At 71.1% G+C, this 56,351-nt stretch carries 51 protein-coding genes and 1 pseudogene (2 of these 52 cut by a window edge); 22 read left to right on the plus strand and 30 right to left on the minus strand.

Annotated features, from left to right (window positions below):
- From pqqB to ACF09J_RS31615, 7 genes are all read right to left on the minus strand, one after another.
- Window positions 1–413, minus strand: partial view of a pyrroloquinoline quinone biosynthesis protein PqqB gene (gene pqqB / locus ACF09J_RS31585; protein ID WP_392308886.1) — the 5' end (the start) only. Its footprint begins 475 nt before the window's first position; 413 of the gene's 888 nt are visible here — the first part of the coding sequence; the start codon lies at window positions 411–413; its stop codon lies beyond the left edge, outside the window.
- Between the two features lie 156 nt (window positions 414–569).
- The gene (gene pqqA / locus ACF09J_RS31590) at window positions 570–665 is read right to left on the minus strand and encodes a pyrroloquinoline quinone precursor peptide PqqA (protein ID WP_100566564.1); all 96 of its coding nucleotides are present in this window, start codon (window positions 663–665) and stop codon (window positions 570–572) included.
- Between the two features lie 45 nt (window positions 666–710).
- The gene (locus ACF09J_RS31595) at window positions 711–2,411 is read right to left on the minus strand and encodes a PQQ-dependent dehydrogenase, methanol/ethanol family (protein WP_392308887.1); all 1,701 of its coding nucleotides are present in this window, start codon (window positions 2,409–2,411) and stop codon (window positions 711–713) included.
- Between the two features lie 19 nt (window positions 2,412–2,430).
- Entirely contained in the window at window positions 2,431–2,892 is a 462-nt protein-coding gene (locus ACF09J_RS31600) for an MSMEG_3727 family PQQ-associated protein (protein ID WP_392308888.1), read from the minus strand.
- Between the two features lie 163 nt (window positions 2,893–3,055).
- Complete coding sequence (katG, locus tag ACF09J_RS31605; protein WP_392308889.1) at window positions 3,056–5,248, minus strand: catalase/peroxidase HPI; 2,193 nt, start codon at window positions 5,246–5,248, stop codon at window positions 3,056–3,058.
- Window positions 5,249–5,286: 38 nt separating this feature from the next.
- Entirely contained in the window at window positions 5,287–6,711 is a 1,425-nt protein-coding gene (locus ACF09J_RS31610; RefSeq protein ID WP_392308890.1) for a LytTR family transcriptional regulator DNA-binding domain-containing protein, read from the minus strand.
- A 57-nt stretch (window positions 6,712–6,768) separates the two neighbouring features.
- Entirely contained in the window at window positions 6,769–7,350 is a 582-nt protein-coding gene (locus tag ACF09J_RS31615; protein ID WP_392308891.1) for a DUF488 family protein, read from the minus strand.
- Between the two features lie 154 nt (window positions 7,351–7,504).
- On the opposite strand from ACF09J_RS31615, the gene ACF09J_RS31620 reads away from it, so the two are divergent.
- Both ACF09J_RS31620 and ACF09J_RS31625 read left to right on the plus strand, forming a co-directional pair.
- Entirely contained in the window at window positions 7,505–9,106 is a 1,602-nt protein-coding gene (locus ACF09J_RS31620; protein ID WP_392308892.1) for an AlkA N-terminal domain-containing protein, read from the plus strand.
- 12 nt (window positions 9,107–9,118) lie between these two features.
- The gene (locus ACF09J_RS31625) at window positions 9,119–9,601 is read left to right on the plus strand and encodes a methylated-DNA--[protein]-cysteine S-methyltransferase (protein ID WP_392308893.1); all 483 of its coding nucleotides are present in this window, start codon (window positions 9,119–9,121) and stop codon (window positions 9,599–9,601) included.
- A 46-nt stretch (window positions 9,602–9,647) separates the two neighbouring features.
- Here ACF09J_RS31625 and ACF09J_RS31630 read toward each other — a convergent pair whose 3' ends face one another.
- Window positions 9,648–10,214: a nucleoside deaminase gene (locus ACF09J_RS31630; protein ID WP_392308894.1), complete on the minus strand. Its 567-nt coding sequence runs from the start codon at window positions 10,212–10,214 to the stop codon at window positions 9,648–9,650.
- Between the two features lie 111 nt (window positions 10,215–10,325).
- Here ACF09J_RS31630 and ACF09J_RS31635 point away from each other — a divergent pair, with 111 nt between their 5' ends.
- The 5 genes from ACF09J_RS31635 (at window position 10,326) to ACF09J_RS31655 (ending at window position 15,124) form a co-directional block, all read left to right on the plus strand.
- Window positions 10,326–11,246 carry an antibiotic biosynthesis monooxygenase gene (locus tag ACF09J_RS31635; protein ID WP_392308895.1) on the plus strand — a complete coding sequence of 307 codons (921 nt, stop codon included), beginning with the start codon at window positions 10,326–10,328 and terminating at the stop codon, window positions 11,244–11,246.
- 38 nt (window positions 11,247–11,284) lie between these two features.
- Complete coding sequence (locus ACF09J_RS31640; RefSeq protein WP_392308896.1) at window positions 11,285–12,592, plus strand: FAD-binding oxidoreductase; 1,308 nt, start codon at window positions 11,285–11,287, stop codon at window positions 12,590–12,592.
- 171 nt (window positions 12,593–12,763) lie between these two features.
- The gene (locus ACF09J_RS31645; RefSeq protein WP_392308897.1) at window positions 12,764–13,243 is read left to right on the plus strand and encodes a hypothetical protein; all 480 of its coding nucleotides are present in this window, start codon (window positions 12,764–12,766) and stop codon (window positions 13,241–13,243) included.
- A gap of 183 nt (window positions 13,244–13,426) precedes the next feature.
- Window positions 13,427–13,564 (plus strand): LysM peptidoglycan-binding domain-containing protein, encoded by a 138-nt coding sequence (locus ACF09J_RS31650; RefSeq protein WP_392308898.1) that lies wholly within the window; start codon window positions 13,427–13,429, stop codon window positions 13,562–13,564.
- Between the two features lie 129 nt (window positions 13,565–13,693).
- A complete protein-coding gene (locus tag ACF09J_RS31655; protein ID WP_392308899.1) occupies window positions 13,694–15,124 on the plus strand; it encodes a selenium-binding protein SBP56-related protein in 1,431 nt (476 codons plus the stop codon).
- 13 nt (window positions 15,125–15,137) lie between these two features.
- Here the strand turns inward: ACF09J_RS31655 and ACF09J_RS31660 are convergent.
- Window positions 15,138–15,498 (minus strand): annotated as a pseudogene (locus tag ACF09J_RS31660) (NAD-dependent deacetylase); the annotation flags it as partial.
- 248 nt (window positions 15,499–15,746) lie between these two features.
- Here ACF09J_RS31660 and ACF09J_RS31665 point away from each other — a divergent pair.
- Window positions 15,747–16,100 carry a DUF6247 family protein gene (locus ACF09J_RS31665; RefSeq protein ID WP_392308940.1) on the plus strand — a complete coding sequence of 118 codons (354 nt, stop codon included), beginning with the start codon at window positions 15,747–15,749 and terminating at the stop codon, window positions 16,098–16,100.
- A gap of 117 nt (window positions 16,101–16,217) precedes the next feature.
- Window positions 16,218–16,370 (plus strand): hypothetical protein, encoded by a 153-nt coding sequence (locus ACF09J_RS31670; protein WP_392308900.1) that lies wholly within the window; start codon window positions 16,218–16,220, stop codon window positions 16,368–16,370.
- Between the two features lie 358 nt (window positions 16,371–16,728).
- On the opposite strand, the gene ACF09J_RS31675 is transcribed toward ACF09J_RS31670, so the two are convergent.
- Window positions 16,729–17,220: an NUDIX domain-containing protein gene (locus ACF09J_RS31675; protein ID WP_392308901.1), complete on the minus strand. Its 492-nt coding sequence runs from the start codon at window positions 17,218–17,220 to the stop codon at window positions 16,729–16,731.
- A gap of 86 nt (window positions 17,221–17,306) precedes the next feature.
- The gene (locus ACF09J_RS31680) at window positions 17,307–18,395 is read right to left on the minus strand and encodes an ADP-ribosylglycohydrolase family protein (protein WP_392308902.1); all 1,089 of its coding nucleotides are present in this window, start codon (window positions 18,393–18,395) and stop codon (window positions 17,307–17,309) included.
- A 182-nt stretch (window positions 18,396–18,577) separates the two neighbouring features.
- Here ACF09J_RS31680 and ACF09J_RS31685 point away from each other — a divergent pair, with 182 nt between their 5' ends.
- Window positions 18,578–19,720 carry a glycerate kinase gene (locus ACF09J_RS31685; protein ID WP_392308941.1) on the plus strand — a complete coding sequence of 381 codons (1,143 nt, stop codon included), beginning with the start codon at window positions 18,578–18,580 and terminating at the stop codon, window positions 19,718–19,720.
- A gap of 557 nt (window positions 19,721–20,277) precedes the next feature.
- Here the strand turns inward: ACF09J_RS31685 and pssA are convergent.
- The 13 genes from pssA to ACF09J_RS31750 form a co-directional block, all read right to left on the minus strand.
- Window positions 20,278–21,096: a CDP-diacylglycerol--serine O-phosphatidyltransferase gene (gene pssA / locus ACF09J_RS31690; RefSeq protein ID WP_326806356.1), complete on the minus strand. Its 819-nt coding sequence runs from the start codon at window positions 21,094–21,096 to the stop codon at window positions 20,278–20,280.
- Window positions 21,097–21,118: 22 nt separating this feature from the next.
- On the minus strand, window positions 21,119–21,775 hold the full coding sequence (locus ACF09J_RS31695; protein WP_100566584.1) for a phosphatidylserine decarboxylase: 657 nt from the start codon (window positions 21,773–21,775) through the stop codon (window positions 21,119–21,121).
- 171 nt (window positions 21,776–21,946) lie between these two features.
- Entirely contained in the window at window positions 21,947–23,152 is a 1,206-nt protein-coding gene (locus ACF09J_RS31700) for an acyl-CoA dehydrogenase family protein (RefSeq protein ID WP_392308903.1), read from the minus strand.
- Window positions 23,152–23,664 carry a MaoC family dehydratase gene (locus ACF09J_RS31705; protein WP_392308904.1) on the minus strand — a complete coding sequence of 171 codons (513 nt, stop codon included), beginning with the start codon at window positions 23,662–23,664 and terminating at the stop codon, window positions 23,152–23,154. The genes ACF09J_RS31700 and ACF09J_RS31705 overlap by 1 nt, the downstream gene beginning before the upstream one ends.
- Window positions 23,665–23,669: 5 nt before the next feature.
- The gene (locus tag ACF09J_RS31710; protein ID WP_392308905.1) at window positions 23,670–24,689 is read right to left on the minus strand and encodes an HpcH/HpaI aldolase/citrate lyase family protein; all 1,020 of its coding nucleotides are present in this window, start codon (window positions 24,687–24,689) and stop codon (window positions 23,670–23,672) included.
- Window positions 24,686–26,734: a protein meaA gene (locus ACF09J_RS31715; protein ID WP_392308906.1), complete on the minus strand. Its 2,049-nt coding sequence runs from the start codon at window positions 26,732–26,734 to the stop codon at window positions 24,686–24,688. Before ACF09J_RS31715 ends, ACF09J_RS31710 begins: the two co-directional genes overlap by 4 nt.
- Window positions 26,735–26,743: 9 nt before the next feature.
- Window positions 26,744–28,081: a crotonyl-CoA carboxylase/reductase gene (ccrA, locus tag ACF09J_RS31720; RefSeq protein ID WP_392308942.1), complete on the minus strand. Its 1,338-nt coding sequence runs from the start codon at window positions 28,079–28,081 to the stop codon at window positions 26,744–26,746.
- Window positions 28,082–28,544: 463 nt separating this feature from the next.
- Window positions 28,545–29,363 (minus strand): TetR family transcriptional regulator, encoded by an 819-nt coding sequence (locus ACF09J_RS31725; protein WP_392308907.1) that lies wholly within the window; start codon window positions 29,361–29,363, stop codon window positions 28,545–28,547.
- A 136-nt stretch (window positions 29,364–29,499) separates the two neighbouring features.
- Window positions 29,500–31,305 (minus strand): 3-hydroxyacyl-CoA dehydrogenase family protein, encoded by a 1,806-nt coding sequence (locus ACF09J_RS31730; protein ID WP_392308908.1) that lies wholly within the window; start codon window positions 31,303–31,305, stop codon window positions 29,500–29,502.
- A gap of 383 nt (window positions 31,306–31,688) precedes the next feature.
- Window positions 31,689–32,009: an SDR family oxidoreductase gene (locus ACF09J_RS31735; RefSeq protein ID WP_392308909.1), complete on the minus strand. Its 321-nt coding sequence runs from the start codon at window positions 32,007–32,009 to the stop codon at window positions 31,689–31,691.
- The gene (locus ACF09J_RS31740; protein WP_392308910.1) at window positions 31,907–32,473 is read right to left on the minus strand and encodes an SDR family NAD(P)-dependent oxidoreductase; all 567 of its coding nucleotides are present in this window, start codon (window positions 32,471–32,473) and stop codon (window positions 31,907–31,909) included. The genes ACF09J_RS31735 and ACF09J_RS31740 overlap by 103 nt, the downstream gene beginning before the upstream one ends.
- A gap of 80 nt (window positions 32,474–32,553) precedes the next feature.
- A complete protein-coding gene (locus ACF09J_RS31745; protein WP_392308911.1) occupies window positions 32,554–33,408 on the minus strand; it encodes an alpha/beta fold hydrolase in 855 nt (284 codons plus the stop codon).
- Between the two features lie 97 nt (window positions 33,409–33,505).
- Window positions 33,506–34,204, minus strand: coding sequence for an alpha/beta fold hydrolase (locus tag ACF09J_RS31750; RefSeq protein ID WP_392308912.1), 699 nt, complete (start codon window positions 34,202–34,204; stop codon window positions 33,506–33,508).
- Window positions 34,205–34,446: 242 nt separating this feature from the next.
- Here ACF09J_RS31750 and ACF09J_RS31755 point away from each other — a divergent pair, with 242 nt between their 5' ends.
- Window positions 34,447–35,022 (plus strand): adenylosuccinate lyase, encoded by a 576-nt coding sequence (locus ACF09J_RS31755; protein WP_392308913.1) that lies wholly within the window; start codon window positions 34,447–34,449, stop codon window positions 35,020–35,022.
- A 72-nt stretch (window positions 35,023–35,094) separates the two neighbouring features.
- On the opposite strand, the gene ACF09J_RS31760 is transcribed toward ACF09J_RS31755, so the two are convergent.
- From ACF09J_RS31760 to ACF09J_RS31770, 3 genes are all read right to left on the minus strand, one after another.
- Complete coding sequence (locus tag ACF09J_RS31760) at window positions 35,095–35,493, minus strand: RidA family protein (protein ID WP_392308914.1); 399 nt, start codon at window positions 35,491–35,493, stop codon at window positions 35,095–35,097.
- 99 nt (window positions 35,494–35,592) lie between these two features.
- The gene (locus ACF09J_RS31765) at window positions 35,593–37,188 is read right to left on the minus strand and encodes an alpha/beta hydrolase (protein WP_392308915.1); all 1,596 of its coding nucleotides are present in this window, start codon (window positions 37,186–37,188) and stop codon (window positions 35,593–35,595) included.
- Between the two features lie 134 nt (window positions 37,189–37,322).
- On the minus strand, window positions 37,323–38,381 hold the full coding sequence (locus ACF09J_RS31770) for an Rv2578c family radical SAM protein (RefSeq protein ID WP_392308916.1): 1,059 nt from the start codon (window positions 38,379–38,381) through the stop codon (window positions 37,323–37,325).
- 191 nt (window positions 38,382–38,572) lie between these two features.
- On the opposite strand from ACF09J_RS31770, the gene ACF09J_RS31775 reads away from it, so the two are divergent.
- The 6 genes from ACF09J_RS31775 (at window position 38,573) to ACF09J_RS31800 (ending at window position 49,207) form a co-directional block, all read left to right on the plus strand.
- Window positions 38,573–39,016: an SRPBCC family protein gene (locus ACF09J_RS31775; protein ID WP_392308917.1), complete on the plus strand. Its 444-nt coding sequence runs from the start codon at window positions 38,573–38,575 to the stop codon at window positions 39,014–39,016.
- Between the two features lie 158 nt (window positions 39,017–39,174).
- Complete coding sequence (locus ACF09J_RS31780; RefSeq protein WP_392308918.1) at window positions 39,175–41,565, plus strand: MFS transporter; 2,391 nt, start codon at window positions 39,175–39,177, stop codon at window positions 41,563–41,565.
- Between the two features lie 151 nt (window positions 41,566–41,716).
- Window positions 41,717–44,200, plus strand: coding sequence for a SpoIIE family protein phosphatase (locus ACF09J_RS31785; protein WP_392308919.1), 2,484 nt, complete (start codon window positions 41,717–41,719; stop codon window positions 44,198–44,200).
- 123 nt (window positions 44,201–44,323) lie between these two features.
- The gene (locus ACF09J_RS31790) at window positions 44,324–45,049 is read left to right on the plus strand and encodes a class I SAM-dependent methyltransferase (RefSeq protein ID WP_392308920.1); all 726 of its coding nucleotides are present in this window, start codon (window positions 44,324–44,326) and stop codon (window positions 45,047–45,049) included.
- A 145-nt stretch (window positions 45,050–45,194) separates the two neighbouring features.
- Window positions 45,195–48,077: a CDP-glycerol glycerophosphotransferase family protein gene (locus ACF09J_RS31795; RefSeq protein WP_392308921.1), complete on the plus strand. Its 2,883-nt coding sequence runs from the start codon at window positions 45,195–45,197 to the stop codon at window positions 48,075–48,077.
- Window positions 48,074–49,207, plus strand: a complete 1,134-nt coding sequence (locus tag ACF09J_RS31800; protein ID WP_392308922.1) for a glycosyltransferase — start codon at window positions 48,074–48,076, stop codon at window positions 49,205–49,207. Before ACF09J_RS31795 ends, ACF09J_RS31800 begins: the two co-directional genes overlap by 4 nt.
- A 191-nt stretch (window positions 49,208–49,398) precedes the next feature.
- Here ACF09J_RS31800 and ACF09J_RS31805 read toward each other — a convergent pair whose 3' ends face one another.
- Window positions 49,399–49,641: a hypothetical protein gene (locus ACF09J_RS31805; protein WP_392308923.1), complete on the minus strand. Its 243-nt coding sequence runs from the start codon at window positions 49,639–49,641 to the stop codon at window positions 49,399–49,401.
- 37 nt (window positions 49,642–49,678) lie between these two features.
- Window positions 49,679–50,380: a DUF1772 domain-containing protein gene (locus tag ACF09J_RS31810; protein WP_392308924.1), complete on the minus strand. Its 702-nt coding sequence runs from the start codon at window positions 50,378–50,380 to the stop codon at window positions 49,679–49,681.
- A gap of 137 nt (window positions 50,381–50,517) precedes the next feature.
- Between ACF09J_RS31810 and ACF09J_RS31815 the strand changes: the two genes are divergently transcribed.
- Entirely contained in the window at window positions 50,518–51,402 is an 885-nt protein-coding gene (locus ACF09J_RS31815) for a LysR substrate-binding domain-containing protein (protein WP_392308925.1), read from the plus strand.
- 988 nt (window positions 51,403–52,390) lie between these two features.
- On the plus strand, window positions 52,391–52,891 hold the full coding sequence (locus ACF09J_RS31820) for a GNAT family N-acetyltransferase (RefSeq protein WP_392308926.1): 501 nt from the start codon (window positions 52,391–52,393) through the stop codon (window positions 52,889–52,891).
- 22 nt (window positions 52,892–52,913) lie between these two features.
- On the opposite strand, the gene ACF09J_RS31825 is transcribed toward ACF09J_RS31820, so the two are convergent.
- Window positions 52,914–53,243 carry a hypothetical protein gene (locus ACF09J_RS31825; protein WP_392308927.1) on the minus strand — a complete coding sequence of 110 codons (330 nt, stop codon included), beginning with the start codon at window positions 53,241–53,243 and terminating at the stop codon, window positions 52,914–52,916.
- 384 nt (window positions 53,244–53,627) lie between these two features.
- Between ACF09J_RS31825 and ACF09J_RS31830 the strand changes: the two genes are divergently transcribed.
- The 3 genes in view from ACF09J_RS31830 to ACF09J_RS31840 are tightly spaced (at most 4 nt apart) and all read left to right on the plus strand, a layout consistent with a single transcriptional unit that may run on beyond the window.
- Window positions 53,628–54,461, plus strand: coding sequence for a M55 family metallopeptidase (locus ACF09J_RS31830; protein ID WP_392308928.1), 834 nt, complete (start codon window positions 53,628–53,630; stop codon window positions 54,459–54,461).
- Window positions 54,454–55,758, plus strand: a complete 1,305-nt coding sequence (locus ACF09J_RS31835) for a M20/M25/M40 family metallo-hydrolase (RefSeq protein ID WP_392308929.1) — start codon at window positions 54,454–54,456, stop codon at window positions 55,756–55,758. The genes ACF09J_RS31830 and ACF09J_RS31835 overlap by 8 nt, the downstream gene beginning before the upstream one ends.
- A gap of 4 nt (window positions 55,759–55,762) precedes the next feature.
- A protein-coding gene (locus ACF09J_RS31840; RefSeq protein WP_392308930.1) for a prolyl oligopeptidase family serine peptidase crosses the window boundary here: on the plus strand, window positions 55,763–56,351 show its beginning. It continues 1,376 nt past the right edge of the window; the window shows 589 of its 1,965 coding nt (coding positions 1–589); its start codon is at window positions 55,763–55,765; its stop codon lies off the right edge, out of view.

Here is a 56,351-nt window from a genome sequence, read left to right on the forward strand (position 1 = left end):
GGGCTCACCGCCCGCCAGTCGACCGGGCAGTAGCGTTCGAGCGTGCGCAGGATCCCCGAGCCGGTGAGCAGGGTCTCGCGCACCGCGGGCGTGGCGTACAGCCGCAGGGCGCGAGCCTCGCGCAGCAGGAGCAGGCCGAGCGTGTGGTCCAGCTCGGCGTCGGTGAGGAGCACCGCCTCCAGCGGCGTGGTCCGGTCGTCGCGCGGGTGCAGGCCGGGGAAGGCCTCGATCTGGGTGCGGACGTCGGGCGAGGCGTTGACCAGGAACCACCGGCGGCCGTCGGCGCTGACCGCGACCGACGACTGGGTGCGCGCGAGGCCGGTCCGTGAGCGGACCTCGGTGCACACCGGGCAGCCGCAGTTCCACTGCGGGGAGCCGCCCCCCGCCGCCGAGCCCAGTACGCGCAGCAACACGCCGGCACTCCGTTCGTCGAGGGTCCGGGTCCGTCGGTGGGCCCGGCCGTCCATGGCCGTTCGTGGCCGTTGTGAGGCGCGAGTGGCCGTCTTCCGCCACCGGAGGGCGCCGGACCAGGTCCGGCGCCGTCCCTTGTCCGCCGGTCCGCGGATCCGCTAGTCCTCCAGCCGGGCGACGTACATGGTCACCTCGGCCGCGACCGCGATCTCCTCGAACTCGGGCGTCTCCCACACTTCGAGCTGGGACTCCATGGATTCACCTCCTCTCCGCCCGCCGGGGCAGGCTCCGGTCACGCGCTACGGCGATTCCGGGAGGGCGAAGACCATCAGCGCGCTTCCGTGTCCCGCGCCGAGCATGCCCGGCAGGAATCCCTCGGCCCAGCCGCCCCAGCCGACGGGCACGGCGACGTACTGCCTGCCCTCGACCATGTAGGTGGTCGGGTTGCTGTGGTGACCGCTTCCGCACTGGAACTGCCACAGCGTCTCCCCGGTGCGGGCGTCGAGCGCGACGAACTCCCCTGAGGGTTTACCGGCGAACACCAGGTCGCCGCCGGTGGCCAGCACGGAGGCGCACATCGGGAGTTCGTTGCGCCGGCGCCACTTCTCCTCGCCGTTCGCGTCGAACGCGCTGATGGACCCGGCCATGTCCTCGATGTCCACCTGAACGCCCGCGCCCCAGTAGGGAATGCTCTCCTTGAACTCCCGGCGCCGCCGGGTGGCCGTGGCCCCGGTGTCCTGGACCGGGACGTAGAAGAGCCCGGTCTTGGGACTGTAGGCCGCGTGGGTCCATTCCTTGGCGCCGGCCGGACCCGGGTAGAAGTGGACCGGCACTCCCTCCTTGTCCGGGTACACCTTGGCCGTCACCTGGCCGTCCCGTGTGATCGCTCCCCAGGTGATGCGGTCCACGAAGGGGGTGATGTGGATCCGCTCGCCGTTGGTGCGGTCGAGGACGAAGAAGTAGCCGTTCTTGTCGAAGTGCCCGAGCAGTTTCCGTCCGTCCTGCTCGAACAGGATGCACTCGGCGATGCTGTCGTAGTCCCACACGTCGTGCGGGGTGCACTGGTAGTGCCAGCGGATCCGGCCGCTGTCCACGTCGACGGCGATGATGCTGTCGGTGAAGAGGTTGTCGCCCTCGCGGACGGCTCCGTCGAAGTCGGGCGCCGGGTTGCCGGTGCCGACGTACAGCAGGTTGGTCTCCGGGTCGAAGGTGCCGGTGACCCAGCAGTTCGCACCGCCGCGCGCCCAGGCCTCGCCGTCGGCGGGCCAGGTCTCCGAGCCGGGCTCCCCGGGCTTGGGCACCGTGTAGCAGCGCCACTGGTGCTCGCCGGTCTCGAGGTCGAACGCGTCGAGGTGGCCCCGTACGCCGAACTCGCCGCCGGAGCTGCCGACGATGACCATGTTCTTCACGACCAGCGGGGCGAGCGTGGCGCTCTCCCCGGCCCGGACGTCACCGTACGTCCTGTCCCAGACCCGCTTGCCGGTGGTGGCGTTGAGCGCGATCACACGGGCGTTCGCCGTGACGAAGAAGACCTTCCCCTGAGCCACGGCGACCCCGCGGTTGACGTTCCCGCAGCACAGGGACACGTCGAAGGGGACCGCGTGCTTGTACCGCCAGATCTCCACACCCGTCTTCGCGTCGAGGGCCCAGACCCAGCCGTCCCAGCCGGAGACGAACATGACCCCGTCCACGACGATCGGGGCGGCCTCGAACGAGTAGGTCGACGCGCCCGCGATCAGACCGGTCGTGCCGGCCTGGAACACCCATGCGGGGACCATGCGCTTGACGGTCTCCGTGTTGATCTGGTCCAGCGGGCTGTACCGCTGCCCGTTGTAGGCGCCGTAGTAGGTGAGCCAGTTATGGGGCTCCTGGCGGGCGTTGAGCAGGCGTTCGTAGTCGACGTGGGCCACCACGGGCGGCGCGATGTCCCCGCCGGCGACCTTGCCGCTCAGGGTTCCCTGGTCGACGGCCCAGCCCGCGTCCACGTAGTCGACGGACATGTGCTCCACCTCCTTCTTCCTACGGGCGCGGCTGTTCGGGGCGGTCGAGGCGGGCCTCCGGCGGAGCGTCGCCCATGACGACGATGGCCCCGGTCAGCCCGCGGCCCTCGTCGTTGCCGGTGGGCGAGCCGTACCAGTAGTAGCCGGGCCCGTCGAGGTTGAGGGCCGCCCGTCCTCGTGACTGGTTCACCAGCCAGATGAACTTCCGGTCGCCGTTGCTGGGCAGGAGCGCGCAGTGCGTGTTTTTGTCGTCATTGACGAGTTCGAGCTCTATATCGCCTCCATGGGGCATGACCAGGATGGAGGGGTCCCAGGCCAGCTCGTCCGGGTTGATGCGAAGGGTGGCGTGCATGCGGCCGTCCGGCCCCACGGTGGCCTGCCCAATGGTTCCCGTCCCGAGCACCTGGCCCAGCGCTGCCTTGTTCTGTCCGGCCAACCCGATCTTGTCCAGCAGATCGGATCGTTCCTTCGCGGTCGTCATCGGGGCTTCACTCTCCTCACCCGAATCCGAAAGGGTAAAAAATTGGTCATCAACAGCCACGCTACGCCGCAGGAATCACACCGGGCGGCTTTCGCCGTTCGTCCGCGAACGGCCGCCGTTCGTCCACGATGTGCCGCCGTCGGCAAGGCCGGGGAAGCAGGAATCAGGCATCCGGCGAGGTCTCGTACCGGTCGAGATTCATGACCTTGTCCCACGCCGCGACGAAGTCCCGTACGAACTTCTCCCGTGCGTCGTCGCTCGCGTAGACCTCCGCGAGGGCACGCAGCTCGGAGTGCGCGCCGAAGACGAGGTCGACGCGGCTGCCGGTCCACCTGACCTCGCCGGTGGCGCGGTCGCGGCCCTCGAAGGTCTCCGCGGTCGCGGACGTCGGCCGCCACTGCGTGCCCATGTCCAGCAGATTCACGAAGAAGTCGTTGGTGAGCGCCCCGGGCGTCGCGGTGAGGACGCCCAGCGGCGACCGCTGATGGTTGGCACCGAGCACCCGCAGCCCGCCCACGAGGACGGTCATCTCGGGCGCACTGAGGGTGAGCTGGTTCGCGCGGTCGACCAGCGAGTGCTCCGGCGGCAGCCGGCCGCCCTTGCCGCGGTAGTTGCGGAACCCGTCCGCGGCCGGTTCGAGCGCGGCGAAGGACTCCACGTCGGTCCACTCCTGCGAGGCGTCCGTGCGTCCCGGGGAGAACGGGACCCGGACGTCGTGTCCGGCGGCCCTCGCGGCCTGTTCGACGGCGGCGGCTCCGCCCAGCACGATGAGGTCGGCCAGCGAGATCCGCTTGTCCCCGGCCTGGGAGCCGTTGAAGGACTCCTGGATCCCCTCCAGGGTGCGCAGCACCTGTGCCAGCGTGTCGGGGTCGTTGGCCTCCCAGCTCCGCTGCGGCTGCAGGCGGATCCGAGCGCCGTTGGCCCCGCCCCGCCTGTCGCTGACACGGAACGTCGAGGCCGACGCCCACGCCGTCGAGACGAGCTGCGGGACCGACAGGCCCGAGGCGAGGATCCGGCTCTTGAGCGCGGTGATGTCCGCCGCCCCGACGAGCTCGTGGTCCACGGCGGGGACCGGGTCCTGCCAGAGCAGCCTCTCCCGGGGGACCAGCGGTCCGAGGTAGCGCTGGACCGGGCCCATGTCGAGGTGCGTCAGCTTGAACCAGGTTCGGGCGAACGCGTCCGCGAGCCGGTCCGGGTGCTCGAGGAAGCGCCGCGCGATCGGCTCGTAGACCGGGTCCGAGCGCAGCGCGAGATCCGTGGTCAGGATCGTCGGGGTGTGCCTCGCCGACGGGTCGTGGGCGTCCGGCACGGTGCCGGCGCCGCCGCCGTCCCTCGGGATCCACTGCCACAGACCGCCGGGGCTCAGCTCCAGCTGCCACTCGTAGCCGAACAGGGTTTCCAGGAACCCGTTGTCCCATGCCGTGGGGGCGGGCGTCCACGTACCCTCCAGGCCGCTGGAGATGGCGTCTGCGCCCTTTCCGGTGCCGTAGCCACTCCGCCAGCCGAGGCCCTGCTGTTCGAGCGGGGCGCTCTCGGGCTCGGGGCCGAGATGGGTGTCCGGGTCGGCCGCGCCGTGGGTCTTGCCGAACGTGTGGCCGCCCGCGATCAGCGCGACGGTCTCCTCGTCGTTCATCCCCATGCGGCGGAACGTGTCGCGGATGTCCCGGGCTGCGGTGAGCGGGTCGGGGACGGTGTTCGGCCCCTCCGGGTTGACGTAGATGAGGCCCATCTGGTCGGCGGCCAGCGGGCTCTCCAACTCCCGTACGCCGTTGTGGCGTTCGTCGCCGAGCCAGGTGCGCTCGGGACCCCAGTGGATGTCCTCGTCGGACTCCCACACCTCCGCCCGGCCGCCGGCGAAGCCGAAGGTCCTGAGGCCCATCGTCTCCAGGGCCCGGTTGCCCGCGAAGACCATCAGGTCGGCCCAGGAGATCCTGCGGCCGTACTTCTTCTTCACCGGCCAGAGCAGCCGGCGCGCCTTGTCGAGGTTGCGGTTGTCCGGCCAGCTGTTCAGCGGCGCGAAACGCTGCATGCCGGCGCCCGCGCCACCCCGGCCGTCGGCGACGCGGTACGTCCCGGCGCAGTGCCACACCATCCGGAGCACGAGCGGCCCGTAGTGGCCGAAGTCGGCCGGCCACCACTCCTGCGACGTCGTCAGCACCGCGTCGACGTCCCGTGCCAGGGCGTCGAGATCGAGCGTCCGGAACTCCGCGGCGTAGTCGAAGTCCGCGCCCATGGGGTCGGCCTCGACGGGGTGCTTCCGCAGGATCCCCAGGTCGAGCCGGTCCGGCCACCAGTCGCGGTTGGCCGCGCCCCCGGCGCTCCTCCCGCCGACGACGGGGCCCTGGCTGTCGGTCACGGGAACCTCCTTCCGGGACAGTGGCGGCGCGTGCGGACTCAGAGGTCCAGCGCCCGGCGCACGGCCGGCGCGTTCCGCCGGGAGACCGGCACCATCGCGTCGGCGTGGCCGTCCATGACCAGGGACAGTTCGCCCTTGAGGCCGCGCTCGATCTCCCGGATGCGGTCGAGGTTGACCACGTACCGGCGGTGCACCCGCAGGAAGCCGGCGTCCGCCAGCTCACCGTCGAGCTTGTCCAGGCTCACGGAGGCGGCCCGCAGCCGGCCCTGATCGGTGGACAGCCACACGTCGTTTCCCCGCGACTCGGCGAAGGAGACCTCCGGCAGCCGCAGCAGCACCAGCCGGTTGCCGCGCACCGCGACCAGGCGGCGCGGTCCCGCCCGGGAACGCGCGGGTCGCGGGTGTGCGGGCCGGGGGTGCGCGGGCCCCTCCATCATCGGCACCTGTGCGCCGTCGGAGGCACCGAACGAGACCAGGTGCCCGATCAGGTGCCCGGACGAGAACACGGGCCGGATGCCGATCGACGTCGGCTCGTCGGCGAGGCGGGTGAAGACCCGCGTCGAGCCGACCCAGTCGGGGTTGTGGGCCGCCTGCCCGGTGGCGTACCGGGCGGCCGTGATCAGTTCCGGCAGCCCGGGGTTCCAGCGCAGCGTCGGGTCGACCGCCGGAGTGCACGCGGGGACGCCGAGCAGCACGCTCGCCATGTCGTCGGCGATCACCACCTTGCCCGCGGTGTCCACCGCGGCGAGCGCCGCACCGCAGTGGGCCCTGGCCTGCCTGGAGGCCGCGACCAGCTCGGCGCCGCTGTCCCGGGCGCGCCTCTTCAGCGGGTACTGGGTCATGGTGACCGCGTTCGCCAGCCAGCCGCTCGCGGACTCGGGAAGCGGGTTGCGCCAGCAGCAGATGCCCAGGACCGCGATCGGTTCCCTGGTCACCACGTCCCGTACCGCGACGCCCGCGCAGACCCAGTCGTGGAAGGCCCGGCACCAGTGCTCCGCGCCCCTGATCGACACCGGGCCCTGCGCCTCCAGCGCCGTGCCCATGCCGTTCGTGCCGGCCGCGCACTCGGACCAGCAGAACCAGGGTGCCAGACGGGACTCGCCGGCTCGGGCGAGGGTGGCCTGATCACCCCACTCGGCCAGGATCCGGCCGGTGGCGTCGGTGACGGTGACGACGCCGCCGAGGCTGCCCACCTCATGCGCCACGGAGGCGGCACGGAAACCCAGCTCGGCGAAGACGACGTCCTGCTCGGGCGTGTGGTCGGGTTCCGCGACGGCCACCGGGGCCCGGGTGAGGTGAGGGTCGACCCGGTACTGCTCCCGGCAGCGATGCCAGGAGATCGCCACCAGGGGCCGCACGTCCGGGACGTGGTCCTCGCCCTGCACGAACCGTTCCCACGCCGCGAGCACACTGCCGCCGCCCGGCTCCGCCGGGACCTGCTGGAGTCGATGTACATCCCTCATGGTTCAGAACCGCCCTCGGCCCTCCCCAGCACCACCCACAGAACTGCATTCCCCACCCTAGGTACCGCGGCCGGACCGCGCACGTCCCCCTTCGGGCCGGTCCGAAGATTCACGGCCGTCGTAGACGAGCAGTCCGTCCTCGCGCAGACGTACGCCCTCGCTGAGCCGATGGGGGACCAGCCGGCCGTCGGGCATCAGGTGCACGACGGGCCGTCCGCGCGCGAGCAGTACGAAGTCGGCGACGATACGTCGGTGGCAGCGCCACCACACCGCCTCCGCGCACATGACGGCCGTCCGCCGCCGCGCGGCCTCGTCGAGGAGCTGCGTGATCGCGTCGAGGAACTCGCCCGTGCGCGTGTGCGCGGCGTAACCGCGGAAGGCGTCGTTGCGCCAGACCGTGTCGGGTGAGTCGGGCGGTACCTTGCGGAATCCGCCCAGCCGCTCCTCCCAGCGGTACGCGATCCCGGCCTCGGGCAGCCACCGCCGCAGCCGCTCCCGGCCCGCGTCCGGGTTGTGGCGGCTTCCGGGGGCGGTCCTGATGTCCACGACGGCGGCGATCCCGGCCCCGCGGATCAGCTCCGTGAGGTGTTCGCGGTCGGCCGTACCGTGTCCGAAGGTGACGAGCGGCTCCTGCTCCATGCTTCCAGGATCGCCTTCTTGCCCGCGGAGCGCCGGAGGACCTCGCCCTGTCCCGGGGCGATGGGCGCGGGGAGACGAGCGCGGGCCCAGGACACGCGAGGGCGATGTCGGATTACCGCCAGCCCCGACCCGTCCCGTGCCCGATGCTGGAGGCATGCAGAAAGGGATGCACACCCACCGCGAGCGCTGTGTGCGCGCCGTCCAGTCCAAGGACGCGCGGTTCGACGGCTGGTTCTTCACCGCCGTGCTGACCACCGGCATCTACTGCCGGCCGAGCTGCCCGGTGGTTCCGCCCAAGCCGGAGAACATGACCTTCTACCCGAGCGCGGCCGCCTGCCAGCAGGCCGGCTTCCGTGCCTGCAAGCGCTGCCGCCCCGACACCAGCCCCGGCTCACCGGAGTGGAACCAGCGCGCCGACGCCGTGGCCCGCGCCATGCGCCTGATCGCCGACGGAGTCGTCGACCGCGAGGGCGTGCCCGGACTCGCCGCCCGCCTCGGCTACAGCACCCGCCAGATCGAACGCCAGCTCCGCGCCGAACTCGGCGCCGGACCGCTCGCGCTCGCCCGCGCCCAGCGCGCCCAGACGGCCCGGCTGCTGATCGAGACCACCGACCTGCCCATGGCGGAGATCGCCTTCGCCGCCGGCTTCTCCTCGATCCGCACCTTCAACGACACCGTGCGCGAGGTGTTCGCCCTGTCGCCGAGCGGGCTGCGCACGCGTGTACCGGGGCGGGCGCGAGCGGCCGGGCCAGGGCCTGGCACACGCTCGGGCACTCCGGGTGCTCCAGGCGCCACAGGCACCCCCGGCACCCTGGGCACTCCCGGCGCTTCGGGTGCCCCCGGCACCTCGGGCGGCACCCCGCGCACCCCCGGCGCCCTCTCCCTGCGCCTCCCGTTCCGTGCCCCGCTCAACCCGGACAACCTCTTCGGCCACCTCGCGGCCACCGCCGTGCCCGGGGTCGAGGAGTGGCGCGACGGCGCCTACCGCAGGACCCTGCGCCTGCCCTACGGCCACGGGATCGCGGCGCTGACCCCGAAGCCGGACCACATCGCCTGCCGCCTCACCCTCGGTGACCTGCGGGACCTGCCGGTCGCCATCAGCCGCTGCAGGCGCATGCTCGACCTGGACGCCGACCCGGTCGCGATCGACGACCAGCTGCGCACCGACCCGTTCCTCGCGCCCCTGGTCGACAAGGCCCCCGGCCGACGCGTGCCGCGCACCGTGGACGAGGGCGAGTTCGCGCTGCGGGCCGTGCTCGGCCAGCAGGTGTCCACCGCCGCCGCCCGCACCCACGCCGGCCGCCTGGCCGCCGCGCACGGCGAGCCCGTCGACGACCCCGAGGGCGGTCTCACCCACATCTTCCCCGCGCCCGAGGCCCTGGCCGAGCTTGACCCCGAGTCACTGGCGATGCCCCGCACCCGGCGTACCACACTGCTCACCCTGGCCCGTCAACTCGCCGATGGAACACTCCACTTGGGCGTGGAGAGTGACTGGGAGGAGACCCGCGGCCGCCTGCTCGCACTTCCCGGCTTCGGCCCCTGGACCGCCGACGTCATCGCCATGCGCGCCCTCGGCGACCCCGACGCCTTCCTCCCCACCGACCTCGGCATCCGGCGCGCCGCACAGGAACTCGGCCTGCCGTCCACCCCGGCCGCGCTCACCGCCCGCGCGGCGGCCTGGCGGCCCTGGCGGGCGTACGCCGTTCAGTACCTGTGGGCGACCGACAGCCACCCGATCAACTTCCTTCCCGTCTGAGGACGTTCCGCCATGAAGCAGTACACCGTGATCGACAGCCCCTACGACCTGCTCACCCTCGTCGCCGACGACGGCGTCCTGTGCGGTCTGTACATGACCGACCAGCGCCACCGCCCGCCCGAGGAGTCCTTCGGCGAGCCCGACGACCGCCCCTTCGGCGAGATCGTCGAGCAACTGGAGGCCTACTTCGGGGGCGAGTTGAAGGAGTTCACCGTCCCCCTGCGCCTGCACGGCACCCCGTTCCAGCGCGGCGTCTGGGACCAACTGCGGCAGATCCCCTACGGCGAGACCCGCTCGTACGGCCAACTCGCCACCGCCCTCGGCAACCCGGGCGCCTCCCGCGCGGTCGGCCTCGCCAACGGCAAGAACCCCGTCGGCATCATCGTCCCCTGCCACCGCGTGATCGGCACGGGCGGCGGCCTCACCGGCTACGGCGGCGGCCTGCCCAGGAAACAGCGCCTGCTGGACTTCGAACGGGGAACGGCCCTCTTCTAGACGAGCAGCCGTGCCCGTGGCCGGCCGCCATCCGCGCGAGGACGCGTCAGTACGGATGGTGGTTCGGCTTGTCCCGCCACGCCTGGTAGGCCTGGTCGCCCAGCTCGGGGTACATCTGCTTGATGCTGATGCTCCGCTGTTCCGGGGGCCGCTGGAAGTCCTCGTACTGGAAGTCGTCGCTGAACCCGATCTCCCCGGTGGCCTTCCAGTCACAGCTGTAATAGACGGCGCCGATGCGCGCCCAGTAGATGGCGCTCATGCACATGGGGCAGGGCGCGCCGCTGGTGTAGATCGAGCATCCCTGGAGCATGCGGGCACGTTCCGGCAGGATGTCCGGGGACCCCTCGGGACGCGGCACCAACTCCAGTGTGTACTCGTTCTGGTGGTCCTCCGAGACCGTGGGAGCACCCGGGTTGAGGTACTGGATGGCCTTGCGTATGGCCTCCACCTCGCCGTGCGCGGTGGGGTCCGCGGTGAGCAGCACGCGGTTCTGGCCTCGAGCGATCACCTCGCCGTCATGGGTGATCACCGCGCCGAAAGGACCTCCCCAGCCGTTCTCGACCGATTCAGTGGCCAACTGCGCCGCTTCGGCCAGGTACTCCCTGTGTCCCATCTCGGCGCCTCCGATTCCACGTTGCTTTTGCGGCATATGGGGCTTCTCTCTACTCTAGGAGGCGTGAGTCCTCGTGCAACTCCTGGCTCCCACGGCGATAGTGCCACCGTCGTGATCTCCCAGAAGGTCCGTCCGGGGTGCGAAGACGAGTACCTGCGCTGGCAGGACCGAACCAACGAGGTCGTAGGCGAGTTCGACGGGTTCGAGGGGACGGAGCAGTACCCTCCGCCCTCCGTCGAGGGCAACGAGTGGGTCGTCGTCTTCCGCTTCTCCCATCTGGATCAGCTGACCGCGTGGATGGGCTCCGACACGCGCCGCGAACTCCTCGAGCAGGGACGCGAACTGTTCGAGGAGGCCCCCAGGCAGGAAGTTCTCGCGGGTGGCACGCCGGTCCACGACGCCGTCACCGCGGTCATCTCGCACGACGTGCGACCGGACCAGGAACGGGCATTCATGAACTGGCAGGAGAAGATCCTGTCGGCTCAGCGGAGGTTCCCGGGCTTCATGGGCTCGGAGTTGTTCCGGCCCGTGAAGGGGATCCAGGACAAGTGGGTCACTGTCTTCCGCTTCGACACCCGACAGCATCTGGAGAAGTGGCTCGAATCCCCCACCCGTCGAAAGCTCCTCGACGAAGGGCGCGGCACCTTCGTCTCCTACGACGTGCGCAAGGTCGGTTCCGCGTTCGGCAGTTGGTTCCGCTTCGAGCAGGGCGGGAAAGAGGGCGGCCCGCCCAACTGGAAGCAGGCCATGTCCGTGGTGCTGGCCCTGTATCCCACCGTCGAGATCCTCAATCTGGTGGTGGGCCCCCGACTCGCCGCTCTTGGCCTGCCCGGGTATCTCGCCCTGTTCATCTCGAACGTGTTGAGCGTGTCCATCCTGACCTGGTTGCTGATGCCGTTGGTGAACAGGGCCCTCGCCTTCTGGCTGACACCCCGTCAGGCGCGCTCCCTCCGCATCGACGCGGCGGGCGCAGCGGTGGTGGCCGTCTGCTGGCTGGTGTTCGTCGTGATCTTCGGCCTGACCACCGGCTGACAGCCGGCCAGAAAGATGCTCAGGACGAGGAGGTCGTCATGGGCGAACAGGACTGGCCCTCACGGATCGAGGGCGCGCTCCTGCGCAGGGGCGAAGCGGGCTACGAGACCGCCCGGGCGCGCGCACTGTGGAACGGACTCAAGCCGGACCGGTACCCCGACGTGATCGTCCGCGCCACCTGCGAGCGGGACGTTCAGGAGGTCCTGCGGCAGGCCGCGTCCCGCGGACTGCGACTCGCCGTACGCGCGGGCGGACACAGTTGGTGCGGTTCACCACTGCGCGACGGAGGCGTACTCCTCGACCTGTCGGGGCTCGATCAGTGGAAGATCGACGCCGACTCGGCGACGGCGACCGTGCAACCGGGCGTCATCGGCAGCGGATTCGCGAGGGAACTCGCCCGGCGCGATCTCTCCGGCCTGTGGGGAGTGGGCTGCGCGAGCGTACGGGAGATCACCGCTGTGACGGCCGACGGTGAAGTGCTCAGGTGCAGCGAAGAAGAGCATTCCGGCCTGTTCTGGGCGGCGCGGGGAGCCGGACCCGGCTTCTTCGCCGTCGTCACCAGCTTCCGTGTCGGTCTGCGGCCGCGCCCGACCGCACTCGCCACAACCTCCTACGTCTTTCCCCTCGCGGCCGTCGGCCCCGTAGCCGACTGGACCACCGAAACGGCGCGTGAACTGCCCGCGAACGTGGAAGTGTCCTTCCTGCTGGCCGGCGAGAACGCATCGGGGGCGACGGATCGGCCGCGGCCCGAGGTGGTCGTCGTCACCGCCACCGCGTTCGCGCACGCGCACAAGGAGGCCGTAGACGCCCTGCGTCCGCTGCGGAACTGCCCTCTGTCCGAACGACCGCTGTCCCGCCGACTCGACGAGCCGACATCTCTCGCCGTTCTCTACGACGCCTCAAGGGACCTGTGGCCCGAAAAGCACCGCTACGCGGCCGACACGCTGTGGTCGCACGAGGACTACGCCTCGCTCCTGACCGGACTGGGCGACGCGGTCGCCGAAGCACCCTCCGGGAAGTCCTTCGTCCTGGCGCCCGTCTCACCGGTCTCGCGGGAGGACGAGTTGCTACGGAACATGGCGTTCTCCGTGCTCGGAGAGAGCTACGTCGTGCCCTACGCCGTCTGGTCCGATCCCGCGCACGACGACGTCAACGTGCGGTGGCTGCGCGACGCCATGCGCACAGTGGAGCCGCTCGGCACCGGCCACTACATCGCCGAAGCGGATCTGACCGCCGACCCGTCCCGTGCCAGGCGGTCGTTCACGGCCGCCGACTGGGATCGCCTCCAGTCCTTGCGGGCGGAGTACGACCCGCAGAGTCTCTTCTTCTCGTACCTGTCCGCCTGAGACGGCCCGGCGCCCTCCCGAGCCCCCCGCAGAGCCGGAGACGCCGACGGTCTCGGCGGGCCCGCCACTCCGTCGGCCCAACATCAGTGGTGGAGTGCGGCCGGCTGCGTACAGGCTCGGCTAGCGAAGCCACCCTGTGCCAACGGTTCTCGCGACCGCCGGGAGGACGATGTGGCACTCACTGAGAGCGACCTGCTCGACGCCGGTGACGACGGCCTCGTGAAACTCTTCGGCCGGAGCCCGGCCGGTGACATTCCCAAGGGTCCGCTGGAGGGCACCGGCATCGTGCGATGGGGAGGGAGCCGGCTCGCCCGTCCTCTCGCGTGGCTGGTGCGCGCGGCCGTGTGGCGGGGCAAGGTCTTCGACTCCGAGGGCTACCTGAGCAACCGGATGACCTCATTCGACGTGCTCGCCGTCCAGGCCCAGGTCTACAAGGGCCCGAGCCTGATGGACGAGCAGGAATGCATCGTCATCGACTACTCGAAGATCTCCCTCGCCGCCCGCGGGGTACGCGACGAGATGCGCCAGGTCGGCCAGGACCTGTATCTCGGTGTGGTCTGGCTGTTCGGGGTCAGGGTCGGGTGGTTCGCCCTCAGGGTGCCGGAGGTCGACCGCACACTTCCCGGGACCGGACAAGCCGCGGCCGGATAGCCGCAGCGACGAGCCCGCCCCTTGCCTGATCCGTCGACGCCTGCCGTGCCGCTCGGCCGGCCGAGCCGACTGCTCCAGTGAAAGGTTGACCGGCCATGAGGTCTTCCGGCATATCCGTCTGCAGGTCCGCATCCGCAAGTCGCCTCCGGAGGCACCCAGCAGACCGGAGCCGACCTCCACATCGTGCGGCCCGGGGAGACCCTCAGCAGCATCGCCCGTGCCCACGGCGAGTCCTGGTCGGCGCTGTACGCGAGGAACAGGACCGTCATCGGACGCGACCCGAACCTGATCACCCCGGGGCAGCGCCTCACCCTTCACTGAACACGCGTACCCGAGTGCCTCATGGGGCATATGTCCGTTACTCGTACATCGAACCCGAACGGGTGAGGCCGACTGCCTCTCCAGAGCCCCGGTTCGGTTCCAGACTTCCATTCGGGAGAAGGAACAGCCATGACGACGACCGGCCACGCTCACAACAGCGGTGACCCCAGTGACCCCACCCTGTACCGCACTCCGGCGGACGCCGTCGCCGCACCCCCGGAGAAGCTCGCGTACGTCGTGGGCTTCGACCCGACCGCACAGCGCGCGGACGCGTTGTTCACTGTCGGCACCGATCCCGAATCACCCGACTACGGCCGTGTGACCTCCTGGGCCGACATGCCCGACCTGGGCAACGAACTGCACCACTTCGGCTGGAACGCCTGCTCGAGCGCGCTGGCGCACGCCGGGCATCATCACGCCGCGCGGCGCTACCTCATCGTCCCGGGACTGCGCTCTTCCCGGCTGCACGTCTTCGACACAGTCCCCGATCCCACCCGCCCCCGCCTGGTCAAGGTGATCGAGGCCGAGGAGCTGGCCGCCAAGGCCGGATATTCACGTCCGCACACACTCCACTGCGGTCCCGACGGAATGTTCCTGTCCTGCCTGGGCGGCGCGGACGGCGCGGACGGACCCGGCGGCATCGCGCTGCTGGACCACGAAAGCTTCGAAGTGCTGCGCGCCTGGGAGAGCGACCGCGGACCGCAGTGGTTCGCCTACGACGTCTGGTGGCATCTGCGCCAGAACATCGCCGTGACCAGCGAGTGGGGGACCCCCTCGATGATCGAGGACGGCCTCGTCCCGGAGCTTCTGCTGGAGCGCCGCTACGGCCATGCGCTGCACTTCTGGGAGCTGGACTCCGGCCGGCACCTGCAGCGCGTCGACATCGGGGACGAGAACCAGATGGTCCTGGAGTTGCGCCCCGCACACGACCCCGAGGCAATGTGGGGGTTCACCAACACCGTGATCAACGTGGAGGACCTGTCGGCGTCGGTGTGGTTGTGGAACCGGGAGGGCGAGGACTTCGTCGTCCGCAAAGTGATCACCATCCCCGCGGAACCCGCGCGAACGGAGGACCTGCCCCCGGCGCTGCAGCCGTTCGGTGCCGTGCCCCCGTTGATCACCGACATCGACCTGTCGGTGGACGACCAGTGGCTGTACGTATCCGCCTGGGGAACCGGCGACCTGCTCCAGTACGACGTGAGCGACCCGTTCCATCCCCGGCAGACCGCGTCCGTGCGCCTCGGCGGCATCGTCGACCGACAGCCGCACCCCGCGGAGCCGGACACTCCGCTGACGGGCGGAGCGCAGATGGTCGAGCTCAGCCGCGACGGGCGGCGCGTGTACCTGACGAACTCCTTGTACGCCGCCTGGGACGCACAGTTCTACCCCGCGGGCGTCGACCCGTGGATGGTCAAACTCGACGCCGACACCTCGCACGGCGGACTCTCCGTCGACAGCCGCTTCTTCCCGCACGGTCAGGACTTCCGGGGCCTGCGTGTGCACCAGACACGCCTGCAGGGCGGCGACGCCTCCTCCGACTCGTACTGCTACCGCCGCTGAGAGACCGCCTGGGGCGCAGGATTCCGGGCAGTGCGGTGCCGATCGGCTCGCGTACGACTTCGTCGGCGATGCCGTCGTACGGGGTCGGCTCGGCGTTGACGATGATCAGCCGTGTCCCGTGGTCGGCCGCCACGCCCGCGAGGCCGGCGGCCGGCTGCACCTGGAGTCTGGTGCCGACGGCGATGAACATCTGGCACGCCTTGCTGATCTCCAGCGCCTGGCCGAGCACCTGCGGATCGAGCCGCTCACCGAACATCACGGTGGCCGACTTCAGGATCCCGTCGCACTCGCGGCACGGCGGATCCTCCTCCCCGGCTTCGACCCCGTGCGAGGGCGTCCTCCATCGACCCGCGCGCCCCGCACCCCGTGCGCACAGCGCGCTCGGCAACAAATGGCGCAAGCCCCGGCCGTTAGAGTGCGGAAGCGGGGCCGGATGACATGGATCAAACAGTCGTTCCCCACTCGGTCGCATCAGCTGGCCTTTGAACGCGTCTCGCCAAGCCGCGCAGGGCGGTACGACGGGGCGCCGTATCGGTTCTCCCTCACCCGTTCGAGCGGTGGTGGAGCACTCACGCCCGATACGCTGATGCCTGGGATCAGAATCAGGCGCATGGGAGTAGCCATGACCACCTCCGCCGCTGGGCAACCGCTCATCCCCCAGCCTCCTGCCACGGTTGCCGCGCTGCGGCAGGCCATCAGTCAGATTGCGCCTGCCGCGCTGCCGGCCTTCACCCGGGAGCTGGACCAGGCGGCCGACCAGTCCCGGCAGGGCTCCGATCTGGCCCCGCTCCAGCGGTTCATCGCTCAGTGGGCCACCTATGTCCACATCCAGCGCCGGCCCGACCTGGCAGCAGACCTCCGCCGCTGGGAAGACACCGCCGCGTCCGGCGACGCAGCCCAGGCACGGCAGGCCGCCTCTGAGATCGGACGGATCCTGGACGAAGCCCACGCGGCCGTCGGCCTGTCGGCCCGGTGAGCACGGACTGGCGCTGGGAGTACGACCCCGATCACGCCCACGTGGCAGGCGGCATCCCCGCTCACGTGGTGGCGGAGGTGGAACGTCTGGTCCGACCAGCTCGTCGACCTTGCCACTATGGGCATCGACGTCAGCGATCTCGGCAACGGCCCCCGGCCGGGCGGTCTGCGCCGCATGGACGCCGCCGGCGGCCGGTTCTACTTCCTGGTGGCACCGCGTGACCCGCTGATCATCATTGTTCGCATCGTGCCCCCGTTCGAGGCGCTGTAGCCCTCACCACGGTCGCGCGCCCCAAGGGTGGCCCGGCCCGAGAGCCTCGTAGCCACGGGGGCCAAACCAACTACCTCGTTCGAGACGAACCGGGGCGCGTCGTGCGACGGGCATCGCGCCAGCTCCGGAAGTCAACGAGTAGCAAGCGACACTCAGCCGTCCAGGACGTTTCTGGGCTGCTGGAGCGTCCCACTTCGGTTTGCCGTTCTGGGTTGTGCTCGTCCGCTCTGTTCGGTCGAGATGCCCGCACCGCTGAGGATGGCGACGAGGGGTCTGGTCATGGGACCGAGGGTAGGGCGGAGGGGCTGGGCGGGCCAACGGATATGCGGGTGGGCCCCGGTCCGGGGGCGGCCGGTGGTCAGTCGGGGCGGTGGCCGTTTTCCAGTTCTGTGGTGCCCGTGCCGTCGGTGAGGATGTCGAGGGCGGTCAGGACGCGGCGGCCCAGGGCGCCGGGCAGGTGGGCGGTGAGGTCGTCGCGGGCGACCAGGCGCCAGGACAGCAGTTCCTCCTCCTGGAGGCGGATCGCCTTGAGGTCGTCGTCGGTGAGGAGCCCGCCGTCGTAGAGGTACGCCACCAGGGGTGGCCGTCCGGTGCCGGGGACCCAGTCCACGACGAGCAGCCGTCCCGGCTCGCGGTCGAGCCCGATCTCCTCCAGCGTCTCGCGGCGCGCGCCCTGGCGCGGGGTCTCCCCGTCGTCGGACTCGACGGTGCCGCCCGGCAGCGTCCAGCCGTCGCGGTAGTTGGGCTCGACGAGAAGCACGTGACCCTCTGCGTCACGGAAGACGCAGGCGGCAGCGGCGAGGACCCGGGGGAGGCCGGCGATGTACGTGGCGTAGTCCGCAGTGGTCATCCAAGAAGGGTAACGAGCCTCGTGGCAGCCGGTGCGAACCGGAGCGGCATGGTCACATCGGGGCGGCGACCTTGCGGGCCGGCCCGTCAGGCGTCGGGGAGGGCCAGACGCAGGGTGCGTTCGGCGAGTTCGGTGACGCGGACGCCGTCGAAGCCGAAGACCGCGCTGCGGACCGTGTCCTCAAGGGGGTCCTTCCACCGGGCGGGGACGGCCGCCGCGCCCGTCATGACGCCGGCCACCGAGCCGGCCGTCGCGCCGTTGGAGTCCGTGTCCAGGCCCGCGCGGACGGTCAGCGCGAGGGTGCGGGTGAAGTCGCCGTCGCCGTAGAGCAGGCCGGCCGTGATGACGGCGGCGTTCGGGACCGTGTGGATCCAGCCGAGGCCCGAGGTCTCGTCCCCGAGCGCGTCGAGCGCGACCTCCCAGGGCAGGCCCGCCTCGTGCAGGGCGACCGTCCGGCGCACCGTGCGGGCCAGGCGGCTGCCGGCCGGGATCACCGGCAGCGCGGTCTCGACGGCGGCGCGCACGGTCGGCGCGGTGAAGGCCGCCGCGATCAGTGCCGCCGCCCACATGGCGCCGTAGACGCCGTTGCCGGTGTGCGACAGCACCGCGTCGCGGCGGGCCAGCGACGCGGCGCGGCGCGGGTCGCCCGGGCTGGTCCAGCCGTGGATGTCGGCGCGGATCAGGGCGCCGATCCACTCCTGGTACGGGTTGTCGTACGTGGCCGTCAGGGGCGGCTTGAGCCCGTTCGCGAGATTGCGGTACGCGGCCCGCTCCGCGGTGAACGTCTGGAGGTACGGCAGGCGCCGCAGCCACAGCTCGCCGACCTGCTCGGTGGTGAAGCCGAAGCCGTGCATCTCCAGGAGGTCCAGGCCCAGGATCGCGTAGTCGACGTCGTCGTCGCGGCAACTGCCGTGGATCCGGCCCCGTACGCAGCTCCGCCACTCGGGGCGCAGCGGCGGGCTGTCGGCGTCGCCGCCGGTCGGTTCGGGGAGGTAGTCGGTGAGGGGCAGCGCGCCGGCCGCGCGCAGATAGCGGTCGATGCGGTCGCGTGTCCACACCTCGCCCTGCTCCACCGGCTTGCCGAGCATGTTGCCCGCGATCCGGCCCAGCCAGCCGCCGAGGACGCGGTCGGCGAGCCCTGGTCCGGTGTCCACGGCGGTCTCCACAGCGGTCATGGGAACCGGTCTACCGGATTCCGGGAGCGGTCGCGCGGGCCGGCGGGCACGTCAGGGGCTTCTCACGGTCCGGGCGGGGCATGACGGCGGGGGTGGTCGGCGGTTAAGGTCGCAGCGGCGCGACTGGCCCTGACGTGCGGGGCCCCGGAGAGCAAGGGGATGTCAAGGTGGCGGACGCTGCAGTGCGAGGCACCCGGAGGGTGCTGGTTGCCGCGGACAAGTTCAAGGGCTCGCTGACGGCCGTGCAGGTCGCCGAGCGCGTGACGGCAGGGCTGCGCCGGGTCGCGCCGGACGTGGAGGTGGAGGCGCTGCCCGTCGCCGACGGCGGCGACGGGACCGTGGACGCGGCGGTCGCGGCCGGGTTCGAGCGCCGGGAGGTACGGGTCGCGGGTCCCCTCGGGGACGCGGTGACCGCGTCTTTCGCGTTGCGTGACGGCACGGCGGTCATCGAGATGGCCGAGGCCAGTGGGTTGCAGCGGCTGCCGGCCGGTGTGTTCGCGCCGCTCACGGCCTCCACGTACGGCTCCGGGGAGCTGCTGCGGGCCGCGCTGGACGCGGGGGCGCGCACGATCGTGTTCGGCGTGGGCGGGAGCGCGACGACGGACGGGGGCGCGGGGATGCTGTCCGCGCTCGGGGCGCGGTTCCTGGACGCGGACGGGCAGCCGATTCCTCCGGGTGGCGGGGGGCTGGCGGAACTCGCCCGGGCGGATCTGTCCGGGCTCGACCCGAGGCTCGCCGGGGTGGAGCTGGTGCTCGCGAGCGATGTCGACAATCCGCTGACCGGGCCGAAGGGTGCTCCGGCGGTCTACGGGCCGCAGAAGGGTGCGTCGGCGGAGGACGTGGCGGCGCTGGACGCGGCGCTCGCGCACTTCGCGAAGGTACTGGAGGGTGCGGGCGAGGTCGGGAGCCGGGCCGCCGAGTACGCCGCCTCGCCCGGGGCCGGTGCGGCGGGTGGTATCGGGTTCGGGGCGATGCTGCTCGGGGCGCGGTTCCGGGCCGGGATCGAGGTCATGCTCGATGTGCTGGGGTTCGCCCCCGCGCTGGAGCGGGCCTCGCTGGTGATCACGGGTGAGGGCTCGCTGGACGAGCAGACGCTGCACGGGAAGGCTCCGGCCGGGGTCGCGGCGGCGGCGCGGGCCGCCGGGAAGGACGTCGTCGCGGTCTGCGGGCGGCTTGCGCTGGCACCGGAGGTTCTGTCAGGTGCCGGGATTCGACGCGCGTACGCGTTGACCGAGGTCGAGCCGGATGTCGCTCGGTGCATCGCGGATGCGGGGCCGATTCTGGAGCGGGTGGCTGAGCGGATCGGGGCGGACTGTCTGGGCTGAGCCGCGCGTCGCCCACGGGCCTGTGGGGCCCCTTCCGCCGGGGCTCCGCCCCGGTCTTGCCCACCCGCCCGCCCGACTGGGTGGGTGTGAGGGGGCTGTTCCCTGGGGCTTCGCCCCAGACCCCGCCGGGGCTCCGCCCCGGTCTTGCCCGCCCACCCGCCCGACTGGGTGGGTGTGAGGGGGCTGTTCCCTGGGGCTTCGCCCCAGACCCCGGCGGGGCTTCGCCCCTGCACCCCAGCCGGGGCTCCGCCCCAGACCCCGCCGGGGCTTCGCCCCTGCACCCCAGCCGGGGCTCCGCCCCAGACCCCGCCGGGGCTTCGCCCCTGCACCCCAGCGGGGGCTTCGCCCCTGCACCCCAGCCGGGGCTTCGCCCCAGACCCCGGCGGGGCTTCGCCCCTGCGCCCCTCGCCCCGGTGAGGCGCCTCTGCGAAAACGTCCGTGGGGGCGGGGGCGGAGCGGGCGCCGAGGGCGCGGGAAGCCCGGCCTCGCCCGGCACGGCAAAGGGCCCCGAACCTCACGGTTCGGGGCCCTTTGCCACCGGCCAGTGCAGCGGAGCGTTACGGCTGGGCCGCCCGCGCCTCGCGGCGGTTGTCGCGGAAGTTGTTTACTCGGCGGGCCGTGGCGAACAGGGGGATCACCGCGCCCATGACCAGTTGCAGGGCGCAGCCGGTCTGGAGGAGGAGCTGGCCGCTGGGGGCGTCGAAGGCCCAGGCCGCCAGGAGGCCCATCGAGAGGACGATCCAGGACAGCATGGCCACCGCCAGGCGGCCCCTCGGCTTCGGGTACTCCACTCGGCTCACCATCAGCCATGCCGTGCCGACGATCGCCAGGAGCGTGGCCACGAAGGGCAGCTCGAGCAGGACGATGGAGACCACCGTCAGCGCGCCGAAGGGCGAGGGCATGCCCTGGAACATGCCGTCCTTCAGCGTCACGCAGGAGAATCTGGCGAGCCGCAGGACCACCGCCAGCAGCACCACGATCGCGCCGAGGGCCGCCACCCTCTGGTGGGCGTCGTCCGCGACCATGCCGTAGACGAGGACGAAGTACGCCGGCGCCAGGCCGAAGCTGATCAGGTCGGAGAGGTTGTCCAGCTCGGCGCCCATGGGGGAGGAGCGCAGCTTCCTCGCGACCAGGCCGTCGAAGAGGTCGAAGACGGCCGCGCACAGCATCAGGATGACCGCCGTGGCGGCGCTGTGCCGGGCCATGCCCGCCGACTCGTCGTTGCCTGTCAGGTGCGGGATCAGGATGCCGGTGGTGGTGAAGTACACCGCCATGAAGCCGCAGGTCGCGTTGCCCAGGGTGAGGGTGTCCGCTATCGACAGGCGCAACGAGAGGGGCATCTCCTCCTCTTCGTCCACCTCGTCCGCCTCGGGCACCCAGCCGGCCTGGGTCTCGGGATCAATCACGGTCAATGCGAGTCACCCCAGCCACGGTCTTCTGGCCGACCTCGACCGCGACGTCCACACCCTCGGGCAGGTACAGGTCGACGCGCGAGCCGAAACGGATCAGACCGACCCGCTCGCCCTGCTCGACCTTGGTGCCGGAGGGGATGTAGGGGACGATGCGGCGGGCCACCGCGCCGGCGATCTGCACCATCTCGATGTCGCCGAGCTCGGTGTCGAAGTGCCAGACGACCCGCTCGTTGTTCTCGCTCTCCTTGTTGAAAGCCGGAACGAAACCGCCGGGCACGTGCTCGACCGACGTGACCGTGCCGGAGAGCGGGGCGCGGTTGACGTGGACGTTCAGCGGGCTCATGAAGATCGCGACGCGGGTGCGGCCGTCCTTCCACGGCATGATGCTCTGCACCACACCGTCGGCCGGCGAGATGACGCGGCCCTGGGCGATCTCGCGCTCCGGGTCGCGGAAGAACCACAGCATTCCCGCCGCCAGCGCGGTGGCGGGAACGGCTACGGCCTTGGCGGCACCCGAGCGGCGGGCGCGCAGCAGGCTGACGGCCGCGGTGGCGACGGTCGGAAGAAGCCACGGCGATGCTCCGCGCGCAAGGCGTACGCCGGCCAGGCTGTCACGATGTGCAGGGGTTTGGCTGTGGGGCATGGATGACCTTCGTAGCGGATGAATGCCGCGCTTTCGACGGGGGACGGCGGCTTTCCGCGATCGTAGCGGTTAAGGGCCACAACTGGGTAAGCCGAGCTGTCGAGTCGGCGGCGGAACACCGCTGACGGGGTGTGATCTTCTTCTCGAAGAAAACACCCCGTAGGCGGACATTCAGCCCTGGAACCGATACTCTTCGAGCAGTCTGCGGCCGATGATCATTTTCTGGATCTCGGCGGTGCCTTCACCGATGAGCAACATGGGGGCCTCACGGTACAGGCGCTCGATCTCGTACTCCTTGGAGAAGCCGTACCCGCCGTGGATGCGGAACGCGTCCTCGACGACCTCCTTGCAGTATTCGGAGGCCAGGTACTTCGCCATGCCGGCCTCGAGGTCATTGCGCTCGCCCGAGTCCTTCTTGCGGGCGGCGTTCACCATCATGGCATGCGCGGCCTCCACCTTGGTGGCCATCTCCGCCAGCTTGAACTGGATGGCCTGGTGATGGGCGATCGGCTTGCCGAAGGTGTGGCGCTGCTGGGCGTAGGCGATGCCGAGTTCGAAGGCGCGCTGGGCGACGCCGCAGCCGCGGGCGGCGACGTTGACGCGGCCGACCTCGACGCCGTCCATCATCTGGTAGAAGCCGCGCCCGGTGACGCCGCCGAGCACCCGGTCGGCGGGCACGCGCAGGCCGTCCATGATGAGTTCGGTGGTGTCGACGCCCTTGTAGCCCATCTTGTCGATCTTGCCGGGGATGGAGAGGCCGGGCCGGACCTCGCCGAAGCCGGGCTCCTTCTCCACCAGGAAGGTCGTCATGGACTTGTGAGGGGCGGTGCCCTCGGGGTGACCCTCGTCACTGCGGACCAGGACGGCGACGAGGGAGGAGGTGCCGCCGTTGGTGAGCCACATCTTCTGGCCGGTGAGGACGTAGTCGTCGCCGTCCTTCACCGCCTTCGACGTGATCGCCGACACGTCGGAGCCAAGGCCCGGCTCCGACATCGAGAAGGCGCCGCGGATGTCGCCGGCCGCCATCTTCGGCAGGAAGTGGTCCTTCTGTTCCTGGGTGCCGTGCTGCTTGAGCATGTAGGCGACGATGAAGTGGGTGTTGATGATGCCGGACACCGACATCCAGCCACGGGCGATCTCCTCCACGCACAGCGCGTACGTCAGCAGCGACTCGCCCAGGCCCCCGTACTCCTCGGGGATCATCAGACCGAACAGGCCCAGTTCCCTCAGGCCGTCCACGATCGCTTGCGGGTACTCGTCGCGGTGCTCAAGCCCGGTCGCGACCGGGATGATCTCCTTGTCGACAAAGTCACGGACGGTGGAGACGATCTCCTGCTGCACGTCCGTCAGACCGGCGGTCCGGGCCAGGCGCGTCATCACTTCTCCTGCTGCTTCGGTTCCGGGCGGCCCGGCTGTTCCCCGCCGCGCTCCTTGGTGTACGTCTCGGTCGGCACCATCACCTTGCGGCGGAAGACGCACACCAGCGTGCCGTCCTGCTTGTAGCCCCTGGTCTCGACGTGGACGATCCCGCGGTCGTTCTTCGACTTCGACGGCCACTTGTCCAGCACCGTCGTCTCGCCGTAGACCGTGTCGCCGTGGAACGTCGGCGCCACGTGCTTGAGCGACTCGATCTCCAGGTTGGCGATGGCCTTTCCGGAGACGTCCGGCACGGACATGCCGAGCAGCAGGGAGTAGACGTAGTTGCCCACGACGACGTTCCGGCCGAAGTCGGTCGTCTTCTCGGCGTAGTTGGCGTCCATGTGGAGCGGGTGGTGGTTCATGGTCAGGAGGCAGAACAGGTGGTCGTCGTACTCCGTGACCGTCTTGCCCGGCCAGTGCTTGTAGACCGCCCCGACCTCGAACTCCTCGTAGGTCCGTCCGAACTGCATGCCGCTCAGCCCTCCGGGATCTCGAACTTCGACGTGCGCCGCATGCCGGCGGCGCGGCCCTTGCCCGCGACGACCAGCGCCATCTTGCGGCTGGCCTCGTCGATCATCTCGTCGCCGAGCATCGCCGAGCCCTTCTTGCCGCCCGCCTCGGACGTGCAGTACTCGTACGCGTCGAGGATCAGCTCCGCGTGGTCGTAGTCCTCCTGGGACGGCGAGAAGACCTCGTTGGCGGCCTCCACCTGACCGGGGTGCAGCACCCACTTGCCGTCGAAGCCGAGCGCCGCGGCCCGCTGTGCGACCTCGCGGAAGCCGTCCACGTTGCGGATCTGGAGGTAGGGGCCGTCGATCGCCTGGAGGTCGTTGGCGCGCGCGGCCATCAGGATCTTCATCAGGATGTAGTGGTAGGCGTCCGCCGGGTAGCCGGGCGGCTGCTCGCCCACGACGAGCGACTTCATGTTGATGGACGCCATGAAGTCGGCCGGGCCGAAGACGATCGTCTCGACTCGCTGGGAGGCCTGCGCGATCTCGTTGACGTTGTTCAGGCCGCGGGCGTTCTCGATCTGCGCCTCGATGCCGATGCGGCCCACCTCGAAGCCCATCGTCTTCTCGATCTGGGTCAGCAGCAGGTCCAGCGCCACGATCTGCTGGGCGTCCTGCACCTTCGGCAGCATGACGCAGTCCAGGTTCTGGCCCGCGCCCTCTACCACCGTCACGACGTCCCGGTACGTCCACTCGGTCGTCCAGTCGTTGACCCGCACCACCCTCGTCCTGCCCGTCCAGTCGCCCTCGTTGAGGAACTTGACGATGGTGTGCCGTGCCTCCGGCTTGGCCAGCGGCGCGCAGGCGTCCTCCAGGTCGAGGAACACCTGGTCGGCGGGCAGTCCCTGCGCCTTCTCCAGGAAACGGGGGTTCGAGCCCGGTACGGCCAGACAGGAGCGCCGCGGGCGGAGACGGTTGACAGAGGGAAGGGGCGCGCCGGAGCCGCTCGTCAGAGGGGTGGCGGCGGGCGACGGGTGGGCCGTCATGCGGGGACCTCCAGGGGGTCGAGCTTGTTCGCTTTCCGGATCTCGTCGACGATACGGCCGATGATCCCGGTGATGTCGAAGTCCTTCGGGGTGAAGACCGCGGCCACTCCGGCGGCCCTGAGCTGCTCGGCGTCGGCGCCCGGGATGATCCCGCCGGCGATCACCGGGATGTCGGCGGCGCCGGCCCGGCGCAGCCGCTCCAGTACGTCCGGCACGAGCTGGGCGTGCGAGCCGGACAGGATGGACAGGCCGACCGCGTGCACGTCCTCGGCGAGGGCCGCGTCCACGATCTGTTCGGGGGTCAGCCGTATGCCCTGGTAGACCACCTCGAACCCGGCGTCGCGTGCCCGTACGGCGATCTGCTCCGCGCCGTTGGAGTGCCCGTCCAGGCCCGGCTTGCCGACCAGGAAGCGCAGCTTGCCCACTCCGAGGTCATGGGCCGTCAGTTCCACCCTGCGGCGCACTCGGGCCAGCGCCGAGCCCTCCTCGGCGGGGACGGCGACCGGCGCCGACGACACGCCGGTGGGCGCCCGGAACTCGCCGAACACCTCGCGCAGGGCCCCGGCCCACTCGCCGGTCGTGACACCCGAGCGGGCGCACTCCAGCGTGGCCTCCATCAGGTTGTCGGTGCCCTTGGCCGCCTCCTTCAGCCGCTCCAGCGCCTTGCAGGGGCGCGGGTGGTTGAACGGCGGCTGGTAGCGGGTGTCGCGCCAGTGCTGGAGCGAGGCGGTCACGCGGGCCTCGACCGCCGGGTCGACCGTCTGGATCGCGGTGTCCAGATCGGCGGTCAGCGGGTTCGGCTCGGTGCCCTCGAATATGTTGACGCCGACGATCTTCTCCTGGCCCGACTCGATCCGGGCCCGGCGCTCGGCGTGCGAGGCGACGAGCTGCGACTTCAGGTAGCCGGACTCCACGGCGGCCATCGCGCCGCCCAGCTCCTGGATGTGCTCCATCTCGGCGAGCACCGCCTCGACCAGGTCCGCCACCTTCGCCTCGACCACCTTCGAGCCCTCGAAGATGTCCTCGTACTCCAGCAGGTCGGACTCGTAGGCCAGCACCTGCTGGATGCGCAGCGACCACTGCTGGTCCCAGGGGCGGGGCAGGCCGAGGGCCTCGTTCCAGGCGGGCAGCTGCACGGCACGCGCGCGTGCGTCCTTGGAGAGGGTGACGGCCAGCATCTCCAGGACGATCCGCTGGACGTTGTTCTCCGGCTGCGCCTCGGTCAGGCCGAGGGAGTTGACCTGGACGCCGTAGCGGAAGCGGCGGTGCCTGGGGTCCTCGATGCCGTACCGCTCGCGGGTGATCCGGTCCCAGACGCGGCCGAACGCCCGCATCTTGCACATCTCCTCGACGAAGCGGACGCCCGCGTTCACGAAGAAGGAGATACGGCCGACGACGTCGCCCATGCGCTCCTGCGGCACCTGGCCGCTGTCGCGCACCGCGTCCAGGACGGCGATTGCGGTGGACATCGCGTACGCGATCTCCTGCACCGGTGTGGCGCCCGCCTCCTGGAGGTGGTAGCTGCAGATGTTGATCGGGTTCCACTTGGGCATGTGGGAGACCGTGTACGCGATCATGTCCGTGGTCAGCCGGAGGCTCGGACCCGGCGGGAAGACATGGGTGCCGCGGGACAGGTACTCCTTGACGATGTCGTTCTGGGTCGTGCCCTGGAGCCTGGTGACGTCCGCGCCCTGCTCCTCCGCGACGACCTGGTAGAGGGCCAGCAGCCACATCGCGGTGGCGTTGATCGTCATCGAGGTGTTCGTCTGCTCCAGGGGGATGTCCTGGAACAGCCGGCGCATGTCGCCGAGGTGCGCGACCGGGACGCCGACCCGGCCGACCTCGCCGCGGGCGAGGATGTGGTCGGAGTCGTAGCCGGTCTGCGTCGGCAGGTCGAACGCCACCGACAGACCGGTCTGGCCCTTGGCGAGGTTGCGCCGGTACAGCTCGTTGGAGGCCTCGGCCGTGGAGTGGCCGGCGTAGGTGCGCATGAGCCACGGCCGGTCTCTGTCCCCGTGGGCCCTCGGTGTCTGACGCTCACTCATGTGCGCCTCTCAGATGTTTCGGAAGCGGTTGATGGCGTCGATGTGCCGGGCGCGCATGGCCTCGTCGCGCACGCCGAGGCCCTCCTCGGGCGCCAGGCACAGCACGCCGACCTTGCCCTGGTGCAGGTTGCGGTGCACGTCGTACGCCGCCTGACCGGTGTCCTCCAGGGAGTAGACCCGGGACAGCGTGGGGTGGATCTTTCCCTTGGCGATGAGGCGGTTGGCCTCCCAGGCCTCGCGGTAGTTGGCGAAGTGGGAGCCGATGATGCGCTTCAGGGACATCCACAGGTAGCGGTTGTCGTACTCGTGGGTGTAGCCCGAGGTGGAGGCGCAGGTGACGACGGTGCCGCCCTTGCGGGTGACGTACACGCTCGCGCCGAACGTCTCGCGGCCGGGGTGCTCGAAGACGATGTCGACGTCCTCGCCGCCGGTGAGTTCGCGGATGCGCTTGCCGAAGCGCTTCCACTCCTTGGGGTCCTGGGTGTGCTCGTCCTTCCAGAACCGGTAGCCCTCGGCGGTGCGGTCGATGATCGCCTCGGCGCCCATGGCGCGGCAGAGGTCCGCCTTCTGCTCGCTGGAGACGACGCAGACGGGGGTCGCGCCGCCGGCGAGGGCGAACTGCGTGGCGTAGCTGCCGAGTCCGCCGCTCGCGCCCCAGATGAGCACGTTGTCGCCCTGCTTCATGCCGGCGCCGTTGCGGGAGACGAGCTGGCGGTAGGCGGTGGAGTTGACCAGACCGGGGGCGGCGGCCTCCTCCCAGCTCAGATGGCCGGGCTTGGGCATCAGCTGGTTGGACTTGACCAGCGCGATCTCGGCGAGGCCGCCGAAGTTGGTCTCGAAGCCCCAGATGCGCTGCTCCGGGTCGAGCATCGTGTCGTTGTGGCCGTCGCTCGACTCCAGCTCGACGGACAGGCAGTGCGCGACGACCTCGTCACCGGGGTGCCAGGCGTTGACGCCGGGGCCGGTGCGCAGGACGACGCCGGCCAGGTCGGAGCCGATGACGTGGTACGGCAGGTCGTGGCGCCTGGTGAGTTCGCTGAGCCGGCCGTAGCGCTCCAGGAAGCCGAACGTCGACATCGGCTCGAAGATCGAGGTCCACACCGAGTTGTAGTTGACCGAGGAGGCCATGACGGCCACCAGGGCCTCGCCGGGGCCCAGCTCGGGCACCGGCACCTCGTCCAGGTGCAGGGACTTGCGCGGGTCCTTGTCGCGGGTGGCGAGCCCGGCGAACATCTCCGTCTCGTCCTTGTGCACGGTGATCGCGCGGTACGACTCGGGCAGTGGCAGGGCGGCGAAGTCGGCGGACGTGGCGTCCGGCGACTGGATCGCCTCCAGGATGTCCTTCACGGTCACGGTGTTGCCTCCGGCGTCGAGCGCCCCGGGGGAGGGGCGCTGAGGGTTACGTCGGTGCTGCTGAGGGGTGCTGAGGGGGCCGTCGGTTCCGGCCGGGTGCCGTCGGTTCGGCGGGTGTGGGGCTTTCGGCAGCGCTTTGTGGCGCGGGAGGTTGCCTGTGACGCAGGCGTCCGGGCGTGCGAGCCGCCATCGGCTTGCTGGGACAGCCGGCGTGCGTGCGGTTCTGCCGCGCGCCGACCGCCCGGACACCTTCAACGTATGACACCGCGTGTCATCCGGCAAGGCACTGAGTGCCAGAATTCTCGCTCAAACGAAAACTTTACGCAACAGATGAGCGATGATCGATCGAAGGGGGTCGCCGAGTCGGGTGAAAACGGGCTCCGACATGCGAAAACGGCCACCCCTGGGGTGGCCGTCAGTACCTGCGCGTCCGTGGTCCTCGCGATCGCGAGGCCTCTCAGCGCTCTTTCAGCGCCTCCTCGATGGTCCGCATGACCTCTTCCAGCGGGGCATCGGTGCGGGCGACCGCGACCAGTACCTCGCCCTGCTGGGACACCGCCGCCGAGGACCCGGGGGCGGACCCGGGCGCCGCGGCGCGGCCGGCCCCGATGCCGGTGCCGAACGTCTTGCGCACGATCGCGAAGGCGTGGTCGAGCTGCGCCTCGACGTCTCCCCGGCCCTCGGCCCGCAGCCAACGCCGCAGCACGTGGTTGTGCGCGGTGACCACGGCGGAGGCGGCGACCTCCGCCAGCAGCGGGTCGTCGTTGGCGTCGTCGGCGTGCACGCGCTCGTCGAAGTGGCCCAGCAGATAACGCGTGAACAGGCGCTCGTAGCGGGCCACGGAGGCGATCTCCGCCTCGCGCAGCGTGGGCACCTCGCGGGTCAGCCGGTAGCGGGCGACCGAGATCTCCGGCTGCGCCGCGTACATCTTCATGACTTCCTTGATGCCCCGGCACACCGTGTCGAGCGGGTGCTCGTGCGCGGGGGCCGCGTTGAGGACCGCCTCGGCGCGGATCAGGGTGTCGTCGTGGTCGGGGAAGATGGCCTCTTCCTTGGAGCGGAAGTGGCGGAAGAAGGTGCGGCGGGCGACCCCGGCCGCCGCCGCGATCTCGTCGACCGTGGTCGCCTCGTACCCCTTGGTCGCGAACAGCTCCATCGCGGCGGCCGCCAGCTCCCGGCGCATCTTGAGCCGTTGGGCGGCCGCGCGGGAGCCTGCGGCGCTCTCCGGCGCGTCGGGCGTGGCGGGTGTGCGTGTGGACCTGGCGGGCTGGGGCATGACCCGAACGTACTGCATGTGAGCGGCCCGGTGCGCACGTCCCCGCCTTCCTCCGTCCCCGGTGGGCGGGGGAGCGGCCGCCGGCTCCAGCAGGCCGCCCCACTCCCGCCCGTCCGCGAACCGGTCGCCGGACCGGTCAGCGCCGGGCATGTTCGCGGAAGCCGCGGCCGGTCTTGCGGCCGAGGCAGCCCGCGGCCACCAGGTGCTCCAGGAGTGGTGCCGGGGCCAGGCCCGGGTCGCGGAACTCGCGGTGCAGGACCCTCTCGATGGCCAGCGAGACGTCCAGGCCGACGACGTCGAGCAGTTCGAACGGGCCCATGGGATAGCCGCCGCCGAGCTTCATCGCCGCGTCGATGTCGTCCAGGGACGCGTAGTGCTCCTGCACCATCTTGACCGCGTTGTTCAGGTACGGGAACAGCAGGGCGTTGACGATGAAGCCCGCGCGGTCCCCGCAGTCGACGGCGTGCTTCCTGATCCTGACGCACACCTCGCGGACCGTCGCGTGGACGTCGTCCGCCGTCAGCACCGTGCGGACGACCTCGACCAGCTTCATCGCCGGCGCCGGGTTGAAGAAGTGCATGCCGATCACCTCGTGCGGGCGCGAGGTGGCGCGGGCGCAGACGACCACGGGGAGCGAGGAGGTGGTGGTGGCCAGGATCGCGCCCGGCTTGCACACCTTGTCCAGTGCCGCGAACAACTGCTGCTTGACCGCCAGGTCCTCGGCGACGGCCTCGACCGCGAGATCCACGTCGGTGAAGTCGTCGAGGCTGCCGGTGGCCGTGATCAGGTCCAGGGTCCGCGCGGCGTCCTCGGCGGTCAGCCGGCCCTTGTCGACGGAGCGGGAGAGCGACTTGCCGATGCGGGCCCTGGCGGCCCGCGCCTTCTCCGCGCTGCGGGCGGCCAGCACGACCTCGTACCCGGCCTTCGCGAACACCTCCGCGATCCCGGAGGCCATGGTGCCCGAGCCGGCGACGCCGACCGAGCGCACCGGGCGGCCGGGGCCGAGGACGTCGCCGGACGGCGGGGTCAGCGCGTCCCGCACGACGGTGCCGCTGCCCGGGGCCTCGTAGGTGTAGAAACCACGTCCCGCCTTGCGGCCCGTGAGGCCGGCCTCGCTGAGCTGCTTCAGGATCGGCGCGGGCGCGTGCAGCCGGTCGCGCGACTCGGCGTACATGGCCTCGAGGACCGTGCGCGCGGTGTCGACGCCGATCAGGTCGAGCAGCGCCAGCGGGCCCATCGGCAGTCCGCAGCCGAGCCGCATCGCGGCGTCGATGTCCTCGCGGGAGGCGTACCTGCCCTCGTACATCGCGGCGGCCTGGTTGAGATAGCCGAACAGCAGCCCGTCGGCGACGAATCCCGGCCGGTCGCCGACCGCGACGGGCTCCTTGCCGAGTTCCAGGGCGAGGTCGGTGACCGCCTGGACGGCCTGCGGGGCGGTCAGCACCGAGGAGACGATCTCGACCAGCCGCATCGCCTGCGCGGGGTTGAAGAAGTGCAGTCCGATCACCCGCTCCGGGTGGGCCGAGTCGGCGGCGAGGCGGGTCACCGAAAGGGCGTTGGTGCCGGTGGCCAGGATCGCCCCCGGCCGCACGATGCCGTCCAGTTCCCGGAAGATCTGCTGCTTGGTCTCGTACGACTCCGGCGCCACCTCGACGACCAGGTCGGCGTCGGCCGCCGCGGTCAGGTCGGTGCAGGTGCGCACGCGGGCGAGCGCGTCCGCGCGCTCCCGCTCGGTCAGGCGCCCGCGTTCCACGGCGTGGGCGGTGGAGTGTTCCAGGGCGGCGACGCACTGGGCGGCCGCCGCCTCGCTGATGTCGATGCCGACGACCTCGCGGCCCGCGCGGGCCAGGACCTCGGTGATGCCGGTGCCCATGGTGCCGAGGCCGACGACGGCGATCGTCTTCAGCGGGGACAGGGAGGTGTCGGAGAGGGGAGCGGCCATCGCGGGACTCCAGGAATGAGAGTGACGACTGGGAACGCGTCCCGGGTGCGCGGAGGGCGCACCGGGTGCGGAAGGAAGGATCTGCGGGTGCTGTCGGGCGGGGAATGCGCATGCCCGGCGCCGGTCGCCGCGGGCGCCTGCGCGCCCGGCGGCCGGTGAGGGCCGACCGGCTCTGTCCCGAAGCCGGGTCGTACTGCGGTACTCGGGGTACCGAACCGACAACACTCGCGGTGGCTGCGTCACCAGGCCACTGCGAGAGGGTTACGAGAGGGTGTCTCGCTCGTCTGAGCTTAACCGGTGGGTAACGAGCGCGCCACCCCTCCGAGTCTGTGATGAGGGTCCCACGCGGGTGGCCGCCCACCCGGGAGAACGGCTGCGGGCGCTCAGACGGACTTGACCTCGCCGCCGTCCATGCGGAGGGCCGAGCCGGTCAGCCAGCGTGCCCCCGGTGAGACGAGGAAGGCCATGAGCTCGGCGATCTCGTCCGGTTCGCCGTAGCGTGCGATGCCCGCATCCTGGGGGAACTTCGCGGTGGCCTCCTCGACGGTCATGTCGTGCAGCGGCGCCCAGTGTTCGAGGTACGAGCGGCGGCGGCCGGTCATCACCGGTCCCGGCAGGACGCTGTTGACCTGGACCCCGTCCGTGATGCCGCGGTCGGAGAACGCCTTGGCCAGTGCGACGATCGCGGCGTTGATCGTGCCCACCGCGGCGTAGGGGGCTTGGGGAAGAGCGCCGAGTTGCCCGAGATCAGGACGACGGATCCCCGGGCCTCCCGCAGGGCCGGCCAGGCGGCGACCGTGAGGCGGCGGGCACCGTGGAGCTTGAGCGCGAGCCCGTGGTCCCACTGTTCGTCGGTCATGTCGAGCACGTCGATCTGCGGGACGGCGCCCGCGATGTTGAGCAGCGCATCGACCCGTCCGAACCTGCTCAGCGTCGCGTCGACGACAGCACGGGCCGCGGCGGGATCGGACAGGTCCACGTCGATGACGAGGGGCTCGGCGCCTGCCGCACCGACGGCCGTCGCCGTCTCCTCGAGGTTGGCGCGGTTGCGGGCGACGAGCGCGATCGCGTCGAAGTCGCGCGCCAGCCGGATCGCGGTCGACCGGCCGATGCCCTGACTGGCGCCGGTGACGACGGCCACTGACTGGGGCATGCTGATTCCTTTCATGGGGCGTGTGCCGAGGCCGCGTTGCGTCGCGAAGGGCCGCGCCGGTGACCAGGGCCCGGTCCCGGTCCGGAGCGCGGGCGTCAGTCGCCGAGGAACTCCCGGATGGCCGCGGCGATCTCACCCGAGTGTGTCTCCAGCGCGAAGTGGCCCGTGTCCAGCAGCCGGACGTCTGCGCCCGGGATGTCACGCCTGAACGCCTCGGCCCCGGGAGGCAGGAAGAACGGGTCGTTCCGGCCCCAGACGGCCAGCAGCGGTGGCTGGTGGGTGCGGAAGTACTCCTGGAACGTGGGATAGAGCCGCACGTTGCTGGCGTAGTCGAGAAAGAGGTCCAGCTGGATCTCGTGCGCGCCGGGACGGGCGAGATAGTGGTTGTCCAGTGTGTAACCGTCGGGCGAGACCGATGCCGGGTCGGCGACTCCGTGGGTGTACTGCCACACCGTCGTCTCGGGCTGCAGCAGGGTGCGGATCGCGTCGCGGTTCGCCTGCGTGGGTTCCTCCCAGTACGCGCGGATCGGGTTCCAGCCGTCGCTGAGCCCTTCCTCGTAGGCGTTCCCGTTCTGCGTCACGATCGCGGTGATCCGCTCCGGCCGCCGGACGGCCAGCCGGAACCCGGTCGGGGCGCCGTAGTCGAACACGTAGAGCGCGTACCGGTCGAAGCCCACCGCGTCGGTGAAGCCCTCCAGGACATCCGTGAGCGCTTCGAAGGTGTAGGTGAAGCCGTCCCGGCTCGGCATGTCGGACTGCCCGAAGCCGAGCAGGTCCGGCGCGATGACGTGGAAGTGGTCGGCAAGTTGCGGGATGAGGTCCCGGAACATGTGGCCGGCACTGGGGAAACCGTGCAGCAACAAGAGCTTCGGGGCGTCCCGGGGCCCCGATTCACGGTAAAAGACCTTCAGGCCGTTCACATCGGTACTGCGGTAGGTGGTCGGGGCCACGGTGTCTTCTCCTGTGTGTCGGCCCAAGACGGACGGCCGTCCTTCTGCCGCCGCCTCGCGCATGCCGTCGGGTCACTGGTGGCGCACTGCCGGCCGGTTACGCGGACGCCGCCACACCCCGCACGGCGTCGAGGACGATGTCCACGACCTCCTGGGGCGCGGTGACCAGGGGCGCGTGGTCCACCGGGTGCGGCCGGGCGTGTGCACCCATCCGCTCGGCCATGAAGCGCTGCGTGTCCGGGGCGATCATGCGGTCCTGCTCGGCGATCAGGAACCAGCTCGGGCGGTCCCTCCACAGAGGCCGTCCGACCGGGACACCGATGCTCGCCGCGGCGATGGGGCGCTGCACGGCGGCCAGAAGCGCCTGCTCCTCGGGAGGGGCGTGCTGTGCGAAGGCGGCGGCGAAGGCGTCCTCGGGCAGCCAGACCAGCCCGTGGGCGTCGGGCTGGAGCTCCGGCGTCCTCGGGTCCGGCCGGCCGCGACGGAAGACGTCGCCCACCGTCTCTCCTTCGTCGGGCGCAAGCGCCGCCACGTAGACCAGCGCGGCGGTCTTCGGATCGCGGGTCGCCCCGATCACGGCTCCGGCACAGGCGTGTCCCACCAGGACGAGCGGGCCGTCGAGCCGCTCCAGAACGCGGTCGAGGGCCGCGACGTCGTCGGTCAGGGAGGTCAGCGGCAGGGGTGCCGCGACGACGTCGACGCCCTCGGCCTTCAGCGGGCCGATCACCTTGCTCCAACTCGATCCGTCGGCCCAGGCACCGTGCACGAGCACGACACCGACGTGGTTGGTGGACATGGTTCGTTCCTCTGTTTTCGTGGTCCAGGCGGATGAGTTGCGTCATCGGCACAGATCGACGGCGGGCGGCCAACCTGTCACAACAAGGACTTGGGCGAACCTCCGGACACGCTCCACGCTCCGGCCGAAGGGCACGATTGGCCCAGCGACGCGGTGGAGAGGCCGCCTCGTTCACACCTCGACCGCTCAGCGGCCCGACAACTCCACCCACTTCGGCGGAGCGGCACACTAGGCTGGCCGCCGTGGACGAAGAGTTGCGATCGCTCACGGAGCGCTTACGGCAGGAGTCGGGCGGATCGGCGGCGTACGAGCACCTGGTCGCCACCGTGGACATGGACGAGCTGGCCGAGGTGCTGACGGCGCCCGGGCAGCCGCTGTGGGCCAGGGAACTGGCCGCGTTCCGGTCGGGCCTCGCGGGCGACCGGCGGGCCTTCGAATCCCTCGTCCTGCTCCTGAACCACCGGGACCCGCAGCGCTGCGCCTCCGCCGCCTATGCCCTGGCCCGCCTCGGCGACCCCCGCACCGCCCGGGCGGCGGCGGCCCTCGCCACCAACGAACTCCGCGTCGCCTACGCCCTGCACCCGGTGCGCCTGCTGGTGGAACTGCGCGCCCCCGAGTCCGTCCCCGCCCTGATCACGACCCTGGAGCGCCGGCTCCGCCCGCACGATCCCTACCGTCGTGTGGCCCTCGCCTGCGTCGAGGGGCTGGGGACCCTTGTCGATCCCCGTGCCCGGCCGGTCCTCACCGAGGCCCTCGCCCACCCGGCCCTGGCGGAGGCGGCGGTGCGGGCACTGGCCCGGATCCCGGAACAGCGGTGACCCGCGGGGAAGATACGGGTGTGCGGACAACTCGGCGTCCGCGGCGCGGGCTTCACCGTCCCGGCACGTCCGTCACGCGCCCACCACCGCGAACGCCTCGACCTCCAGCAGGAACTCCGGGCGGACCAGGGCGGCGACCTGGACGGCCGAGGAGGCGGGCAGGCGGTCGTCGGGTATGTGGGCGGCGCGGGCCGTGCGGATGGCCGGGAGGTGGGCCGTGTCCGTGACGAAGTAGGTGAGCTTCACGACGTGCGCGAAGGACGCTTCCGCGGCGGCCAGGCAGCGGCGGATGTTCTCGAAGACCTGGGCCGCCTGCGCGGCCGGATCGCCCTCGCCGACGAGCTCGCCGTCCTCGTCCAGGGCGAGTTGGCCGGAGATCGCGACGAAGCGGCCGGTGCCCATGACGACATGGGAGTACTGCGCGGCGGGGGCGACCCCGTCGGGGGCGGGGATCCTGGTCGGCTCAGTCATGCGTCCATGGTGGACCACGGGTGTGACATCACGATCGGGTCACCGCCCCCGACGGGCGTCAGGCCGCGTGCCGCGGCCCGGCAGAGCCGGTCCGGCCGCTCAGCCGCGGAAGCCGACGATGCCGTGCAGCGCCGCCCCGCGCGCGCCGCCCGACGGGGAGGCGGCCGCGGCGGACGCCGCCGCGCTCAGCGGCTTCGGGTCGGGCAGCCGCCGGCAGACCGCGTCGGCGACACCCTTGCCGCGCGGCACCTTGCCGTTGGTCAGATACGTCGCCAGGTGCTTGTCCAGGCAGGCGTTCCCGCTCAGCGTGATGCCGTGGTTGCCGCCGCCCTGCTCGACGACCAGGCTGGAGTTCCGCAGCAGCCGGTGCACCGTGACACCGCCCTGGTACGGGGTGGCCGCGTCGTCGGTCGCCTGGAACAGCAGCACCGGCGGCAGCTTGCTGTTGGCGACGTTCACCGGGCGCTTGGCGGCGACCGGCCAGAAGGCGCAGGGCGCGTTGTACCAGGCGTTGTTCCAGGTCATGAACGGCGCCTTGGCGTGCACGGCCCAGTTGTCCTTGCGCCACTGCCGCCAGTCCCGCGGCCACGAGGTGTCACTGCACTGCACCGCGGTGTAGACGCTGTAGCCGTTGTCGCCGGAGGCGTCCACGGCGCCGAAGTTCTGGTACGCCTCGACCAGCGGTCCGGTCTTCTTGTCGTTCGCGTACGCCGCGAACGCCTGGGCGAGGTAGGGCCAGTAGCCGTTGTAATAGCCGCCCGGGACGAAGGTGTCCTCCAGTTCGGAGGCGCCGACCTTGCCGCCCGCGGGCTTCTGGGCGAGCGCCGCCCGCATCGCGTACCACTTGGCCTCGATCACGGCCGGGTCCTCGCCCAGCCTGTAGGTCGAGTCGTTCTTCGCGATCCATGCCAGGAAGGCCTGCTGGCGGCCCTCGAAGGCGTAGTCCTGCCGGATGTTGTCGTCGTACCAGACGCCCGTCGGGTCCACGATCGAGTCGAGGACCAGCCGGCGCACCCGCTCGGGGAAGAGCTTGGCGTACACCGCGCCGAGGTAGGTGCCGTAGGAGTAACCGAAGTAATTGATCTTCTTGGCGCCCAGGGCCTTGCGGATGGAGTCCATGTCGGTCGCCGCGTTGACCGTGTTGATGTGCGGCAGCACGTTCGCGTACTTCTTGCCGCAGGCGGCGGCGAAGGACTTCGCGCGCGCGAGGTTGGCGCTCTCGATCGCGGTCGTGCTCGGCACCGAGTCGGCGCGCACCGGCTTGAAGGAGCCGGGCTTGCAGTCGAGCGCCGGTGAGCTCTTGCCCACACCGCGCGGGTCGAAGCCGATGACGTCGTACTGGGCGGCGACCTTCTTGGGCAGGGAGGAGGCGACGAAACCGGCGAGCGAGAGACCGCTGCCGCCGGGGCCGCCTGGGTTGACCAGCAGGGGTCCCTGGTAGGTCTTGGCGGTGTGCGGGACGCGGGACAGCGCCAGCGTGATCTTCTTACCGGACGGATGCCGGTAGTCGAGCGGTACCTTCACGGACCCGCACTGCAGGGTGGGACTCCCGGCGGTGCCGCACTTCTTCCAGGTGACCTTGGCAGCGGATACGGCGGCTGCGGAATGCGGCGTGCTCGCGTCGGCGGGGACGGCCGTGAGGGATCCGGCCATGACGACGGCGGCACCGCACAGTACGGCAGCGCTTTTTCTCATAAGTCCTCCCAGGACGGAGAGGCTGCGGACCGCGGTCTCGCGATCCTCGCCGCATCGTCCCGGAAAGACCTAGCGGAAGAACGCGTTCTGACAATTCTTGACCCAATTGGGCCGAGTGATGCCCTCGAACGATCTTAAATGAGCGTGAGTTGAGTCGGTTCGGGCACCGTGGGCGGTTGCGGTTCGGGCGGCTGGATCCGGCGCGCCGCTCCCGCGCGCGCGGGTCCGATGCCGTACTCCCTTGCCAGTTCGTGCACCTGACGGGTGATCCGGCGCTGGTACCACTTGGGGGCGTAGGCGCCCTCGGCGTACAGCCGCTGGTAGTCGGGCACCAGACGCGGGTGGTGCTGTTCGAGCCAGGCCATGAACCACTCGCGGGCGCCGGGCCGCAGATGCAGGACAAGCGGGGTGACGGAAGTGGCCCCGGCCGCCGCTATCGCCCTTACGGTGTCGCGCAGTTGGGCCGGCCGGTCGCTCAGGAACGGGATCACCGGCGCCATCAGCACCCCGCAGCCGATGCCGTGCTCCCCGAGGGTCCGCACGACGTCCAGGCGCCGCTCGGGGGCGGGGGTGCCCGGCTCGACGGTGCGCCACAACTCGGTGTCGGTGAAGCCCACCGAGACGCAGACGCCCACGTCCGTGACCTCGGCGGCCTGGGTGAGCAGATCGAGGTCGCGCAGGATCAGCGTGCCCTTGGTCAGGATCGAGAACGGGTTCGCGTGGTCGCGCAGCGCGCTCAGGATGCCCGGCATCAGCCGGTAGCGGCCCTCGGCCCGCTGGTAGCAGTCCACGTTGGTGCCCATGGCGATGTGCTCGCCGTGCCAGCGGCGCGAGGCGAGCTGGCGGCGCAGCAGCTCCGGCGCGTTCACCTTGACGACGATCTGGGTGTCGAAGCCGATGCCCGTGTCGAGGTCCAGATAGCTGTGCGTCTTGCGAGCGAAGCAGTACACGCACGCGTGCGTGCAGCCGCGGTACGGGTTGACCGTCCACTCGAAGGGCATGCGGGAGGCCCCCGGCACCCGGTTGATGATCGAGCGGGCCCGGATCTCGTGGAAGGTGATCCCGCGGAACTCGGGAGTGTCGAACGTGCGTGTGGTGACCGCGTCCGCCCCGAAGAGCGCGGCGTCGGCGGCCCGGCCGTGACCGGGGTCCCCGGAGTTGTCCGGGTCCACGGTGAGGTTGTCCCAGCGCATGGCGCCTCCTCGGTAGTGCTGTCCCCCAGAATAGAACACATGTTCCCTTGATCGTGCGGCTGACCGTACGGACGCCGTTCCCGATCACCCGCTGTGCCGGGTCCGATCACTTGAGGGCCCCGATTTGGGGGGCCGGGCGGCGGGGTGATTGGCTTGCCCCAAGCCTGAGAACGGATGTCCTGGAGGAAGCCATGGCGCAGGTCGAGGCCACTACGGAGCGGGTCGTCGCCGCCGACGCGGAGACGGTGTTCGACGCGGTCGCCGACTACACCGGCACCCGTCCGAAGGTGCTGACCGAGCACTTCAGTGAGTACGAGGTGCGCGAGGGCGGTGACGGCGAGGGCACCCTCGTCCACTGGAAGCTGCAGGCCACCAGCAAGCGGGTCCGGGACTGCCTGATGGAGGTCTCCGAGCCCACCGACGGCGAGCTGGTCGAGAAGGACCGCAACTCCTCCATGGTCACCGTCTGGCGGGTCACCCCGGCCGGCGAGGGCAAGTCCCGCGTCGTGATCACCACCACCTGGCAGGGTGCCGGGGGCATCGGCGGGTTCTTCGAGCGGACGTTCGCCCCCAAGGGCCTCGCCCGGATCTACGACGCGATGCTCGCCAAGCTCGCCACCGAGGTCGAGAAGTAGCCCGACCGGAGCAACTCCGCTGCCGACGGCCTCCGTTGGCTCCTCACCGGTTCGAGTGGATCTCCCCGCGGACCGGAGCCGCGCCGTAACTCGTCGCCTTGCCCACAGTTGTCGCTTTGCGCGGCAATCGTGCGGCAGGTGCGACGAGGGAGCGGTACGTGGGCGGGATCACTCTGGTGCAGGACGAGCCGGTCGCGGCGCCCCCCAGGGTCCCCTTCCCGCCGCCCGTCCCCGCCGCGCCGCTCGCCCCCCGCCGGGTGCGCCTGGTCTTCTTCGGGCTGATGCTCGCGCTGCTGCTGGCCGCGCTCGACCAGATGATCGTCGCCACCGCGCTGCCCAAGGTCGTCGGGGAGCTGCACGGCCTGGACCGGATGTCCTGGGCGATCACCGCCTATCTGCTCACCGCCACCGTCGGCCTGCCCGTCTACGGCAAGCTCGGCGACCTGATCGGCCGCAAGGGTGTCTTCCAGTTCGCCATCGCCGTCTTCGTCGCCGGGTCCGCGCTCGCCGGCCGGGCCCAGACCATGGACCAGCTCATCGCCTTCCGCGCCGTGCAGGGCGTCGGCGCGGGCGGACTGATGATCGGCGTGCAGGCCATCATCGCGGACATCGTGCCGCCCCGGCAGCGCGGCCGGTTCATGGGGCTCATCGGCGCGGCCTTCGGACTCGCCTCCGTCGCCGGACCACTGCTAGGCGGCTACTTCACCGACCATCTGTCCTGGCGGTGGTGCTTCTACATCAACGTGCCCTTCGGCCTGGTCACCTTCGCCGTGATCACCGTCGTGCTGAAGCTGCCCCGGCCCCGGGTCAGGGCCCGCTTCGACGTGCTCGGCACGCTGCTGCTGGCCGCCGCCTCCACCTGCCTGGTGCTGCTCACCAGCTGGGGCGGCACCGAGTACGCCTGGGGCTCGCGGGTCATCCTCGGCCTCGGCGCCGGTGCCGTCGCGGCCACCGCGCTCTTCCTCCTCGCCGAGCGCTTCGCCGTCGAACCCCTCATCCCGCTGCGGCTGTTCCGCGACTCCGTCTTCAACGTCAGCGCCCTGGTCGGACTCGTCGTCGGCGTCGCGCTGTTCGGGGCGGCCAGCTACCTGCCCACCTTCCTGCAGATGGTCGACGGCGCCTCGGCCACCGAGTCCGGACTGCTGATGCTGCCCATGATGGGCGGCATCGTGGGCGCGTCCATCGTGTCCGGGCAGCTCATCAGCCACACCGGCCGCTACCGGATCTACCCCCTCCTCGGCAGCGCCCTGTCCGCCCTCGGCATGTGGCTGCTGTCCCGGCTGGAAGTCGACACGCCCCGGCTCCACTACAGCGTCTGGATGTTCGTACTCGGCGCCGGGATCGGCCTGGTGATGCCGGTGCTCGTGCTCGCCGTGCAGAACTCGGTGCGCCCCGCCGACCTCGGCACGGCGACCAGCGCCAACAACTACTTCCGGCAGATCGGCGGCAGCGTGGGCGCCGCCGTCTTCGGCACCCTGTTCGCCGGCCGGCTCACCGACGCCCTGCGCCACCGCGTGCCCACGCGCGCGGGTGCCGCCCTCCCCGACCCCGAGTCGATCACCCCGCAGGCCGTGCGGGCGCTGCCGCCCGCCCTGCGCGACGCCTATGTGCGGGCGTACGCGGACGCCATGCCGCGGATCTTCCTCTACCTGGTGCCGGTGCTCGTCCTCGGCCTGCTCATCGCCTTCTTCCTCAAGGAGAGACCGCTGGTGTCCCACAACGCCCATGTGACCGACCCGGAGACCGCGCCGCTGAACCCCACCGTGCCGCAGGCCCGTTCGCCCTTCGCCGCCGGTGTTCCCGTCTGCGGCACCGTGCAGCATCCGGACGGCACCGTCGTGCCCCGCGCGGCGCTCACCCTGATCGACGTCGCGGGACAGCAGATCGGCCGGGGCGCGAGCGGTGACGACGGGCGGTACGCGCTGTCCACGCCGGGCACCGGTGCGTACGTCCTGATCGCCGCGGCCGGCGGGCACCAGCCGCAGGCCGTCTCCGTGACCGTCGGCGAGCGGCCCGTCGAACTCGACGTCGTACTCGGCGGCGCCGGACGCCTCAACGGCACCGTGCGCACCGCCGACGGCACCCCCGTGCGCGACGCCACCGTCACCCTGACCAATGTGCACGGCGAGGTCGTCGCCAGCACCCGCAGCGGGCGCGAGGGCGGCTACGCCATCACGGAACTCGTCGCCGGGGAGTACACCCTCGCCGCCAGCGCCCCCGCCTTCCGCCCGGCCGCGCTGCCGGTCAGCGTGCAGGCCGCCCGGGAGACCCGCCAGGACGTCGAACTCGCGGGCGGGGCCGTGCTGCGCGGTACCGTCCGGGCCGGCGGCGGGCGGCCCGTCGAGGACGCGCGCGTCACCCTCCTCGACGCCGCGGGCAACGTCGTCGACACGCTCACCACCGGACCCGACGGAACGTTCCGGTTCGTCGACCTGTCCTCCGGCGAGTACACCGTGATCGCGGCCGGCTACCCGCCCGTCGCCACGGTCCTCCAGGTGGCCGGCGGCGGCCGCACCGAACGCGATCTCCAGCTCGGACACGAGGACTGAGCAGAGTACAAGGGGGGGCGCACCACCGCGCGCCGGTGCGTTCCCCCTGACGCCAATTCGGGTATTGCCGCACATCGTGACGGGCCGTCCCCGTACCGTGGTCCCCGGGGGAACAGATCTTGCGGAGCCGTGGGGAGAGGGGCCTGGGGTCATGGACCGTGGCACCGAAAGGGACGTACCTTCGGGCCGCGGCGCCGTGCACCGCGCGGTGGCGGACGTCCCGGCAGGACGGGTCCCACTGGCCGTGGTCGTGGTCGACGACGACGGTCTGGTGTCGCACTGGAACAGCGGCGCGCGGCGACTGATCGGCAGGGCCAAGGAAGAGGCGATAGGACGGCCGGCGGCCGACCTGCTGCCCGTCTCCGGCGCCCTGTCCGACGCGGGGGACGAGGCCGCCCACCGGTCCCACGGCGGCTACGACGGGCTCGGGCCCGGTCTGGAGTCCTCGCTGGACGGGCGGCTGTCCTACCCGGCCGCCGGACGGGCCAGGATCGCCGTGCCGGGACGCGACCGGGCGGACCTCCTGTGGTGGGCGTACCCGCTGGTCGGCCCGGGGCGGGAGCGGCTGCTGGTGCTCGCCGCCGACGCGGAGGCGCTGCGCCGCGGCGACGGGCACGAGGACGCGGACCGGGCCGGGGAGGCGGCCGCCTTCGAGCGCGTCGCGCCGGCCTTCGCCCTGCACACCGACTTCCCCGGCGCCGAGGAACTCGCCCGCCGGCTGCCGGAGATCCTGCCCAGCATGAGCGTCGGCGAGAGCGCCCGCATCGCCGCCCAGGTCCTCGAACTGGGCTATCCGGTACTGGAGTTCAGCCGCAACGACCGGGTGCCCGTCACCCCCGACTGGGGTGTGCCGCGGCGGGCCGGGCGCAGGGCGCGCCGCGAGCGTGCCGCACGGGCGGCGGCCCCGGGACTGCCCTTACCGGAGCAGCGGGCCGACGACGAGGGCGAGGACCTCGAGTACGCCGCCGTGCGCGAGCGCCTGGAGTTCCTCAACGAGGTCAGCGGCAGGATCGGCACGTCGCTCGACCTCGCGCGGACCATCGTCGAGGTCAGCAGGACCGTCGTCCCGCGCTTCACCGACGTCGCCGGCACCTACCTGCGCGAACAGGTCGTCGCCGGGGAGGGGTTCCCGGAGGGCGTGCCGGACACCAGGACCATGTGGCACCGGGTGGCCCTCGAACACACCGACGAACCCGGCCGCTGGGACGACGTCGTGCCGGTCGGCGAGGCCATGCCGTTCCCGGCGCACACGCCGTTCTTCCAGTGCATGACCTCGGGCGAGCCCGTGCTCGTGCCGCGGATCAGCGAGGAGATGGGCCATGCCATCGCCTCGCAGTTCGAGAAGCGCGACATCCGTCCGCTGATCAGCCACCGCTCCATGCTCGTCGTACCGCTCAAGGCGCGCGACGTCGTCCTCGGCTTCATGATCCTGCTGCGCCACCCGGAGCGGGCCGAGTTCAACGACATGGACCGGGTCACCGGAGCCGAACTCGCCGCCCGTGCGGGCCTCGTGCTCGACAACGCGCGCATGTACACGTACCAGGAGAGCGTCGCCGAGACCCTCCAGGACAGCATGCTGCCGAGCATCCCGGCGCGGATGGCGGGCTGCGACATCGCCACCCGCTATCTGCCCGGCACGCTGCTCGGCCGGGTCGGCGGCGACTGGTTCGACTCGGTCAAGCTGCCCGGGGCCCGTACCGCCCTGGTCGTCGGCGACGTCATGGGGCACGGGCTGAACTCGGCGGCGATGATGGGGCAGTTGCGGACGGCCGTGCAGACCCTGGCCGCGCTCGACCTGCCGCCCGCCCAGTTGCTGCGCAATCTGGACGACCTCGCCCAGCGGCTCGGCGACACCTACCTCGCGACCTGCCTGTACGCCGTGTACGACCCGATCGCCGGCGAGGTGTGCCTCGCCAACGCCGGCCACATCCCGCCGGTCCTGGTGCACGCCGACGACGGCCGCAGCGAGCTGCTCGACCTGCCCACGGGGGCGCCCGTCGGCGTCGGCGGGGTGCCCTTCGAGGCGGTACGCGTCCCCGTGCGGCCCGGCGACCGGCTGGTGATGTGCACGGACGGCCTGGTCGAGGTGCGCGGCGAGGACATCGGTGTGGGACTCGCCACACTGTGCGCGTCCGCCGCCCATCCGGCCGCGTCCATGGACGACGCCTGCAACACCATCATCCGCGCCCTGAACACGGGCGGCGGCCGCAAGGACGATGTGGCGCTGCTGATGGCCCGCCTGAACGGCATCGAGCCGGACGACGTCGCCGAGTGGCCTCTTGCCCGCGATCCGGCCGAGGTGGGCCGGGCCCGCGCCGTGGTCCGCGAGCGGCTGCACGAGTGGGGCCTGGCCCACCTCGCCGGCCCCGCCGAGCTGATGGTCAGCGAGCTGGCCACCAACGCCGTACGGCACTCCCACGGCCGCCCCGTCGCACTGCGCCTCGTCCGCGCCGACACGCTGCTGTGCGAGGTGGACGACGACGACCACGACCTGCCCACCCTGCTGAGCGCCGGCCCGGCGGACGAGTCCGGCCGCGGCCTGCGCGTGGTCAGCGCGCTCGCCCGCGAGTGGGGCACCAGCCGAACGAGCACCGGCAAGACGGTCTGGTTCGAACTCACCCTGCCCCGGCGCTGACCCGCCCCCGTTCGGGGATCCCGCGTCCCCGGCCCCGCTGCGACAGCCGGTGGTTGTGGGCAACGGCCCTCGGCAGGTAGACCGGAGAAACCCGAACGTGGCTGTTTCCCAGGGGAGTTGGGCATGAGCGTGACGAGTCGGTACCGGCAGGCGTGGGAGGCGTTCTGGAATGAGGCGCCCGAGGAGCCGGGGGCGGTGTTCTGGGACGCCGAGCCCGAAGTGACCGCCCAGCTCCATCTGCCCCTGCTGCGACCGCACCTGGCCGACCCGGCGCTGCCCCTGGTCGACCTGGGGTGCGGCAACGGCACGCAGACCCGTTTCCTCGCCGAGCGTCTCGGGCACGTCGTCGGCGTCGACATCGCCGTGGCGGCCGTCCAGCGCGCCCGGCGCGGCGACCGCGCGGGCCGGGCCGCCTACCGGGTGCTGGACGCCGCCGACAAGAGCGAGGCGGAGACGCTGCACACCGAGCTGGGCGACGCGAACGTGTACATGCGGGGCGTGCTGCACCAGTGCGAACCGGACGACCGGCAGGCACTCGCCGACGGGATCGCCGCCCTCGTCGGCACGCGCGGCCGGGCCCTCCTCGTCGAACTGTCCGAGTCCGCACGCCCGGTCCTGGGCCGGCTCGCGCGGGACCCTTCCGGTCCGCCGCCCAAGCTCGCCCCGGTCCTGCGGCACGGCATCGCCCCCGGCGAAGTCGCCGACGCCGCGGTGCCGGAGTACCTGCGCTCGGCCGGCCTCACCGTTCTGGCGGACGGCGAAATACCCTTGACCACCACCGAGTTCACACGTGACGGAGCCCGTGTCGAGCTGCCGTCGAAGTGGTTGGTGGCCGGCCCGGCCCACTGACCGGCACAGCTCGGTGGTTGTGCTCTGCGTGTCAGTGGGACGGCGTATTGTCGCATTGGCGTAGTTTGAAGGGGGCGGGAGCCGGGGCGATCCCTACACGCTGTAGGGTTACGCCCACCCCCCACGGACCGAACAGAGACGAGAGGTGGCCGTGTCGATCGTCGCGCCCGAGCCGGACGTCAGTGTCGTCGTCATCGTCTACAACGACGAAGAGCGACTTCCGACAGCCGTTGGTTCCGTTCTCGAGCAAACACTGCGCAATGTCGAGGTGATCATCGCCGACGACTGCTCGACGGACGGCTCCCACGAGGTCGCGCAGGCGCTCGCCGCGGCCCACCCCGACCGGGTGCGGGCGATCCGGCTCCCGGAGAACAGCGGCGGCTGCGGAGAGCCCCGCAACCAGGGCGTCAAGGTGGCCCGCGGCCGGTACGTCATGTTCCTGGACAGCGACGACACCCTGGAGCGGAACGCCTGCCGCAACATGATCGAGGCGGCCGACCGCACCGGCGCCGACCTCGTCTCCGGCCTCTGTGTCCGGGTTCACACCGACAGCCGCCACGACAAGCGGGTGCTCTGGTACCCCTGGCTGTACCGCAGCACCCGCACGCTGGACTCCGTCGCCGAGCTGCCGGACCTGTTCGTCTTCGACACCCTGTCGACCAACAAGTGCTACCGGCGCGAGTTCCTGATCGACAACGACCTCGCCTTCCCCCGGGGCATCCACTACGAGGACCTGCTGTTCTCCGCCCAGGCCTACCTGGCCGCGCAGCGGATCACCCTCATCCCCAACACGGTCTACCACTGGAACGTCGTCCAGAAGACCGCCGTCAAGTCGATCAGCAACCGGCGCGGAGAGATCAGCAACTTCGCCGACCGGGTCGAGATCCACCGCCGTATCGACGCCATCCTGGACCGCCACGGCCAGGACGAGCTGAAGCTGCGCAAGGACATCAAGTTCCTCAAGCACGACCTCGTGCTGTACCTGCGGGAACTCCCCTTCCTCGACGACGACTACCGCCACCGCTTCGCCGAACTGGCCCGCGGCTACGTCCAGGGCTTCCCCGAGGCAGCCTACGCCGAGCTCGACCGCGTCCACGCCATCTGCGCCCAACTGCTGCTGCGCGAGGACTGGACCGACCTGATGCCGGCCATCGACACACTCATCAACCGGCACAAGATCTCCGCGCCGCTGGCCGAGCGGAGCGGCCGGATCTACTGGACCGACCGCTACCTCGACGACCCCGAGATGCGCTCGGTCCTCGACGTCACCACCCTCGGCTACCACGCCCGCCCGCTGAACCGGATGGCCCTGCGCAACCGGCTCACCGAGTACGCGGTCCGCGGCGGTGACGTGGTGCTCGCCGGCGAGATCGTCAACCCGTTGCGCACCATCGACCCCGGCGTCGAGCTCAGCGCCGAGCTGGAGTTCCGGGCCCGCCGCCGCAGTCTCCAGACCTTCCGCTTCCCGGTGCCCGCCCCGCGCCACGAGGGCGACGCCATCGCCTGGCGGGCCGAGGTGCCGCTGGCCCGGCGGCTCCGACCGCTCGGCATCGTCGACGACGTCTGGGACGTCCGGCTGCACCTCACCGCCGGAGGCAAGCGCACCACCAGCCGGCTCACCGTCGGCGCCGTCGACCTCGAACACGCCGGGTCGCTGCCCGTCCGGCCCCGCCTGACCCGGCTCATGGCCGACCGGCTGGAGGCGCAGGTGTCCGCCAAGGGCCACCTGGCCTTCCGGCTCACCCAGGAGGGCCGGCTCGCCCGCACCGGCCGCGCCGCCGTGGAGCGCAATCTGCACGGGCGCCCCGCGCGGGCCGCCAAGCGCGCCTACCGCACACTGCGGGCCGTGCGCCGCGACCTGAACTCCGGCGCCCGCAAGCTCCAGGTCTACGACCGGATGCTGCGCAGGCTGCCCGTCCGCAAGGGCACCGTCGTCTTCGAGAGCCACCTCGGCAAGCAGTACAGCGACAGCCCGCGCGCCATCTTCGAGGAACTGCGCCGCCGCAAGGTGCCGATCACCCCGATCTGGTCGTACGCCGGTGAGCGCCCCACCGGCTTCCCGAAGGACGCGGAGCTGGTGCGCCGCTGGTCCTGGCGCTACCTCAAGGCGCTGGCCCAGGCGGAGTTCTGGATCGACAACCAGGGCTACCCGCTGCGGCTGGCCAAACGCCCGGAGACGACGTACATCCAGACCTGGCACGGCTCGGCACTGAAGCGGATGGGCTTCGACGAGCCCACCTACCGGATGATGGCCGAGCCGGAGCAGCGCTCCTACCAGCAGGCACTGGACCGCTTCGACCACTTCGTGGTCCGCGGCGAGCACGACGTGCGCACCCTCGCCCGCGCCTACCGCATCCCCGAGGAGAAGCTGCTGCGCACCGGCTACCCGCGCAACGACGCCCTGGTGCGGGTCCGCGAGGGGGCGCCGCTGCCCGCCGACGCACAGCGGCTGGCCAAGCGGCTCGGCCTCGACCCGGACCGGCGCGTGCTGCTGTACGCGCCGACGTTCCGCGCACATCCCGACGGCCGCGTACGGGACTTCGAGTTCCCCTTCGACGTCGAGGACTTCGCCGCCCGCTTCGGCGACGACCACACCCTCCTCGTCCGCGCGCACTACCTGAACCGGCTCACCCTGCCGCCGTCGGTCGCCGGACGCGTCATCAACGTCAGCGCCGAACCGGACATCACCCCGCTGCTGCTGCTCGCCGACTGCCTGATCACCGACTACTCCTCGGTGATGTTCGACTACGCGCTGCTCCGCCGCCCCATCGTGTTCTACGCCCACGACTGGGAGGAGTACGCCGAGGACACCCGCGGCACCTACTTCGACCTGCTCGCCGAGGCGCCGGGCCCCGTCCCGCGCACCGCGGACGAACTGTTCTCCGTCATCGGCGACCTGAACACCGTGCAGTCGACGTACGAGGCCCGGCTGAAGGAGTTCGTCGACAAGTACGGCGAGTACGACCGCGGGGACGCCGCGGCGCAGATCGTGGACCGCTTCTTCGGCCCCGCGGGAGAGACCCGATGACCCAGCGCGACATCTTCTTCGTGGCCAACGAGGTCGACGAACTCGGCGGCGTGGGCCGCTGGCAGGCCCAGCTGGCCGGACTGCTGGCCGGCCGCGGCCACCGGGTCACCGTCGTCGGCATCGCGCCGGCCAACCACCCGATGGACCTCGGCGAGGAGCCCCCGTTCCGCACCGTGACGCTGTACGCCCGCCGGCCCCCGGGCCGCCCCCGGGCACGCCGCCTGCTCGGCCGCGCCGACCCCGCCGTCCGCCGCCACGACACCCACATGCACACCGCGGCGAGCCGGCTCTCGGGCCTGTTCCGCGCCGCCCGGCCCGGCGCGGTGATCATCGTCGGCCAGGTGTGGGCGATGGAGTGGGTGGCGCTCGCGGACACCGCGGGGCACCAGGTGATCGGCATGACCCACGAGTCCTTCGAGACGGCCCGCAAGTCGTCGCGGTTCGGGCGGGTGAAGCGGTACTACAAGGACGTCGACCGCCTGCTGGCGCTCACCCAGGAGGACGCCGACCGCTGGGTGGCCGAGGGCATGAACAACGTCGGCTTCATGCCGAACCCGCTTCCCATCGCGCCCGGCTCACCGTCGCCGCGCACCGAGAAGGTCGTGGTGAGCATCGGCCGGCTGTCCCACGAGAAGGGCGTCGACCTGCTCCTGGAGGCCTGGGCCGAGGCCGCGCCGAAGCAGCCCGGCTGGACCCTGCGCATCCACGGCAGGGGAGAGTCCGAGGCGCTGCTCCGGCGGCAGTGCGCGGAGCTCGGGCTGGAGGACTCGGTGGACTTCGCCGGGCAGACCGACGACGTGCCCGGCGCGCTGCGTGCCTCCTCCGTCTTCGTCCAGTCCTCCCGCGGCGAGGGCTTCCCGCTGGTCCTGCTGGAGGCCATGGCGACCGGAGTGCCGTGCGTGGCGTTCGACTGCGCGCCCGGCGTCCGCGAGATCGTCACCCACGAGCGGGACGGTCTGCTGGCCCGCCCCGGCAACACCTCCGAACTCGCCCGCCATCTCGTCCGGTTGATGTCCGACGAGGAGGTGCGCGACACGATGGGCGACGAGGCGCTGCGCAGCGTCCGGCGCTTCGACCCGGACGTCATCACCGGGCGCTGGGAAGACCTCTTCGCCTTCCTGGAACGCTGAGAGCCGGACCGCCCGCCGCCCGCGCCCCGGCACCCCTCGGTGCCCGGGCGCGCGGGGCGGGCGGGACGCGTCCGCCGGTTCGCCGGCCCGCCGACTTTCACCGCGGTGCCATCCGTACCGCCGTCGCCGACCTCATGCCCGAGCACACCGTCGCCGACCAGGACGCCCCGGCCCCGGAACTGCCGGTCACCCTAGACATCCCGGGCAAGGTCGCCGACTTCCTCCGCGCCGCCGGCCTGGAGCCCGCCGAACGGGCCGCGCTCGACCAGGGCGTGACCGTACGACGCGGCCAGGGCTACACACTGCGCGTCAGCGCTGCGCCCGCAGTCCACCGCCAGTTCCTCGCCCGCTGCCGGCCCCTCGACGGGCAGCCAGGGCACGCCGGTGATCCCGGCGCAGCGCAAGGCCCGCCGCGAGTACGAGAACCGCGTCAACGCCCTTCAGGCTGCTACAGCCGGATCATGATCAATCTCAGTGCCAACCGCGGTTCGATTGATCCCCGGTGCCGATGATGGACGCCTCGCCCGACGACATCCCCGGCCCCTCAGCCGTGACCGCTGCCATCGTTGCCTGACTGCTGCTGATGCCCATGCGCGGCGCCGTGGCCCAGGACGCGCTCCGGGCATCCAGCGATGGAGACGTACGCAGGGAGGCGCCGCTGCCCGCGCTTTCGTGCGTGCGGTGCGTCCCGTGCAGGACCAGTGCCCATGTCAGGCAGCCGAAGGCGGCGGTGTGCAGGAGCGCCCGTACGACGTTCCAGGCGACCCAGCTGCCCTCGAAGTCGCTCCGCCACCTCGCGAGATGGCGGATGTGGGCGGGGTCGCCGGCCTGGGCGAGCTTGTCGTTGAGGGGGACGTTGACGCCGCTGGTGACCATGAAGGCCATGAGGTACAGCACCAACGCGGCGATCAGCCACGGCAGCGCCGGGCGACTCTGGCCGCGCCACGCGAGGGCCACGGCCAGCCCGAGCAGTGGGATCGTACCCATGAAGGGAAGCATGAAAGCCGGGTTGATGATCGCTTTGTTGATGCCCTGCATCGCTTCGACGAAGGTGTGGTCGGAGGACCGGCCGAGGCCGGGCATCACCGAGTAGGCGAAAGCCGCGAAGAGCCCGGCCATGAGCCCGGTGAAGAGGGTGGTGATGAGCAGCGTGCCCGTCTGCAGGTGTCGCATGCTGAGTCCTTCGTACGATCGGCCGTGAGACGCCCCGGCGTGGGCTGCTCCACCTTCCGTCCGGCCGCTTACGCCCGGCAATGCCCGTTTGGAGCAGGCGCGTTAAGCTGCGGGTTAACGCCGACGGGGGAGAGGCCATGGAGATCCGGGACATCGAGATCTTCCTGACACTGGCGCAGGAACTGCACTTCGGCCGCACGGCCGAACGGCTGTACGTGACCCCGGCCCGGGTCAGTCAGGCGATCAAGAAGCAGGAGCGCGGCATCGGCGGGGCCCTCTTCGAGCGGACCAGCCACCACGTCCGCCTGACCCCGCTCGGACAGCAACTCTACGACGATCTGCTGCCGGCGTACCGCGGCCTGCACCAGGGCCTGGAGCGCGCCACACTGACCGCGCGGAGCAAGTCCGACGTGCTGCGACTGGGGATGATCTCCAGCAACACCGGCGACCTGCGCCCGGTCCTCACCGAGTTCGCGGCCCGGCGGCCGGGCTGCACGGTGCAGATCCGGGCCGTGACCTACGACGACCCCTTCGCCCGCCTGCGCGCCGGTACCGTCGATGTCCTGCTCGTCTGGCTCCCCATCGAGGAACCTGATCTGACGGTCGGGCCGGTCGTCTGCACCGAGCCCGTCGTGCTCGTCGTCTCCGCCACCCACCGGCTGGCCGCCCGCGACTCGGTCCGGTACGAGGACCTGGCCGACGAGCCCGTCGTCACCGGCGCAGCCCCCGCGTACTGGCGTGAGGCCCTGATCCCCACCCACACGCCGAGCGGCCGCCCCGTCCCCGTCGGCCCGGCCGTCGTGGACGGCACGCAGCTGCTCACCGTCGTCGCCACCGGCGAGGCGGTGTGCCCTGCCTTCGCACACGGCCTGCGCTACTACTCCCGCCCCGACATCGCGTACGTCCCCATCCGTGACGCACCGCTCAGCCGCTGGGCGTTCTGCTGGCGCAGCGACGCCGAGTCCGACGCTATCCGCACGCTGGCTTCTGTGGCCGCAGACCTCGGCCCGCTGGCCCTGTGACCCGACCGGGTCAGGGCAGCACGGGCCCCGCGTGCTCGTCGGCCCCTTCCCGCGGAGGGCTTCGTCGTCGAGCACTTGGACCTCGACAAGGCCGCCGGGCAGCTGGATGACTCGCCGTGAGCGCCGTGAAGCGCCGTCGCAGAAACCGGAGCACGTCGGCGACGATCACCACAGGCTTCGGCGTCGGCAGTCCACTGCCCCCGCCTCGAACCCGCGGTGCGGTGCTCGCATCGCCGCGCCGGGTGGACCACCATGCGACCAGGGTGCCCTGCGGCGAGACGGAGCGCATCGGTGCTGAGCCACCACCCGGCCGTAGAGCCGGTGACGCCTCGGGCCAGATCGGACGGAGTGTGAGTGCCGGCAGTTGCAATCGTGACGGAACGGGGAGGGTCTGTGCCGACGACGGACAGCGCGGCGGCGAGTTCCGGTGTGCACTGGCTGTCTGGTGCCCAGGTGGTGGTCACGACTGGTGTGCGTGCTCCGCTTGCGGTGTGTTCGGCGAGGACCCCGCGAACGAGCAGGGATTCGTCGTCAGGATGGGCGAACACGGAGAGTAGAGACGGCAGCGTCGTGGGGACGATGCTTCTCTTCGAAGCCATCGGGGCGATCGGGCCGGTGGTGGTTGCTGGGTCAGTCAGGGCGCTGGCACGGGGCACTTCAGTGAGTCGTGGCGGTGACGCTGATGCTCTGAACTGCCGGGGCATGGGCCCGCATCATGCGCTCTTGATCGTGTGCTTGGTGGGCGGAGTGAAGACGGCGCTCGCTACGAGGGATTCATCTCCGAATCGGCGATGCCTGTTGGCAGGGTGGCGGAGCAACAGATCATGCGCGGTTCCGTGGACCGTAGATGGCGTTTCCCTGGCCGGCGACGTCCGGGGTCACGTGTATCTCATCGACGAACGTCTGGATACGTTGAAGCATCAGACGCGTTACGTGAGTTGGTGGGTATGCCTTGCTACTGGATCGATCCAGTGGGAGGCTCCAGCGCATGTCGATCTCGGTCCGGCCCGCTAAAAGCAGGGACGTGCCCGCTCTTGTCGGTCTGCGCTTGGCCAATGCCGAACGGCACATCCAGCTCGCACCCAACATCTATCGGGTTCCCGATGCCGAAGCGGTGCGGAAGCACTTCGAGGAGGTACTCGCTGACGGATCCAAGATACTGATCTCGGTCGCAGAGGTGGCGGGCGAGGTGGTGGGAATGGCAGAGCTGGTCCTGCTGGCAGAGCCCCCGGAACACCAGATCCTGGTGCCCCGTCGCGCGGCCGAGATCCACACCGTGGTCTTGGACGGACATCGTGGCTGCGGCGTGGGGTCAACTTTGGTCGCAGCAGCGGAGCGATCTGCCACAGACCGCAGTATCTCGATCATCTACGCCGGCATCTTCGCTCCAAACGAGGACGCCGTCGGCTTCTACTCTGCGTCCGGTTACGGACCACGCGGGATCTTGCTGAGCAAGGAGCAAGGGTTCCCAGTGTCCATGGCTCGCTGAGCTGAGGAAACGCCAAGCCATGTCAGGGTTGAGGTCCGGTATCCGACACGAGTTGAGCCAGCTGACGCAGGCGCCGGTAGTAGCAGATGTGCTCTGCATCGTTGAGTAGAGGCATGACCTGGTCGACGTCTGCGATGCAGTTGCGCAGAACCTTCTGACGCTCTATGTCGAGAACACCACCGTTGGTTCGCCAGGTGGACACGCACCCGGCAATGTCCGCGTCAAGCAGGACCATGTCCACACCTGCCAACTCGACGCCGCGCAGGCCAGTCGGGAAGGCCGCGCGTGCATGTTCCTGCCACAGGCGGGCGACAACGTCGTCATGCTCAAGGAATCCGTTCACGCGACTCATCTTCGGCCACGTTCTTCACAGCGGATGCTGTGCCCCAGCGGTGGTGCGGCCCAGCCGTGTGGAGGACTCGATGCCCTTGCGCGCGATGCGGTGACGGATGCGCCGGAGACGCCCAGGGACAGGGGCAGCCCGTTCCGGTCCGTGAGCAGGTGGATTTTGCGGGCCGGCGGCTCTGTACCAAGTTGGGCCTCAGAGCCATTCGGGACACCACCATGTCGGTCTGCACTCACGCTGCACTGCAGGCTCAACGCGACGCACTGGACAGGGTCGGTGCCCTGCTCGGAGCTCACGGAACTGATGTCGACAACTGATGTCAGCGGTATAAACCTATGGCTGTTGTGTGGCCCCTGGCCAGCACATTCGGCGGCATGTAGCGTCTTCCGCATGAAGATCCTCATCAGCGCCGACATGGAGGGCGCCACCGGTGTCACCTGGCCGGCCGACGTGCTGCCGGGGACGCCGCAGTGGGAGCGGTGCCGTGCGATGTTCACCTCGGACGTCGACGCGGCCGTGCGCGGCTTCTTCGACGGGGGCGCCGACGAGGTCCTCGTGAACGAGGCGCACTGGAGCATGCGCAACCTGCTGCTCGAACGGCTGGACGAGCGGGCGCAGATGCTCACCGGACGGCACAAGTCGCTGTCCATGGTGGAGGGCGTGCAGCACGGCGACGTGGACGGGATCGCCTTCGTCGGCTACCACGCGGGCGCCGGCATGGAGGGCGTCCTCGCCCACACCTATCTCGCCAACTCCATCACCGGGGTGTGGCTGAACGACGTACGGGCCAGCGAGGGGCTGCTCAACGCCCATGTGGTCGCCGAGTACGGGGTACCGGTGGTGCTGGTCACCGGGGACGACGTGGCCTGCGAGGACGCCCTCGGATACGCGCCGGAGGCGCTGAAGGTCGCCGTGAAGGACCATGTGTCGCGGTACGCGGCCGTGTGCCGTACGCCGTCCCGCACCGCCGCCGACATCCGCGCGGCCGCCAAGCAGGCGGCCGGGCTGGCGACCCGTCATGAACCGGCCGGCGCGGGCCCGTTCACCGTCGCGGTCGAGTTCGACGCCGAGCACCTCGCCATGGCCTGCACCGTCGTGCCGGGAGTGGGCCGGGCCGGGGAGCGCAAGGTCGCCTACACCAGCGCGACCATGTACGAGGCGATCCGCACCTTCAAGGCGGTCACCACGATCGCCTCGTCCGCGATCGAGGAGCAGTATGGCTGACGCGCAGGCGCTGGACGAGGTCGTCGGCTTCACGTCCGACCTGATCCGCATCGACACCACCAACCGGGGCGGCGGCGACTGCCGGGAGCGCCCGGCGGCCGAGTACGCGGCCGAGCGGCTCGCCGGGGCGGGCCTGGAGCCGGTGCTCCTGGAGCGCACCCCGGGCCGGACCAACGTCGTGGCCCGGATCGAGGGCAGCGACCCGTCGGCGGACGCGCTGCTCGTGCACGGTCATCTGGACGTGGTGCCGGCGCGCGCCGAGGACTGGAGCGTGCACCCGTTCTCCGGCGAGGTCCGCGACGGGGTCGTGTGGGGCCGGGGCGCGGTCGACATGAAGAACATGGACGCCATGATCCTCGCCGTGGCGCGCGCCTGGGCCCGGCAGGGGCTGCGGCCGCGGCGGGACCTGGTGATCGCCTTCACGGCCGACGAGGAGGCGAGCGCCGAGGACGGCTCCGGCTTCCTCGCCGACCGGCACCCGGAACTGTTCGAGGGCTGCACCGAGGGCGTCAGCGAGTCCGGGGCGTACACCTTCCACGACGGCGCCGGACGGCAGATCTACCCGATCGCCGCCGGTGAGCGCGGCACCGCCTGGCTGCGGCTGTCCGCCCGCGGGCGGGCGGGCCACGGCTCCCGGGTCAACCGGGAGAACGCGGTGACCCGGCTTGCCGCGGCGATCGCCCGGATCGGCGCCCACGAATGGCCCGTACGGCTCACCCCGACCGTGCGCGCGGCCCTCACCGAACTCGCCGCCCTGTACGGCATCGAGGCCGACCTGCGGGACGTGGACGCGCTGGTGGACAAGCTGGGCCCGGCGGCCCGGCTGGTCGAGGCGACCCTGCGCAACAGCGCAAACCCCACCATGCTGGAAGCCGGTTACAAGATCAACGTGATCCCGGGGGAGGCCGTCGCCCACGTCGACGGACGGTATCTGCCCGGCGGCGAGGAGGAGTTCCGCGCCACCCTCGACGAACTGACCGGCCCGGACGTGGACTGGGAGTTCCAGCACCGCGAGGTGGCGCTCCAGTCGCCGGTCGACTCGCCCACCTTCGCGGCGATGCGGGCCGCCGTCGAGGAGTTCGCGCCCGAGGGCCATGTCGTGCCGTTCTGCATGCCCGGCGGCACCGACGCCAAGCAGTTCTCCCGGCTGGGCATCACCGGGTACGGGTTCTCGCCGCTGAAGCTGCCCGAGGGCTTCGACTACAACGCCCTGTTCCACGGAGTCGACGAGCGCGTCCCCGTCGACGCGCTGCACTTCGGCGTCCGCGTCCTGGACCGCTTCCTGCGGACCGCCTGAGCCGATGGGGGAAAACGTGCGCACCCTGCCCTGCGGATCCTGGCCCTCGCCCATCGACGCGGCCCTCGCGGCCGCGCACGACGGCAGGCCGGAGTTCCCCGGATTCGTCGGCGACGAGGTGTGGTGGACCGAGCCGCGGCCCGCCGAGGGCGGCCGCCGGGCACTGGTACGGCGGCACGCCGACGGCTCGCAGTCCACGGTGCTGCCCGCTCCGTGGAACGTGCGCAGCCGTGTCATCGAGTACGGCGGCCGGCCCTGGGCGGGAGCCGTCGTGGACGGCGTACCGCTGGTGGTGTTCGTGAACTTCTCCGACCAGCGCCTGTACCGGTACGAGCCCGGCGGCGAGCCCCGCCCGCTCACCCCGCTCTCCGCGGTGGGCGGCGGACTGCGCTGGGTCGAACCCCGGCTGCGCCTGGAACACGGCGAGGTGTGGTGCGTACTGGAGGAGTTCACCGGTCAGGCGCCCACCGAGGTACGGCGGGTCCTGGCCGCCGTGCCGCTGGACGGCTCGGCCGCAGGGGACCGGGCCGCGGTGCGCGAACTCACCGACGACCGGCACCGGTTCGTCACCGGCGCCCGGCTCTCGCCCGACG

Origin of the sequence: Streptomyces sp. NPDC014889 (assembly GCF_043081205.1) — a bacterium.
Lineage (GTDB): Bacteria > Actinomycetota > Actinomycetes > Streptomycetales > Streptomycetaceae > Streptomyces.

Bases quoted from the DNA above. Each gene is read 5' to 3' on its own strand.
- pqqA (WP_100566564.1), bottom strand. From the start codon at position 665: ATGGAGTCCCAGCTCGAAGTGTGGGAGACGCCCGAGTTCGAGGAGATC.
- ACF09J_RS31595 (WP_392308887.1), bottom strand. From the start codon at position 2,411: ATGTCCGTCGACTACGTGGACGCGGGCTGGGCCGTCGACCAGGGAACC.
- ACF09J_RS31600 (WP_392308888.1), bottom strand. From the start codon at position 2,892: ATGACGACCGCGAAGGAACGATCCGATCTGCTGGACAAGATCGGGTTG.
- ACF09J_RS31610 (WP_392308890.1), bottom strand. From the start codon at position 6,711: ATGAGGGATGTACATCGACTCCAGCAGGTCCCGGCGGAGCCGGGCGGC.
- ACF09J_RS31615 (WP_392308891.1), bottom strand. From the start codon at position 7,350: ATGGAGCAGGAGCCGCTCGTCACCTTCGGACACGGTACGGCCGACCGC.
- ACF09J_RS31620 (WP_392308892.1), top strand. From the start codon at position 7,505: ATGCAGAAAGGGATGCACACCCACCGCGAGCGCTGTGTGCGCGCCGTC.
- ACF09J_RS31625 (WP_392308893.1), top strand. From the start codon at position 9,119: ATGAAGCAGTACACCGTGATCGACAGCCCCTACGACCTGCTCACCCTC.
- ACF09J_RS31630 (WP_392308894.1), bottom strand. From the start codon at position 10,214: ATGGGACACAGGGAGTACCTGGCCGAAGCGGCGCAGTTGGCCACTGAA.
- ACF09J_RS31640 (WP_392308896.1), top strand. From the start codon at position 11,285: ATGGGCGAACAGGACTGGCCCTCACGGATCGAGGGCGCGCTCCTGCGC.
- ACF09J_RS31655 (WP_392308899.1), top strand. From the start codon at position 13,694: ATGACGACGACCGGCCACGCTCACAACAGCGGTGACCCCAGTGACCCC.
- ACF09J_RS31665 (WP_392308940.1), top strand. From the start codon at position 15,747: ATGACCACCTCCGCCGCTGGGCAACCGCTCATCCCCCAGCCTCCTGCC.
- ACF09J_RS31670 (WP_392308900.1), top strand. From the start codon at position 16,218: ATGGGCATCGACGTCAGCGATCTCGGCAACGGCCCCCGGCCGGGCGGT.
- ACF09J_RS31675 (WP_392308901.1), bottom strand. From the start codon at position 17,220: ATGACCACTGCGGACTACGCCACGTACATCGCCGGCCTCCCCCGGGTC.
- ACF09J_RS31680 (WP_392308902.1), bottom strand. From the start codon at position 18,395: ATGACCGCTGTGGAGACCGCCGTGGACACCGGACCAGGGCTCGCCGAC.
- ACF09J_RS31695 (WP_100566584.1), bottom strand. From the start codon at position 21,775: ATGCCCCACAGCCAAACCCCTGCACATCGTGACAGCCTGGCCGGCGTA.
- ACF09J_RS31700 (WP_392308903.1), bottom strand. From the start codon at position 23,152: ATGACGCGCCTGGCCCGGACCGCCGGTCTGACGGACGTGCAGCAGGAG.
- ACF09J_RS31705 (WP_392308904.1), bottom strand. From the start codon at position 23,664: ATGCAGTTCGGACGGACCTACGAGGAGTTCGAGGTCGGGGCGGTCTAC.
- ACF09J_RS31710 (WP_392308905.1), bottom strand. From the start codon at position 24,689: ATGACGGCCCACCCGTCGCCCGCCGCCACCCCTCTGACGAGCGGCTCC.
- ACF09J_RS31715 (WP_392308906.1), bottom strand. From the start codon at position 26,734: ATGAGTGAGCGTCAGACACCGAGGGCCCACGGGGACAGAGACCGGCCG.
- ACF09J_RS31725 (WP_392308907.1), bottom strand. From the start codon at position 29,363: ATGCCCCAGCCCGCCAGGTCCACACGCACACCCGCCACGCCCGACGCG.
- ACF09J_RS31730 (WP_392308908.1), bottom strand. From the start codon at position 31,305: ATGGCCGCTCCCCTCTCCGACACCTCCCTGTCCCCGCTGAAGACGATC.
- ACF09J_RS31740 (WP_392308910.1), bottom strand. From the start codon at position 32,473: ATGAAAGGAATCAGCATGCCCCAGTCAGTGGCCGTCGTCACCGGCGCC.
- ACF09J_RS31750 (WP_392308912.1), bottom strand. From the start codon at position 34,204: ATGTCCACCAACCACGTCGGTGTCGTGCTCGTGCACGGTGCCTGGGCC.
- ACF09J_RS31760 (WP_392308914.1), bottom strand. From the start codon at position 35,493: ATGACTGAGCCGACCAGGATCCCCGCCCCCGACGGGGTCGCCCCCGCC.
- ACF09J_RS31765 (WP_392308915.1), bottom strand. From the start codon at position 37,188: ATGAGAAAAAGCGCTGCCGTACTGTGCGGTGCCGCCGTCGTCATGGCC.
- ACF09J_RS31770 (WP_392308916.1), bottom strand. From the start codon at position 38,381: ATGCGCTGGGACAACCTCACCGTGGACCCGGACAACTCCGGGGACCCC.
- ACF09J_RS31775 (WP_392308917.1), top strand. From the start codon at position 38,573: ATGGCGCAGGTCGAGGCCACTACGGAGCGGGTCGTCGCCGCCGACGCG.
- ACF09J_RS31785 (WP_392308919.1), top strand. From the start codon at position 41,717: ATGGACCGTGGCACCGAAAGGGACGTACCTTCGGGCCGCGGCGCCGTG.
- ACF09J_RS31790 (WP_392308920.1), top strand. From the start codon at position 44,324: ATGAGCGTGACGAGTCGGTACCGGCAGGCGTGGGAGGCGTTCTGGAAT.
- ACF09J_RS31800 (WP_392308922.1), top strand. From the start codon at position 48,074: ATGACCCAGCGCGACATCTTCTTCGTGGCCAACGAGGTCGACGAACTC.
- ACF09J_RS31810 (WP_392308924.1), bottom strand. From the start codon at position 50,380: ATGCGACACCTGCAGACGGGCACGCTGCTCATCACCACCCTCTTCACC.
- ACF09J_RS31815 (WP_392308925.1), top strand. From the start codon at position 50,518: ATGGAGATCCGGGACATCGAGATCTTCCTGACACTGGCGCAGGAACTG.
- ACF09J_RS31820 (WP_392308926.1), top strand. From the start codon at position 52,391: ATGTCGATCTCGGTCCGGCCCGCTAAAAGCAGGGACGTGCCCGCTCTT.
- ACF09J_RS31825 (WP_392308927.1), bottom strand. From the start codon at position 53,243: ATGAGTCGCGTGAACGGATTCCTTGAGCATGACGACGTTGTCGCCCGC.
- ACF09J_RS31830 (WP_392308928.1), top strand. From the start codon at position 53,628: ATGAAGATCCTCATCAGCGCCGACATGGAGGGCGCCACCGGTGTCACC.
- ACF09J_RS31835 (WP_392308929.1), top strand. From the start codon at position 54,454: ATGGCTGACGCGCAGGCGCTGGACGAGGTCGTCGGCTTCACGTCCGAC.